Annotated in this window: 62 protein-coding genes and 3 tRNA genes (1 of these 65 running past the window's edge); 55 read left to right on the top strand and 10 right to left on the bottom strand. The window is 55.0% G+C overall.

Going from position 1 to position 53,879, the window contains the following annotated elements; translation table 11 throughout:
• From rplC to AC9UEO_RS09640, 11 genes are all read left to right on the top strand, one after another.
• On the top strand, window positions 1–276 hold the final stretch of the coding sequence (rplC, locus tag AC9UEO_RS09690) for a 50S ribosomal protein L3 (protein WP_509532549.1). It extends 396 nt beyond the left edge of the window; only the last 276 of its 672 coding nucleotides appear in the window; its start codon lies beyond the left edge, outside the window; it ends in the stop codon at window positions 274–276.
• On the top strand, window positions 276–896 hold the full coding sequence (rplD, locus tag AC9UEO_RS09685) for a 50S ribosomal protein L4 (protein ID WP_509532547.1): 621 nt from the start codon (window positions 276–278) through the stop codon (window positions 894–896). Before rplC ends, rplD begins: the two co-directional genes overlap by 1 nt.
• Window positions 893–1,207, top strand: a complete 315-nt coding sequence (gene rplW, locus AC9UEO_RS09680) for a 50S ribosomal protein L23 (protein WP_509532545.1) — start codon at window positions 893–895, stop codon at window positions 1,205–1,207. The genes rplD and rplW overlap by 4 nt, the downstream gene beginning before the upstream one ends.
• A 2-nt stretch (window positions 1,208–1,209) precedes the next feature.
• Complete coding sequence (gene rplB / locus AC9UEO_RS09675) at window positions 1,210–2,034, top strand: 50S ribosomal protein L2 (RefSeq protein ID WP_509532543.1); 825 nt, start codon at window positions 1,210–1,212, stop codon at window positions 2,032–2,034.
• A gap of 10 nt (window positions 2,035–2,044) precedes the next feature.
• Entirely contained in the window at window positions 2,045–2,323 is a 279-nt protein-coding gene (rpsS, locus tag AC9UEO_RS09670; protein WP_509532541.1) for a 30S ribosomal protein S19, read from the top strand.
• A gap of 9 nt (window positions 2,324–2,332) precedes the next feature.
• Window positions 2,333–2,662 (top strand): 50S ribosomal protein L22, encoded by a 330-nt coding sequence (rplV, locus tag AC9UEO_RS09665; protein WP_506611650.1) that lies wholly within the window; start codon window positions 2,333–2,335, stop codon window positions 2,660–2,662.
• Window positions 2,663–2,677: 15 nt separating this feature from the next.
• Window positions 2,678–3,568 carry a 30S ribosomal protein S3 gene (rpsC, locus tag AC9UEO_RS09660; protein WP_509532538.1) on the top strand — a complete coding sequence of 297 codons (891 nt, stop codon included), beginning with the start codon at window positions 2,678–2,680 and terminating at the stop codon, window positions 3,566–3,568.
• A 2-nt stretch (window positions 3,569–3,570) separates the two neighbouring features.
• Complete coding sequence (rplP, locus tag AC9UEO_RS09655) at window positions 3,571–3,987, top strand: 50S ribosomal protein L16 (protein WP_506611653.1); 417 nt, start codon at window positions 3,571–3,573, stop codon at window positions 3,985–3,987.
• 13 nt (window positions 3,988–4,000) lie between these two features.
• Complete coding sequence (rpmC, locus tag AC9UEO_RS09650; protein WP_509532536.1) at window positions 4,001–4,195, top strand: 50S ribosomal protein L29; 195 nt, start codon at window positions 4,001–4,003, stop codon at window positions 4,193–4,195.
• 4 nt (window positions 4,196–4,199) lie between these two features.
• A complete protein-coding gene (rpsQ, locus tag AC9UEO_RS09645) occupies window positions 4,200–4,469 on the top strand; it encodes a 30S ribosomal protein S17 (protein WP_509532534.1) in 270 nt (89 codons plus the stop codon).
• Window positions 4,470–4,548: 79 nt separating this feature from the next.
• On the top strand, window positions 4,549–5,055 hold the full coding sequence (locus AC9UEO_RS09640) for a peroxiredoxin (protein ID WP_509532532.1): 507 nt from the start codon (window positions 4,549–4,551) through the stop codon (window positions 5,053–5,055).
• A 21-nt stretch (window positions 5,056–5,076) separates the two neighbouring features.
• Here the strand turns inward: AC9UEO_RS09640 and AC9UEO_RS09635 are convergent, their stop codons facing one another.
• A complete protein-coding gene (locus AC9UEO_RS09635; RefSeq protein WP_509532530.1) occupies window positions 5,077–6,321 on the bottom strand; it encodes a CaiB/BaiF CoA transferase family protein in 1,245 nt (414 codons plus the stop codon).
• 60 nt (window positions 6,322–6,381) lie between these two features.
• Here AC9UEO_RS09635 and AC9UEO_RS09630 point away from each other — a divergent pair, with 60 nt between their 5' ends.
• The 3 genes from AC9UEO_RS09630 to ptsP are packed head-to-tail and all read left to right on the top strand — an operon-like array spanning window position 6,382 to window position 8,834.
• Complete coding sequence (locus tag AC9UEO_RS09630; protein ID WP_509532528.1) at window positions 6,382–6,792, top strand: PTS sugar transporter subunit IIA; 411 nt, start codon at window positions 6,382–6,384, stop codon at window positions 6,790–6,792.
• Window positions 6,793–6,799: 7 nt separating this feature from the next.
• Window positions 6,800–7,069, top strand: a complete 270-nt coding sequence (locus tag AC9UEO_RS09625) for an HPr family phosphocarrier protein (RefSeq protein WP_509532527.1) — start codon at window positions 6,800–6,802, stop codon at window positions 7,067–7,069.
• A 4-nt stretch (window positions 7,070–7,073) separates the two neighbouring features.
• Complete coding sequence (gene ptsP / locus AC9UEO_RS09620; RefSeq protein WP_509532525.1) at window positions 7,074–8,834, top strand: phosphoenolpyruvate--protein phosphotransferase; 1,761 nt, start codon at window positions 7,074–7,076, stop codon at window positions 8,832–8,834.
• Here the strand turns inward: ptsP and AC9UEO_RS09615 are convergent.
• Window positions 8,831–9,325, bottom strand: coding sequence for an NUDIX hydrolase (locus tag AC9UEO_RS09615; RefSeq protein ID WP_509532523.1), 495 nt, complete (start codon window positions 9,323–9,325; stop codon window positions 8,831–8,833). The genes ptsP and AC9UEO_RS09615 overlap by 4 nt on opposite strands.
• A gap of 76 nt (window positions 9,326–9,401) precedes the next feature.
• On the opposite strand from AC9UEO_RS09615, the gene AC9UEO_RS09610 reads away from it, so the two are divergent.
• From AC9UEO_RS09610 to AC9UEO_RS09595, 4 genes are read left to right on the top strand one after another with little or no spacing between them, the layout of a single operon-like run.
• Entirely contained in the window at window positions 9,402–10,532 is a 1,131-nt protein-coding gene (locus AC9UEO_RS09610; protein WP_509532521.1) for a Re/Si-specific NAD(P)(+) transhydrogenase subunit alpha, read from the top strand.
• Between the two features lie 2 nt (window positions 10,533–10,534).
• Window positions 10,535–10,837 (top strand): NAD(P) transhydrogenase subunit alpha part 2, encoded by a 303-nt coding sequence (locus tag AC9UEO_RS09605; protein WP_506645126.1) that lies wholly within the window; start codon window positions 10,535–10,537, stop codon window positions 10,835–10,837.
• On the top strand, window positions 10,834–12,264 hold the full coding sequence (locus tag AC9UEO_RS09600) for an NAD(P)(+) transhydrogenase (Re/Si-specific) subunit beta (RefSeq protein ID WP_509532518.1): 1,431 nt from the start codon (window positions 10,834–10,836) through the stop codon (window positions 12,262–12,264). Before AC9UEO_RS09605 ends, AC9UEO_RS09600 begins: the two co-directional genes overlap by 4 nt.
• Window positions 12,265–12,291: 27 nt before the next feature.
• Window positions 12,292–13,044 (top strand): 5'-methylthioadenosine/adenosylhomocysteine nucleosidase, encoded by a 753-nt coding sequence (locus AC9UEO_RS09595; RefSeq protein WP_509532517.1) that lies wholly within the window; start codon window positions 12,292–12,294, stop codon window positions 13,042–13,044.
• Between the two features lie 7 nt (window positions 13,045–13,051).
• On the opposite strand, the gene corA is transcribed toward AC9UEO_RS09595, so the two are convergent.
• Entirely contained in the window at window positions 13,052–14,038 is a 987-nt protein-coding gene (corA, locus tag AC9UEO_RS09590) for a magnesium/cobalt transporter CorA (protein ID WP_509532516.1), read from the bottom strand.
• Window positions 14,039–14,246: 208 nt separating this feature from the next.
• Between corA and AC9UEO_RS09585 the strand changes: the two genes are divergently transcribed.
• The 4 genes from AC9UEO_RS09585 (at window position 14,247) to hprK (ending at window position 17,536) form a co-directional block, all read left to right on the top strand.
• The gene (locus AC9UEO_RS09585; RefSeq protein ID WP_509532514.1) at window positions 14,247–15,470 is read left to right on the top strand and encodes an MFS transporter; all 1,224 of its coding nucleotides are present in this window, start codon (window positions 14,247–14,249) and stop codon (window positions 15,468–15,470) included.
• A 151-nt stretch (window positions 15,471–15,621) separates the two neighbouring features.
• Window positions 15,622–15,957 (top strand): ribosome hibernation-promoting factor, HPF/YfiA family, encoded by a 336-nt coding sequence (hpf, locus tag AC9UEO_RS09580; RefSeq protein WP_509532512.1) that lies wholly within the window; start codon window positions 15,622–15,624, stop codon window positions 15,955–15,957.
• Between the two features lie 139 nt (window positions 15,958–16,096).
• Window positions 16,097–16,564 (top strand): PTS sugar transporter subunit IIA, encoded by a 468-nt coding sequence (locus AC9UEO_RS09575; protein ID WP_509532510.1) that lies wholly within the window; start codon window positions 16,097–16,099, stop codon window positions 16,562–16,564.
• A 9-nt stretch (window positions 16,565–16,573) separates the two neighbouring features.
• Entirely contained in the window at window positions 16,574–17,536 is a 963-nt protein-coding gene (gene hprK / locus AC9UEO_RS09570; RefSeq protein ID WP_509532508.1) for an HPr(Ser) kinase/phosphatase, read from the top strand.
• Here the strand turns inward: hprK and fur are convergent.
• The gene (gene fur / locus AC9UEO_RS09565) at window positions 17,528–17,956 is read right to left on the bottom strand and encodes a ferric iron uptake transcriptional regulator (RefSeq protein ID WP_509532506.1); all 429 of its coding nucleotides are present in this window, start codon (window positions 17,954–17,956) and stop codon (window positions 17,528–17,530) included. The genes hprK and fur overlap by 9 nt on opposite strands.
• Window positions 17,957–18,038: 82 nt before the next feature.
• Between fur and AC9UEO_RS09560 the strand changes: the two genes are divergently transcribed.
• The 8 genes from AC9UEO_RS09560 to AC9UEO_RS09525 are packed head-to-tail and all read left to right on the top strand — an operon-like array spanning window position 18,039 to window position 26,262.
• A complete protein-coding gene (locus AC9UEO_RS09560) occupies window positions 18,039–18,581 on the top strand; it encodes an outer membrane protein assembly factor BamE (protein WP_509532504.1) in 543 nt (180 codons plus the stop codon).
• A gap of 6 nt (window positions 18,582–18,587) precedes the next feature.
• Window positions 18,588–19,421 (top strand): 4-hydroxy-tetrahydrodipicolinate reductase, encoded by an 834-nt coding sequence (gene dapB / locus AC9UEO_RS09555; RefSeq protein WP_509532502.1) that lies wholly within the window; start codon window positions 18,588–18,590, stop codon window positions 19,419–19,421.
• On the top strand, window positions 19,418–20,062 hold the full coding sequence (locus tag AC9UEO_RS09550) for a MotA/TolQ/ExbB proton channel family protein (RefSeq protein ID WP_509532500.1): 645 nt from the start codon (window positions 19,418–19,420) through the stop codon (window positions 20,060–20,062). The genes dapB and AC9UEO_RS09550 overlap by 4 nt, the downstream gene beginning before the upstream one ends.
• A 52-nt stretch (window positions 20,063–20,114) precedes the next feature.
• On the top strand, window positions 20,115–20,525 hold the full coding sequence (locus tag AC9UEO_RS09545) for an ExbD/TolR family protein (RefSeq protein ID WP_509532498.1): 411 nt from the start codon (window positions 20,115–20,117) through the stop codon (window positions 20,523–20,525).
• Window positions 20,526–20,552: 27 nt separating this feature from the next.
• Window positions 20,553–23,384 (top strand): leucine--tRNA ligase, encoded by a 2,832-nt coding sequence (gene leuS / locus AC9UEO_RS09540; RefSeq protein ID WP_509532497.1) that lies wholly within the window; start codon window positions 20,553–20,555, stop codon window positions 23,382–23,384.
• Window positions 23,385–23,386: 2 nt separating this feature from the next.
• Complete coding sequence (locus AC9UEO_RS09535; protein ID WP_509532495.1) at window positions 23,387–23,887, top strand: LPS-assembly lipoprotein LptE; 501 nt, start codon at window positions 23,387–23,389, stop codon at window positions 23,885–23,887.
• Between the two features lie 13 nt (window positions 23,888–23,900).
• A complete protein-coding gene (gene holA / locus AC9UEO_RS09530; protein WP_509532493.1) occupies window positions 23,901–24,953 on the top strand; it encodes a DNA polymerase III subunit delta in 1,053 nt (350 codons plus the stop codon).
• A gap of 25 nt (window positions 24,954–24,978) precedes the next feature.
• Window positions 24,979–26,262 carry a glutamate-5-semialdehyde dehydrogenase gene (locus tag AC9UEO_RS09525; protein ID WP_509532491.1) on the top strand — a complete coding sequence of 428 codons (1,284 nt, stop codon included), beginning with the start codon at window positions 24,979–24,981 and terminating at the stop codon, window positions 26,260–26,262.
• A 15-nt stretch (window positions 26,263–26,277) separates the two neighbouring features.
• Here AC9UEO_RS09525 and AC9UEO_RS09520 read toward each other — a convergent pair whose 3' ends face one another.
• Window positions 26,278–27,888, bottom strand: coding sequence for an esterase/lipase family protein (locus tag AC9UEO_RS09520; protein WP_509532490.1), 1,611 nt, complete (start codon window positions 27,886–27,888; stop codon window positions 26,278–26,280).
• 202 nt (window positions 27,889–28,090) lie between these two features.
• Here AC9UEO_RS09520 and gshA point away from each other — a divergent pair, with 202 nt between their 5' ends.
• The 4 genes from gshA (at window position 28,091) to AC9UEO_RS09500 (ending at window position 33,589) form a co-directional block, all read left to right on the top strand.
• On the top strand, window positions 28,091–29,386 hold the full coding sequence (gene gshA, locus AC9UEO_RS09515; protein WP_509532488.1) for a glutamate--cysteine ligase: 1,296 nt from the start codon (window positions 28,091–28,093) through the stop codon (window positions 29,384–29,386).
• 88 nt (window positions 29,387–29,474) lie between these two features.
• The gene (locus tag AC9UEO_RS09510) at window positions 29,475–31,358 is read left to right on the top strand and encodes a potassium transporter Kup (RefSeq protein WP_509532486.1); all 1,884 of its coding nucleotides are present in this window, start codon (window positions 29,475–29,477) and stop codon (window positions 31,356–31,358) included.
• Window positions 31,359–31,406: 48 nt separating this feature from the next.
• The gene (gene gshB, locus AC9UEO_RS09505; RefSeq protein ID WP_509532485.1) at window positions 31,407–32,384 is read left to right on the top strand and encodes a glutathione synthase; all 978 of its coding nucleotides are present in this window, start codon (window positions 31,407–31,409) and stop codon (window positions 32,382–32,384) included.
• Entirely contained in the window at window positions 32,381–33,589 is a 1,209-nt protein-coding gene (locus tag AC9UEO_RS09500) for an FAD-binding domain-containing protein (protein ID WP_509532483.1), read from the top strand. Before gshB ends, AC9UEO_RS09500 begins: the two co-directional genes overlap by 4 nt.
• Here the strand turns inward: AC9UEO_RS09500 and AC9UEO_RS09495 are convergent.
• Window positions 33,586–35,796: a malate synthase G gene (locus AC9UEO_RS09495; RefSeq protein ID WP_509532481.1), complete on the bottom strand. Its 2,211-nt coding sequence runs from the start codon at window positions 35,794–35,796 to the stop codon at window positions 33,586–33,588. The two genes, AC9UEO_RS09500 and AC9UEO_RS09495, sit on opposite strands and share 4 nt — an antisense overlap.
• A gap of 115 nt (window positions 35,797–35,911) precedes the next feature.
• Here AC9UEO_RS09495 and argS point away from each other — a divergent pair, with 115 nt between their 5' ends.
• From argS to AC9UEO_RS09445, 10 genes are all read left to right on the top strand, one after another.
• A complete protein-coding gene (argS, locus tag AC9UEO_RS09490; protein WP_509532479.1) occupies window positions 35,912–37,609 on the top strand; it encodes an arginine--tRNA ligase in 1,698 nt (565 codons plus the stop codon).
• 9 nt (window positions 37,610–37,618) lie between these two features.
• Complete coding sequence (locus AC9UEO_RS09485) at window positions 37,619–38,209, top strand: SPOR domain-containing protein (RefSeq protein ID WP_509532477.1); 591 nt, start codon at window positions 37,619–37,621, stop codon at window positions 38,207–38,209.
• Between the two features lie 22 nt (window positions 38,210–38,231).
• Window positions 38,232–38,873, top strand: a complete 642-nt coding sequence (locus AC9UEO_RS09480; protein WP_509532475.1) for a thiol:disulfide interchange protein DsbA/DsbL — start codon at window positions 38,232–38,234, stop codon at window positions 38,871–38,873.
• Between the two features lie 108 nt (window positions 38,874–38,981).
• The gene (gene lptA, locus AC9UEO_RS09475; protein WP_509532474.1) at window positions 38,982–39,488 is read left to right on the top strand and encodes a lipopolysaccharide transport periplasmic protein LptA; all 507 of its coding nucleotides are present in this window, start codon (window positions 38,982–38,984) and stop codon (window positions 39,486–39,488) included.
• Entirely contained in the window at window positions 39,485–40,246 is a 762-nt protein-coding gene (lptB, locus tag AC9UEO_RS09470; RefSeq protein WP_509532472.1) for an LPS export ABC transporter ATP-binding protein, read from the top strand. The genes lptA and lptB overlap by 4 nt, the downstream gene beginning before the upstream one ends.
• Window positions 40,247–40,262: 16 nt before the next feature.
• A complete protein-coding gene (gene rpoN / locus AC9UEO_RS09465; protein ID WP_509532470.1) occupies window positions 40,263–41,840 on the top strand; it encodes an RNA polymerase factor sigma-54 in 1,578 nt (525 codons plus the stop codon).
• Window positions 41,837–43,144 carry a THUMP domain-containing class I SAM-dependent RNA methyltransferase gene (locus AC9UEO_RS09460; RefSeq protein ID WP_509532469.1) on the top strand — a complete coding sequence of 436 codons (1,308 nt, stop codon included), beginning with the start codon at window positions 41,837–41,839 and terminating at the stop codon, window positions 43,142–43,144. The genes rpoN and AC9UEO_RS09460 overlap by 4 nt, the downstream gene beginning before the upstream one ends.
• Window positions 43,145–43,152: 8 nt before the next feature.
• Window positions 43,153–43,569 carry a putative toxin-antitoxin system toxin component, PIN family gene (locus AC9UEO_RS09455; RefSeq protein WP_509532468.1) on the top strand — a complete coding sequence of 139 codons (417 nt, stop codon included), beginning with the start codon at window positions 43,153–43,155 and terminating at the stop codon, window positions 43,567–43,569.
• 10 nt (window positions 43,570–43,579) lie between these two features.
• Window positions 43,580–43,885, top strand: a complete 306-nt coding sequence (locus AC9UEO_RS09450) for a 4a-hydroxytetrahydrobiopterin dehydratase (RefSeq protein ID WP_509532466.1) — start codon at window positions 43,580–43,582, stop codon at window positions 43,883–43,885.
• A gap of 18 nt (window positions 43,886–43,903) precedes the next feature.
• Window positions 43,904–44,131, top strand: coding sequence for a DUF167 domain-containing protein (locus AC9UEO_RS09445; protein WP_509532464.1), 228 nt, complete (start codon window positions 43,904–43,906; stop codon window positions 44,129–44,131).
• 3 nt (window positions 44,132–44,134) lie between these two features.
• Here the strand turns inward: AC9UEO_RS09445 and AC9UEO_RS09440 are convergent, their stop codons facing one another.
• From AC9UEO_RS09440 to apaG, 4 genes are read right to left on the bottom strand one after another with little or no spacing between them, the layout of a single operon-like run.
• Window positions 44,135–44,671: a CinA family protein gene (locus AC9UEO_RS09440; protein WP_509532462.1), complete on the bottom strand. Its 537-nt coding sequence runs from the start codon at window positions 44,669–44,671 to the stop codon at window positions 44,135–44,137.
• Complete coding sequence (locus tag AC9UEO_RS09435; protein ID WP_509532461.1) at window positions 44,653–45,162, bottom strand: phosphatidylglycerophosphatase A family protein; 510 nt, start codon at window positions 45,160–45,162, stop codon at window positions 44,653–44,655. The genes AC9UEO_RS09440 and AC9UEO_RS09435 overlap by 19 nt, the downstream gene beginning before the upstream one ends.
• A 10-nt stretch (window positions 45,163–45,172) precedes the next feature.
• On the bottom strand, window positions 45,173–46,138 hold the full coding sequence (thiL, locus tag AC9UEO_RS09430) for a thiamine-phosphate kinase (RefSeq protein ID WP_509532459.1): 966 nt from the start codon (window positions 46,136–46,138) through the stop codon (window positions 45,173–45,175).
• Window positions 46,139–46,142: 4 nt separating this feature from the next.
• Window positions 46,143–46,532 carry a Co2+/Mg2+ efflux facilitator ApaG/CorD gene (gene apaG / locus AC9UEO_RS09425; RefSeq protein WP_509532457.1) on the bottom strand — a complete coding sequence of 130 codons (390 nt, stop codon included), beginning with the start codon at window positions 46,530–46,532 and terminating at the stop codon, window positions 46,143–46,145.
• A 59-nt stretch (window positions 46,533–46,591) separates the two neighbouring features.
• On the opposite strand from apaG, the gene rpe reads away from it, so the two are divergent.
• From rpe to AC9UEO_RS09370, 11 genes are all read left to right on the top strand, one after another.
• On the top strand, window positions 46,592–47,272 hold the full coding sequence (gene rpe / locus AC9UEO_RS09420) for a ribulose-phosphate 3-epimerase (RefSeq protein WP_509532456.1): 681 nt from the start codon (window positions 46,592–46,594) through the stop codon (window positions 47,270–47,272).
• A gap of 20 nt (window positions 47,273–47,292) precedes the next feature.
• Complete coding sequence (locus AC9UEO_RS09415; RefSeq protein ID WP_509532454.1) at window positions 47,293–47,790, top strand: Lcl C-terminal domain-containing protein; 498 nt, start codon at window positions 47,293–47,295, stop codon at window positions 47,788–47,790.
• A 21-nt stretch (window positions 47,791–47,811) separates the two neighbouring features.
• Window positions 47,812–48,510 carry a phosphoglycolate phosphatase gene (gph, locus tag AC9UEO_RS09410; RefSeq protein WP_509532452.1) on the top strand — a complete coding sequence of 233 codons (699 nt, stop codon included), beginning with the start codon at window positions 47,812–47,814 and terminating at the stop codon, window positions 48,508–48,510.
• 224 nt (window positions 48,511–48,734) lie between these two features.
• Window positions 48,735–50,231: an anthranilate synthase component I gene (trpE, locus tag AC9UEO_RS09405; protein WP_509532450.1), complete on the top strand. Its 1,497-nt coding sequence runs from the start codon at window positions 48,735–48,737 to the stop codon at window positions 50,229–50,231.
• Window positions 50,228–50,803: an anthranilate synthase component II gene (locus AC9UEO_RS09400; protein WP_509532448.1), complete on the top strand. Its 576-nt coding sequence runs from the start codon at window positions 50,228–50,230 to the stop codon at window positions 50,801–50,803. The genes trpE and AC9UEO_RS09400 overlap by 4 nt, the downstream gene beginning before the upstream one ends.
• Complete coding sequence (gene trpD / locus AC9UEO_RS09395) at window positions 50,800–51,837, top strand: anthranilate phosphoribosyltransferase (RefSeq protein ID WP_509532446.1); 1,038 nt, start codon at window positions 50,800–50,802, stop codon at window positions 51,835–51,837. The genes AC9UEO_RS09400 and trpD overlap by 4 nt, the downstream gene beginning before the upstream one ends.
• Window positions 51,838–51,859: 22 nt before the next feature.
• Entirely contained in the window at window positions 51,860–52,663 is an 804-nt protein-coding gene (gene trpC / locus AC9UEO_RS09390; RefSeq protein WP_509532444.1) for an indole-3-glycerol phosphate synthase TrpC, read from the top strand.
• Complete coding sequence (locus tag AC9UEO_RS09385; protein WP_509532443.1) at window positions 52,656–53,387, top strand: uracil-DNA glycosylase; 732 nt, start codon at window positions 52,656–52,658, stop codon at window positions 53,385–53,387. The genes trpC and AC9UEO_RS09385 overlap by 8 nt, the downstream gene beginning before the upstream one ends.
• A gap of 87 nt (window positions 53,388–53,474) precedes the next feature.
• Window positions 53,475–53,560, top strand: a tRNA-Tyr gene (locus AC9UEO_RS09380).
• A gap of 43 nt (window positions 53,561–53,603) precedes the next feature.
• Window positions 53,604–53,677 (top strand) — tRNA-Gly (locus tag AC9UEO_RS09375).
• 30 nt (window positions 53,678–53,707) lie between these two features.
• Window positions 53,708–53,782 (top strand) — tRNA-Thr (locus AC9UEO_RS09370).
• Window positions 53,783–53,879: the final 97 nt, after the last annotated feature.

Here is a 53,879-nt window from a genome sequence, read left to right as displayed (position 1 = left end):
CACAATTTCCGTTCACAGCGTGCGTCTCACGGTAACAGCCGTTCGCACAATGTGCCCGGCTCTATCTCCATGGCGCAAGACCCTGGCCGTGTTTTTCCCGGCAAGCGTATGTCTGGTCACATGGGAGACGAGACCATCACCACACAAAACCTGTCGGTAATTCGCATCGACGAAGGCCGTCAACTTATCCTCATCAAGGGTGCAGTTCCTGGCTCAAAAGGTGGATTTGTCACGGTTCGCCATGCCATCAAGGCGGCACCTCAAGGAGCCAAATGATGCAAATCGAACTCCTCAATGACCAAGGCCAAGCCGCTTCCAAGTTTGATGCGCCTGAAACCCTGTTTGGTCGCGATTACAACGAAGACTTGATCCACCAAATCGTGGTGGCTTATCAAGCCAATGCGCGTCAAGGTACACGCGCCCAAAAAGACCGTGAACAAGTCAAGCACTCGACCAAAAAACCTTTCAAACAAAAAGGCACTGGTCGCGCACGTGCCGGTATGACTTCTTCACCCATTTGGCGTGGAGGCGGTCGCGCTTTCCCAAATAGCCCCGAAGAAAACTTCACCCAAAAAATCAACAAGAAGATGTACCGCGCTGGCATGGCTTCGATCTTCTCTCAGTTGGTTCGTGAAGGCCGTTTGGCAGTTGTCGATTCCATCAAAATCGAAGCGCCCAAAACCAAATTGTTGGCAGCCAAGCTCAAAGCGATGAACTTGCAGTCTGTTTTGGTCATCTCTGAAGAGGTAGACGATAACTTGTACTTTGCCTCGCGTAACTTGGCCAATGTATTGGTTGTTGAGCCCCGTTATGCCGATCCTGTTTCCTTGGTTCACTACAAAAAGGTTTTGGTCACCAAAGGCGCGATCGACAAGCTCAAGGAGATGTTCACATGAGCACAATCAAGTTTGATGAAGGACGTTTGATGGCTGTGCTTTTAGCGCCCATCGTCTCCGAAAAGGCCACCATGGTGGCTGAAAAATCTAACGCTGTGACATTCAAGGTCTTGCAAAACGCCACCAAACCCGAAATCAAGGCGGCAGTGGAGTTGATGTTCAAGGTTGAAGTCAAAGGCGTGTCAGTGGTGAACACCAAAGGCAAGACCAAACGTTTTGGCAAATCCGTGGGCCGACGCGACAATGTTCGTAAAGCCTATGTGACGCTCAAAGCCGGTCAAGAGCTCAACTTGTCAGGAGAGGTGGCTTAACCATGGCAGTCGTCAAAATGAAACCCACTTCACCTGGCCAACGTGCCGTGGTGAAAGTCACCCGTGACCATTTGTTCAAAGGACCTGCTTATGCGCCTTTGCTCGAACCGCAATTCCAAAAAGCGGGTCGCAACAACAATGGCCACATCACCACCCGTCACAAAGGCGGTGGTCACAAGCACCATTACCGCGTGGTTGACTTCCGTCGATCCAAAGACGGCATTCCCGCTAAAGTTGAGCGTATTGAATACGACCCCAACCGTACAGCCCACATTGCTTTGGTGTGCTACGCCGATGGCGAACGTGCTTACATCATTGCGCCACGCGGCTTGGAAGTAGGTGCCACTATTCAAAGCGGCTCTGAGGCGCCTATCCGTGCCGGCAACACTTTGCCCATTCGCAACATTCCTGTGGGTTCAACCATCCACTGCATAGAGTTGCGTCCTGGTAAGGGTGCTCAAATTGCACGCTCTGCGGGCACTTCGGCCACTTTGTTGGCGCGTGAGGGTACTTACGCTCAGGTTCGTATGCGCTCGGGTGAAGTTCGCAAAATTCACATAGAGTGCCGTGCAACCATCGGCGAAGTCGCCAACGAAGAACACAGCTTGCGTCAATTGGGCAAGGCCGGTGTCAAGCGTTGGATGGGTATTCGACCCACTGTGCGTGGTGTTGCCATGAACCCAATCGATCACCCCCACGGTGGTGGCGAAGGTCGTACCGGCGAAGGCCGTGCAGCAGTTGACCCATGGGGCAACTTGACCAAAGGCTATCGCACCCGCAACAACAAGCGCACGCAAGTCATGATCGTCTCGCGTCGCAAGAAATAAGGGTTAAACCATGACACGCTCACTCAAAAAAGGCCCGTTTGTCGATCACCACTTGTTGGCCAAGGCTGAAAAAGCCGTTGCCACCAAAGACAAAAAGCCAATCAAAACATGGTCACGACGTTCTATGGTTTTGCCCGATTTCATCGGCTTGACCATCGCGGTTCACAACGGCAAGCAACATGTGCCGGTCTATATCACCGACCAAATGGTGGGTCACAAGTTGGGCGAATTTGCCTTGACTCGTACCTTCAAAGGCCATCCGGCGGACAAAAAAGTCCAGAAGAAGTAAGGAGCAGTTATGGAAACACGTGCAGTCTTGCGAGGTGTGCGCCTATCGGTAGACAAAGGCCGTTTGGTAGCAGACTTGATTCGCGGCAAAAAAGTGGACCAGGCTTTGAACATCCTGACCTTCACACAGAAAAAAGCAGCGGGCATTGTTAAAAAAGTGCTTGAGTCTGCCATCGCCAACGCAGAGCATAACGATGGCGCGGACATTGACGAGTTGCGCGTTAAAACCATTTACGTGGAACAAGGCGCAACCCTCAAGCGTTTCACTGCACGCGCCAAAGGCCGCGGCAACAGCATCAGCAAGCCCACATGCCATGTGTATGTGACGGTCGGCAACTGAAAGGTCTAGAAAAGTATGGGACAAAAAATCCACCCCACCGGTTTTCGCCTGTCGGTGAGCCGCAACTGGGCCAGTCGCTGGTACGCAAGCAACAAAGACTTCGCTGGCATGCTGGCAGAAGACATCAAGGTTCGTGAGTACCTCAAAGTAAAACTCAAGAGCGCTGCTGTGTCGCGTATCTTGATTGAGCGCCCTGCCAAAAATGCCCGCATCACTATTTTTTCCGCACGTCCTGGCGTGGTTATCGGTAAAAAAGGCGAGGACATTGAAAACCTCAAGAAAGAATTGGCTGCGCGTTTGGGCGTGCCTGTCGCTGTCAATATCGAAGAGGTGCGCAAGCCCGAAATCGATGCCCAATTGATTGCCGACAGCATCACCCAACAGCTCGAAAAGCGCATCATGTTCCGTCGTGCCATGAAGCGCGCCATGCAAAATGCCATGCGTCTGGGTGCCCAAGGCATCAAGATCATGTCTGCAGGTCGCTTGAACGGTATCGAAATCGCCCGCACCGAGTGGTACCGCGAAGGTCGCGTGCCACTTCACACCTTGCGCGCCGATATCGACTACGCCACCTCGGAAGCCAAAACAACTTACGGCATCATTGGCGTGAAAGTTTGGGTCTATAAGGGTGATACCTTGGGCCGTAATGATGCGCCTGCTGCACAAGAACCCCGCTCAGATGACGAGCGCCGCCCCCGCGGCCCTCGTCGCGACGCTCGCCCTGCTGGCGACCGTCCACCCGCTCGCAGTGGCGCACGTCGCCCTGCTGGCTCCAATGCCGCACCGGCGGATGGCAGCGATAAACCCGCTGAAGCCACCGATGCTCCCAAAACCACCGTCAAGCGCGTCCGCAAGGTAGCCGCGCCCGCATCCACTGGCACGGCTGCGGACGGCAAAGGAGAATAAGCATGCTGCAACCAGCGCGCCGTAAATACCGCAAGGAACAAAAAGGTCGCAACACCGGCATTGCCACTCGTGGCAATACCGTGGCGTTCGGTGACTTTGGCTTGAAGTCCACCGACCGTGGTCGTTTGACAGCTCGCCAAATCGAATCCGCTCGCCGTGCGATTTCCCGTCACGTCAAACGTGGTGGACGCATTTGGATTCGTATCTTCCCCGACAAACCCATTTCCCAAAAACCTGCAGAGGTCCGTATGGGTAACGGCAAGGGCAACCCCGAGTACTACGTGGCTGAAATTCAGCCTGGCAAGGTGTTGTACGAAATCGTGGGTGTGCCAGAAGAACTCGCGCGTGAAGCGTTCCGTTTGGCCGCGGCCAAACTGCCTTTGCGAACCACCTTTGTTTCGCGCCTGATTGGCCAATGATTCAGGAGACACCATGAAAACATCTGAATTACGTCAAAAAGACGCTGCAGGTTTACAAACCGAAATCAAAGAATTGCAAAAAGCGCATTTCAATATGCGCATGCAAAAAGCCACGCAACAACTCAATAACACCGCGCAAATGAAGGTCACCCGTCGCAGCATTGCACGGGCCAAAACCATTCTGGCCGAACAACAGGCGAAGGAGTGACACCATGACAGAAGCCAAAAAATCACTCAAACGCACACTGATCGGTAAAGTTGTCAGCGCTAAACGCGCCAAAACAGTTACTGTTTTGGTCGAGCGGCGCGTCAAACATGCGCTCTACGGCAAAATTGTGGGCAAGTCCAGCAAATACCACGCGCATGATGAAAACGGTCAATACCACTTGGGTGACGTGATAGAAATCACCGAAAGCCGCCCTATCTCCAAAACCAAAAATTGGGTAGCCACCCGCTTGGTGGAAAAGGCAGCCGCCGTCTAAGTGTTATTGGGTTGTATATAAACACAATCATCAAAATGGCCCACAATCGTGGGTCATTTTTCATTTCAAGGAGAAAAACATGATTAAAGTTGGCGACACCCTTCCCCACACCACCCTGATGGAATACTCTGAAGTTGAGGGCAACGGTTGCAGCATAGGCCCCAACCCCGTGGACGTGGGCAAGGCCGCGGCGGGCAAAACCATCGCTTTGTTTGCTTTGCCAGGCGCATTTACGCCTACATGCTCAGCCAAACATGTACCTGGCTACATGGAAAAACATGCTGAGTTAACCGCTGCAGGTGTCGATGAAATCTGGTGCGTGAGCGTCAATGATGCCTTCGTGATGGGTGCTTGGGGCCGTGACTTGCATGCTGCAGGCAAGGTGCGCATGCTGGGAGACGGCGACGCTGAATTCACCAAAGCAACAGGTTTAACTTTGGACCTGACTGGCAAAGGCTTGGGACTTCGCTCTAACCGTTACTCCATGCTGGTGAAAGACGGGAAAGTTGTCACCCTGAATATTGAAGGACCAGGCAAGTTTGAAGTCAGCGATGCAGATACTTTGCTGTCGCAGACCAGGCATTAAGAACTAAGACAAAGGCTGGGGCTAGATTGCACTTGTTTGGCGCAATGCCGCGCACTGTGATAGGTCAAAACCCAGCCATTCTTTCAATACCTCGTCAGTGTGTTGTCCCAGAGAAGGGGGAGGTAAATCGCGCCTTACAGGGGTCAGACTTAGCTTCATAGGGCTGGCAACCAAATCAAGAGGCACACCCAAAGCATGTTGCCAGTGGTCCACCATTTGGCGAGCTTGAACATGCGGGTCGGCGAACACTTCAGACAAATTATTGATGGGCCCACAAGGCACTTTGGCGGCCTCTAGCGCCTCAAGCCAGCCATACTTTCCACGCTTTAATAAAACATCCGCAATCATGGGGATCAACATACTGCGGTGTCTCACCCGGTCTTGGTTGCGCATAAACCGAGCATCTTGTGCCCAATCCGCATGCCCCAGCACTTCACACAGCTTGGCGAATTGTCCGTCGTTACCAACCGCAATAATCACAAAATCTCGCTCGCCTGAAGCCTTGGGTGCAGTTTCGAAAACTTGGTAGGGGACAATATTCACATGGGCATTGCCCATGCGTTGCGGAGGCGCAGAAGTGGCGCCATTGACCAAGAAATTAGCCCCTAAATTGGCCAGCATAGCAACTTGGGTATCCAATAGCGCCATATCAATATGTTGACCCACTCCCTTGCTTTCGGCATGGCGAATGGCCGCCAAGATAGCCACGGTGGCGTACATGCCGGTAAACAAATCAGCTACCGCAACGCCCACCTTTTGGGGGCCACCTCCTACATCGTCTCTCTCTCCGGTGACACTCATCAAACCACCCATGGCTTGGACAGCAAAGTCATAGCCTGCTCGCTCTCGGTAAGGACCGGTTTGGCCAAAGCCGGTGATGCTGCAGTAGACCAATTTGGGATTGATGGCTTGCAGGGTAGCGTAGTCCAAGCCATAGCGAGACATATCGCCCACTTTGTAATTTTCAATAAACACATGGCTATGCAGAGCCAATGAACGAATCAAGGCTTGACCTTGAGGCGAGGCAATATCGCAAGTCATAGAACGCTTATTACGATTAGCACCAAGATAGTAAGCAGATTCAGCAGTATCACGCCCCTGGGCATCGTGCAAAAAAGGAGGGCCCCAACCCCGCGTGTCATCCCCAGTCAGGGGACGCTCCACCTTGACCACGTCAGCACCTAAATCAGCCAAAATTTGGGTCGACCAAGGCCCAGCCAAAACCCGGGATAAATCTAATACGCGTATACCGTCTAAAGCATTCATGTACAGATTATTGCAAAGCCATGGACAGGGGTGATAATCCTGAGGCAATTACAAACAAACATGAGCACACGCATTCTTCTCATTGCCCATGCACCATTGGCTACCGCCCTCAGGGAGTGCGCCTTGCACGTCTTTCCAGATTGTGCCCAAGCCGTCATCGCTATCGACGTGCACGCCGACGCATCCCCAGAAGACACCTTGCAAGCTGCCCAAAAGTTGATAGGCGCACCCATAGACCAAAACACCTTGGTATTGACTGACATCTTTGGCGCCACCCCTGCCAATGTGGCCAAGCGATTGGTAGACGGTGTTCAATCGCGCTTGATTGCTGGCGTCAATTTACCCATGTTGCTGCGTACCGTGTGCTACAGACATGAAACCCTTGATATCTTGACCCAGCGCGCATTGTCTGGCGGCGCCCAAGGTGTGATGCAAGTGGCTTGTGAAAAAGAAATCCCCCTTTCCTCTTGAGTGAAATATGCTGAAACAAACCACAACAGTGATTAACAAATTGGGCCTTCATGCCAGAGCATCGGCCAAACTCACCAAAATCGCCGGTACCTATCCATGCCAAGTGTGGGTCAGCAAAGGCGAGCGACGCGTCAATGCGAAAAGCATCATGGGCGTCATGATGTTGGCGGCTGGCATTGGCAGTGAAATTGAAATTGAAACGGATGGCGAACAAGAGGCACAGGCCATGGACGCCTTGCTGGCGTTGTTAGCGGACAAATTCGGCGAAGGCGAATAAGGCCATGACCTTCTCCATTCACGGTTTAGCAGTCGCCCGTGGCATTGCCATTGGACGTGCCGTGCTGGTGGCCTCCAGCCGTGTGGATGTGGCGCATTACTTCATTGAGCCAGAGCAAATTGAACAAGAGTTAGAGCGTATCAACCAGTCCCGCCATGCAGTGATGCTTGAAGTTCAGCGCATACAGAAAACCGTACCCAAGGATGCGCCGCCGGAACTCTCAGCTTTGCTGGAAGTGCATTTGATGCTCTTACAAGACGAAATGTTGGCCGAAGGGGTCAAGCATTGGGTAACCGACCGTTTGTACAACGCTGAATGGGCCTTAACCTCACAACTCGAAGTCGTCTCTCGACAGTTTGATGACATGGAGGATGCTTATCTTCGCGAACGCAAAGGCGATCTTGAGCAAGTGGTGGAGCGTTTGCTGCGCCATATAAAAGGCTTACCCACCAGCTTGCCTCAGCCCACACAGCGCAAACCGGGCGTTTGGCAGCAAGACCAATTGTTGGACGTCAGTCACGACGTGCCCTTGGTGTTGATCGCTCATGACTTGTCGCCAGCAGACATGCTGCAATTCAAGCAAAGCGTTTTTACTGGGTTTGTTACCGATGTCGGCGGCAAGACTTCGCATACCGCCATCGTGGCGCGAAGTCTGGACATACCAGCGGTGGTGGGCGCGAGAAACGCCAGTCATTTGGTGCGCCAAGACGACTGGGTCATCATCGATGGCGACGCAGGTGTCATCATCGTGAGTCCTTCCCCCATCATCTTGGCTGAATATGCCTTCAAGCAGCGCCAAGCTCAGCTGGAGCGTGAACGCCTGACCCGCTTGCGCCACACGCCATCGGTCACCTTGGACGGTCAAAAAATTCAGCTGTTGGCCAACATTGAATTACCTGAAGACACGGCTGTGGCTTTGTCTGTTGGTGCGCTGGGCGTTGGTTTGTTTCGCAGTGAATTCTTATTCATGGGGCGCGAAGGTGAGTTGCCAGGCGAAGAAGAGCAGTACCAAGCTTACAAGCGTGCAGTCGAGGGTATGAAGGGCTTGCCAGTCACTATTCGTACCGTTGATGTCGGGGCAGATAAGCCTTTAGACCGAACCACCAAAGACGAAGCCCATCTCAACCCCGCTTTGGGCTTGCGTGCGATTCGTTGGAGCTTGGCAGACCCGAGTATGTTTTTAAGTCAATTGCGCGCCATCTTGCGCTCGGCTTTGCACGGACCTGTGAATTTGCTCATCCCCATGTTGGCCCATACCCGCGAAATCCATCAGACATTTGTCTTGTTGGCCCAAGCGCGGGAGCAGTTGGACAAAAGGGGTGTGGCTTACGGGCCAGTCAAAGTGGGCGCAATGATCGAGGTGCCAGCAGCAGCGCTCAATTTGTCTGTGTTTTTAAAGTACTTTGATTATTTATCGGTAGGTACCAACGATCTCATCCAATACACATTGGCAATAGACCGAGCAGATGAGCAAGTCGCGCATTTGTATGACCCTTTGCATCCGGCCATCTTGCAATTGGTGGCCAACACCATCGCCCAAGGTGCGGCAGCAGGCAAAGATATCAGCTTGTGTGGCGAAATGGCGGGTGACCCCGCCCTCACACGCTTGTTGCTTGGCTTGGGCTTGCGGCAGTTTTCCATGCACCCCACGCAGATTTTGCGGGTCAAGCAAGAAGTCTTACGCGCTGACGCTGGGCGTTTAAGCACGTGGGCCAAGCGCGTCATGGCTGCCGAAGACCCAGCAGCAGAAATACTTATTCCTTAAATTAGCCCCAACACGCTGTCGTCGGTATAGACCGTGTCGAGTGGGAAGCGCTGGCCTCGTGCATAGTCTTGTGCGCAGCGCAAAAGCAAACGGCTACGGTGACGACTTTGGGTGGCTTGCATTTCTTCAATGCTCATCCACAGTGTTCGCACAATTCCGTCGTCAAGCGCTCTGTTGGCCTCATGCGCACCCAATACACCCGTGAAAGCAAATCGCAGGTAGGTGATGTCTTGCGCGGGATGTTCGGGTGTGGCTTGTTTGAGAAATCGAGATAAATACACCCCCACCAGCGCTGTGGGTGTGAAATGAAAAGCGGTTTCTTCCAGCACCTCGCGAACGCACGCTTGAGCGGGCGACTCACCAGGGTCAAGGTGTCCAGCGGGGTTGTTGAACATCAAACCATTGGGTGTGTGTTCTTCCACCAACAGGTATTTGCCGTCTTTTTCAATGATCCCCGCCACGGTCACGCTGGGTTTCCATCTTTCCATCATGGTGCAAAATCAACCCTTTTTCAGGGCGCCTTGTGAATCTGCGATGATTCTCGCCCATTGAGTGGAGGAGATAACCATGCGGATTGGCGTGCCTGCCGAGACCACGGCGGGTGAAACCCGTGTTGCCGTGACCCCAGAGACGGCTAAAAAAATCATTGCCCAAGGGCATCAAGTGCTTATTCAGTCAGGTGCAGGCCTTGCCGCCAGCGTGACCGATGCTGCCTATGAGACCGTGGGAGCACAAATCACTGACGCTGCTGGCGCTTTGGGTGCCGAGTTGGTGCTCAAGGTTCGCGCCCCTTCATCCAAAGAACTTGGCCACATGACGTCCGGTGCTGCCTTGGTTGGCATGCTCAACCCGTTTGACGCCGATGGCTTGCAGCGCCTCGCCTCGGCAGGCCTGACCAGCTTTGCACTGGAAGCCGCACCGCGCACCACCCGTGCGCAAAGCATGGATGTGTTGTCCTCACAGGCCAATATTGCGGGCTACAAAGCGGTGATGGAAGCGGCCAACCAATACCAACGCTTCTTTCCCATGCTGATGACCGCTGCCGGTACGGTGAAGGCCGCCCGCGTGGTGATTCTGGGTGTGGGCGTGGCGGGTTTGCAAGCGATTGCCACGGCCAAGCGTTTGGGCGCTGTGATCGAAGCCTCTGACGTGCGCCCCAGCGTGAAAGAGCAAGTCGAGTCCTTGGGCGCCAAGTTCATCGATGTGCCCTATGAAACCGCCGAAGAAAAAGAAGCCGCAGAAGGCGTGGGCGGCTATGCCCGCCCCATGCCCCAAAGCTGGCTGGACCGCCAAAAAATCGAGGTAGCCAAGCGCGTGGCGCTGGCCGATGTGGTCATCTCCACCGCCTTGATTCCCGGGCGCGCTGCGCCGGTGTTGATCACCGAGGACATGGTCAAGAGCATGAAGCCTGGCTCGGTCATCGTCGACCTGGCCGCTGGCAAGGGTGCCCATGGCGTGGGCGGCAACTGCCCGCTCACCGAGACCGACCAAACTGTGGTCAAACACGGCGTGACCTTGGTGGGTGAAACCAATCTACCGGCGCTTGTGGCCGCGGATGCTTCGGCGCTGTATGCACGCAATGTGCTGGATTTTTTGAAATTGGTGTTGCCCAAAGACAAGGGCTTCACTGTTGACATGGAAGACGACATCGTGGCTGCGTGTTTGATGACACAAGGCGGCGAGGTCAAAAGGAAATAAGCATGGACCACACCGTCACCAACCTCATTATTTTTGTGCTGGCCATTTACGTGGGTTACCACGTGGTCTGGAACGTCACCCCCGCTTTGCACACGCCGCTGATGGCGGTGACCAATGCGGTCTCGGCCATCATCATCGTGGGCGCCATGTTGGCGGCAGCCCTCACCGTCACGCCCTTGGGCAAAACCATGGGCGTGTTAGCCGTGGCGCTGGCGGCAGTGAATGTGTTTGGTGGCTTTTTGGTCACGCGGCGCATGCTAGAGATGTTCAAGAAAAAAGCCCCCAAAGCAGGAGCTGACAAATGAGCATGAACCTCGTTGTACTGCTGTACTTGGTGGCCAGCATATGTTTCATTCAAGCCTTGAAGGGCTTGTCGCACCCCACCACGTCGATTCGCGGCAATGTGTTTGGCATGAGTGGCATGGCGATTGCCGTGGTCACCACGGCGGTGCTGATCGTTAACCTCGCGGGTCATGCCGATGGCTTGGGCTGGGTGCTGCTCGGTTTGGTCATTGGCGGCGGCGCAGGTGCCATCATGGCGCAGCGCGTTGAGATGACCAAGATGCCCGAACTCGTCGCCTTCATGCACAGCATGATCGGCTTGGCGGCGGTGTTCATCGCCATCGCGGCGGTGGTCGAACCTGCGGCGTTTGGCATCGTGGCGCAAGGCTCGGGCACCTTGGACATTCCCAATGGCAACCGCTTAGAGTTGTTCCTGGGTGCGGCCATCGGCGCCATTACCTTCAGCGGTTCGGTCATCGCGTTTGGTAAGCTGTCTGGCAAATACAAATTCCGTTTGTTCCAAGGTGCGCCCGTGGTGTTTGCCGGTCAGCATATGCTCAATTTGCTCATGGGTATTGCCACGGTTGGCCTGGGCGTGTTTTTCATGTTCACTGGCAACTGGGATGCATTTTTGATGATGCTGGCGCTTTCCTTTGTGTTGGGTGTACTCATCATCATCCCGATCGGCGGCGCGGATATGCCGGTGGTGGTCTCCATGCTCAACAGCTATTCGGGCTGGGCGGCGGCAAGTATCGGTTTTTCGCTGAACAACAGCATGTTTATCATTGCCGGTTCGCTGGTCGGCTCTTCCGGCGCCATCCTCTCGTACATCATGTGCAAGGCGATGAACCGCTCATTCTTCAACGTCATTTTGGGCGGCTTTGGTGGCGAGGCGGGCACTGCCGCATCGGGCAGCACCGAGCAGCGCCCTGTGAAAAGCGGCAGCGCAGATGATGCAGCCTTTATCTTGGGCAACGCCGAAACCGTGGTCATCGTGCCCGGTTACGGTTTGGCTGTGGCCCGTGCCCAACACGCGGTGAAAGAGTTGGCCGAAAAGCTCACCCACAAAGGCATCACCGTGAAATACGCCATCCACCCCGTGGCCGGGCGCATGCCAGGCCACATGAATGTGTTGCTGGCCGAGGCCGAAGTGCCCTACGACCAGGTGTTCGAGATGGAAGACATCAATGGCGAGTTTGGTCAGGTGGATGTCGCCATCATTTTGGGCGCCAACGACGTGGTCAACCCGGCGGCCATGATCAAAGGCTCAGCCATTTACGGCATGCCGATTTTGGAGGCTTACAAAGCCAAAACCATCATCGTCAACAAACGCTCTATGGCTGCTGGTTATGCGGGTTTAGACAACGAGCTCTTCTACATGGACAAAACCATGATGGTGTTTGGCGACGCAAAGAAGGTGGTGGAAGACATGGTCAAGGCGGTGGAGTAGCCTTATCGCTTTGCACAGGTAACAGCCATGAGACCGATTGCCATCATGGCGGCCATGCAAGAGGAGATGGTGGGCCTCACAAGTGCCTTGCAGGGCGCTCACACACGCCATATCGGCTCTAGACAATTCACCACAGGCACTTTGCATGGCCAGCCTGTGGTGCTGGTTTTATCGCGGATTGGCAAAGTGGCAGCTGCCACCACGGCCACGGCCTTGATCGAGCGATTTGATGTCTGTGAAATTGTTTTCACAGGCGTGGCTGGCGGTCTTGCAACTGGTGTGAATGTGGGCGATATGGTGGTGGCGTCTGAGTTCATTCAGCACGATATGGATGCGTCACCCTTGTTTGCCCCACTAGAGGTACCTTTGTACGGTCGGGCCGTTTTCCAAACAGACCCTGATTTGACCCAGAGTCTCAAGCTCGCGGCGCAAGGAATTTTGAACAACCCTTCCCAATGGATAGGCATAGATACATTACACGCCTTGCATGTGCAGTCGCCCAAGGTGCATTCAGGATTGGTTCTCAGTGGCGACCGCTTTGTATCGACTTCCTCAGAAAGCCAAGCGCTTCAGCAGCGCTTGCCCTTGGCGATGGCGGTGGAAATGGAGGGGGCTGCCGTTGCACAGGTGTGTCACGACTATGACGTCCCCTTTGCAGCGGCACGAACTATTTCGGACCGCGCTGATGACGCAGCCACCACTGACTTCAGTCGATTTATCCAGGAAGTAGCCAGTCGCTACACATTCGCCTTGATCAGCACTTGGATGGCCAACCGCTGAATGTGACTTACTTCAACCAACCGCGCTTGCGGAAATACCACATGGGAACCACCGCACTGGCCACCATCAGAAGAACCGCATAGCCATAGCCAAACGACCATTGCAGCTCTGGCATGAATTGAAAGTTCATGCCGTACACACTGGCAATCAAGGTCGGAGGCAACAAGGCCACACTGGCCACCGAGAAAATCTTGATGATCTTGTTTTGGTTGATGTTGATGAAACCCACCGTGGCATCCATCAAGAAGTTAATTTTGTCGAACAAAAAAGCGGTGTGGCTGTCAAGTGAGTCAATATCGCGCAAAATTTGACGCGCATCATCAAATTGGTCTGGATTCAACATACGCAAACGCATGGCAAAACTCAAAGCACGACGGGTGTCCATCATGTTGCGGCGAATCCGGCCATTCAAGTCTTCTTGGCGGGCAATATCACCCAGTACTTCGCCGGCCATGGCGTCGGTCACATCCCCCGACAAAACCATTTTGCTGACTTTTTCCAGTTCGTCATAAATGCCTTCCAAGGTGTCGGCAGAGTATTCGGCATCGGCTGAGAACAGTTCAAGCAATACGTCTTTGGCATCTTCAATCAAGCCAGGGGCGCGGCGAGCTCGCAAGCGCAACAAACGAAACACGGGCAGGTCCTCATCATGGATGGAGAACAAGATGCCATGACTGTTGTGCGTGTCGTTATGCCGGTTCAAAATAAAGGCAACCCGTACGGCGCGGGGTTCTTCGATATCTGCGATTAAAAAGTCAGAGCGGATATGCAGTTCGCCGTTGTCTTCCTCATAAAAACGCGCTGACTCTTCAATGTCCTCGTCCATCGCGTCTTCTGGAATATGCACACCAAAATGCTGACTGATCCAGCGTTTTTCTTCCGGCGTAGGCGACTCTAGGTCAACCCATATAGGGCGAAATTTGGAGAGTTCTTCTTGAGAAGAAATTTCTTCTTGAAACAAGCGGCCATTGGCCAGCGAAAAAATATTGAGCATGGCAATTCTCAGTGCGTGAAGGGGGGAACGAAAAGGTGGGGTACGCTTTCGATTCCGCCCGGCCTGATGCCAGTGAACCGAAAGCTACCAACTAGGGTAGGTTTCCAAGGAGGGTGCTCCAAAGCTATTGATCAGGGAATTATTACACCGACTCAGAGGCAAGTGTTTGTCGGACTGTTAGAGTGTCGGGTTTGTCACCACACTTTTTATGCAAACAGTTTTGACGCCGCGCCGAGAATTTTGGCTCTTGCTTACCTTGGCCGGTATCCAGTTCACCCATGTGTTGGACTTCATGATCATCATGCCATTGGGCCCACAGTTGCGTGATTTATTTTCCATCAACGATGCGCAATTTGGTTTTTTGGTGTCGGCTTATACCTTTGCAGCGGGTGCGTCAGGACTGTTGGCCGCCTCTTTTGTCGACCGGTTCGAGCGTAAACGTTTGCTCTTGGTGTTGTACTTGTTGTTCGGTTTAACGACGCTTGCCTGTGCCTTGGCGCCAAGCTACGGTTTATTAATGGCCTCGCGTGTCGCAGCAGGCACTTTTGGCGGCATCTTGTCTGCCATGACGCAAACGGTGATTGGGGATGTGATTCCATTTGAACGGCGTGGGCGTGCAACAGGTTTTGTGATGACATCATTTGCCATGGCCACCGTGGTGGGCGTTCCCAGTGGGCTGTTCTTGGCCAATATGGGTGGTTGGCACAGCGCTTTTTTTGCGATCGCCTTGATGTGTGCGATTGTTGGCGTGATGGCCGTCATGTGTTTACCCCAACTTGATGCGCATGTGGCCAAGGCGCAAGGGCAACAAGTTTCTTTTGCGATGCAGCAAGTATGGGCGGACCCCAATCACCGAAGAGCTTTATGGATGTCGGCTGCGATGATGTTTGCAGGCTTCACCATCATTCCCTACATCACCATTTACACCCAGGCCAATCATGTGCTCACACTGGACGAAATTCCCTATATCTATTTGTGTGGCGGAACTGTGACCTTGCTGACTGCTAGATGGATAGGTCGTCTGAGCGACCGCGTGGGCAAGCGAAAAATGTTTCAACGAATGCTGCTGCTGGCTATCGTTCCCATGACCATTACCACCTTGATGCAACCGGCCCCCCTGCCTTTGGTTTTGATGGTGTTTGCAGGTTTCTTTTTTTGCATGAATGCGCGAATGATTCCTGGCATGGCCATGCTGACCTCGGCCGCTCAGCCCCAGTGGCGGGGCACCTTCATGTCCCTTAACGGTGCTTTTCAGTCCGTCTCTATCGGGCTGGCATCTTGGCTTGGCGGGGTGCTTATTCAACGCGATGCCAGCGGTCACGTCACCCACTTTTGGCTTTGCGCCTTGGTGGGCATGGCCTCAACCTTGCTGGCTTTATGGCTTTCGCAGCGCGTAGAAATGCACAGCGCCCCCCAGACTTCGTTGACTTAAGGACTCTTTTTCCCCTGCCCAGCCTCAGGCGCACTGGTCGCCCAAGGTGGGGAATTGCTTTTTATTGAAACTCAGCGCATAGTGGGGGTGCCTGTCTTCTGTCTGGCATGTTGCTTGATGAAACGGTCAGGTACTTTTCTGGAGGAGTCCTATGAATTTGACGATCAGCGGTCATCATCTTGAAGTCACCCCAGCCCTGCGCGGCTATGTCACCCAAAAACTCGATCGCATCAACCGCCATTTCGACCAAGTGGTCGATGTGCGCGTGATACTTAGCATCGAAAAGCAAAAAGAGAAAGAGCGCAGGCAGCGAGCCGAATGCAATATCCACGTCAAAGGCAGCGATTTGTTTGCCGAGTCTTGCAGCGAAGACTTGTACGCAGCGGTGGATGAGTTGGTCGATAAATTGGACAGACAGGTGGTACGCCACAAAGACCGCTTGCAGGATCATGGCCACACCAGCCCTAAACGCGCTGAGATGACCTAGTTCTGCTGGCTTATTCAACAGCCAAGCCACCTGCCTCTCAGGTGGCTTTTTCTTGTAAAATCCTGATTTTTTAAAACTAAACAATTAAATATATACCCTAGCTTGACATGGCTAAGCGGTGCATAATCAGCACCCCAATATGAACAGACTCTCTGCCATCTTGCCTTCTGCACAAGCCCTTGTGCAGGTAGACGTCACCAGCAAAAAACGTGCTTTTGAGGAAGCCGGATTGCTGTTTGAAAACTTGCATGGGCTCAACCGCGCATTGGTAGCGGACAGCTTGTTTGCCCGCGAGCGCTTGGGCTCAACGGGCCTGGGCCACGGTGTGGCCATTCCGCATGGTCGTATCAAGGGCATGAAGTCGCCGCTGGCGGCAGTTTTTCGTTTAAGCCAACCTATAGGGTTTGATGCCCCAGACGAGCAACCTGTGTGCTTGCTGTTCTTTTTGCTGGTTCCAGAAGCTTCCACCCAAAAGCATTTGGAAATACTTTCTGAAATAGCCGAGATGCTCAGCGACACTGTCTTACGCGAGCGGCTCAAGAAGTCCAGCGATGCCCAAGACTTGCATCAACTCATCGTCGCCTGGCAATCGACCCTTACGGTCTGACGCAAGCCATTGAAACCCACCGCTGTTAGCGCAGATGTCTTGTTTGAAGACTTCAGAGAAAAGCTGGAATGGCAATGGATAGCGGGTCAGGGTGCTTCTGAGCGCCATTTTGATGAAGTGGCGGTCCGCATGGCACGCTCGGGTGCCGACTTGGTGGGTTACTTAAATTACATACACCCCTACCGTTTGCAGGTGCTGGGCGAGCGTGAAATTCGCTACCTCAACAACAGTCCCCTGGTGGACACCGAGCGCCGTATTGGGCGCATCGTGACGCTTGAACCCCCCGTTTTGGTGGTGGCTGATGGGCAAACGCCGCCCCCGCCCCTGCTCAAGATGTGCGAAGAAGCGCAAATTCCGCTTTTTGCCACCACAGAATCCTCGGCCTTTGTCATTGATTTGCTGCGTGCTTATTTGTCCAAGCATTTTGCTGACCGCACCACTTTGCATGGCGTTTTTTTAGATATTTTGGGCATGGGCGTGGTCATTACTGGCGAGTCTGGTCTTGGCAAAAGCGAGTTGGGCTTGGAGTTGATCTCCCGAGGTCATGGTTTGGTCGCCGATGATGCGGTCGATTTGTACCGCATCAACCAAACCACGATTGAGGGGCGTTGCCCAGAGTTACTGCAAAATTTGTTAGAAGTACGCGGCATTGGCTTGCTGGACATTCAAGCGATATTTGGTGAAACCGCGGTGCGTCGAAAAATGCGTCTCAAATTGATTGTGCATTTGGTGCGCAAAGAAACTTTAGAGCGCGACTATGAAAGGCTGCCGCATGAGCCTCTTACCCAAGATGTGCTGGGCATACCCGTTCGTAAAGTGGTAATTCAGGTGGTTGCGGGTCGCAACATTGCGGTTTTGGTTGAGGCGGCTGTGCGCAACACGATTTTGCAATTGCGCGGTATCGATACCTACGATAAATTTGTCCATCGCCATCGACAGGCCATGTTGGACGAGCAAAAAAAATCAGGTTGATTTATAAGGGCAAGGCGAGCGCTTGCAGTGCGCATACAAGCTGAGGGCGTGGTCAGCGATCTCGAAGCCCTTGGCGTGTGCAATATCGTGTTGGCGTTGCTCAATGCTTGCGTCATAAAACTCCTCAACACGGCCACAATCTAGGCACACCAAGTGGTCGTGGTGCTGGCCTTGGTTGAGCTCATAGACGGATTTGCCACCTTCAAATTGACTGCGCGACAAAATGCCAGCTTGCTCAAACTGCATCAGTACTCGGTAGATGGTCGCCAGACCAATATCGGCACGCTCCTCAAGCGCGAAACGGTAAACATCCTCGGCACTCATATGCCGCTGCCCGCTTTTTTGGAAAAGTTCCAAAATTTTTAAACGCGGCACCGTGGCTTTGAGGCCCGTGTTTTTTAAGCCGTCAATGGAGGACATTCGTGCTTTCTGTTGCGAAGTGAGTAGCGGGTGTGATGCCCATCGTTACAATGTTTCCATCATAACTTGCCCTTAGCCCACCATGACTCTTATGCGCCAGACAATGGCCTTGTGCGTGACCGCTGTTTTCTTGCTGTTGTCTGCGTGTTCCACCATAGATGACCCCATGGCGCGTGCAATTCGCAAAGTCACGCCTTATCGGGTGGAGGTGGTGCAGGGCAACTTTGTCTCCAAAGAGCAAGTGCAGGCTTTGCGTGTGGGAATGGGGCGCAATCAAGTCAAAGACATTTTGGGTACCCCCTTGATCGCCAGTGTTTTCCACTCCGATCGCTGGGACTATGCGTTCACGATTGTGCGAAAGGGTACAAAGCCACAGCAACGGCAGCTGTCGGTTTACTTCAAAGACGATTTGTACGTTCGCTTTGAAGGTGACGATTTGCCCAGCGAATCCGAGTTTGCTGAGCGTATTGCGGTGCCTGAAGACCGCAAAGTGGTGCCCCGCTTAGAGGCGACAAGCAAAGAGTTGGAGAAATTCCAAAAGAATGCGCCTGCACCCGTGAGCGCAACTCCTAAAGCGACAGCGCCTCCTGTTGCAAAAGCCTACCCACCGCTTGAAGCACCCTAAGCCGCTATGACGACGTCTATCGCCCAACCCCATCGCGTTGCTATCGCTGGCGCCAGCGGGCGCATGGGCCAAATGTTGGCTCAAGCGCTCACAGAGGCAGCTGACTGTCAATTGGTGGGCGCCGTGGATGTTGCTGACAGTGTGTATATAGGCAATGATGCGACAGGTTTTTTAGGGCAAGCAAGCGGCGTGATGATTCAATCTGATCTCAAAGTCGGCTTGCAAGACGCACAAGTTCTGATCGACTTTACGAGGCCTGAAGGCACCATGGCGCATGTGCAAGCTTGCCGTGAGTTGGGTGTGAAGTTGGTCATTGGCACCACAGGGTTCAGTGATGCACAAAAAGCGCACATTCAAGCTGCCAGCCAAGACATCGCCATTGTCATGGCGCCCAATATGAGTGTGGGCGTGAACGTGACTTTGAAATTGTTGGAGATGGCTGCCGTGGCTTTGGCTGCAGACTACGACATTGAAATCATTGAAGCCCATCACCGTCATAAGGTAGACGCCCCATCGGGCACGGCACTCAAGATGGGCGAAGTCATAGCCCAAGCTTTAGGGCGCGACTTAAAGCAATGCGCGGTGTTTGATCGCCAAGGACACACCGGCGCACGCCCCGATCACGCCATAGGCTTTTCCACCATCCGTGGTGGCGATATCGTGGGCGACCACACGGTTTTATTTGCCGGTACCGGCGAGCGCATTGAAATCACCCACAAGTCGTCGAGCCGTAGCACCTACGCCGAGGGCAGTTTGCGGGCAGCACGGTTTTTGGCTGGTCAGCAACGCGGCTTGTTTGATATGTTTGACGTACTGGGGTTGAGGAGCGCGCGGCCATGAGTTTGTTGCACTGGTTTGCACAGGCTGATGCTTTGAACCAACTGGTGGCGGTGGTTCTGTGTACCATGTCGGTGCTGAGTTGGGTGTTGATTATTTACAAGACATGGCTGTTGTCTGTCGCCAACCGCGATTTGGCACTGTGTCAGGCTGCGTGGTCGCAAGCCCAAGACTGGTCACAACTGCACACCACTTGGTCCGCACTGGACAGTCAAAAGTTGTTTGTTGGTTTATTGCGCAACCCTTTGGCGGCCACAACACAGGGCTTGGCTGCCGAGGCTTCCAATGAAAACCGGCTCAGCAGTGGCTTGCGTCATGCCTTGCAAATCATCCGTCATCGCTTGCAATTTGGCCAAGATATGTTGGCCACCATGGGAGCGACTGCACCGTTTATCGGTTTGTTGGGCACAGTTTGGGGCATCTACCACGCCTTGGTCAACTTGGCCCTTGCTGGCCAGTACACCTTAGACAAAGTGGCTCAGCCCGTTGGGGAGTCTTTGGTGATGACGGCAGCAGGCTTGGGGGTGGCCATTCCCGCAGTAATGGCCTACAACTTGTTGGGCAGGCGGTTGGCATCCATGGATGCAATATTGGATGCGTTGGCATTTGACTTGCGCGCTTATTTCATGACCCACGCTCAATAGGCATTGCGCAATGCGTATAGGTGAATTTGAATCCAACCCCGCGAGGGCGCCCATGAGCGAGATCAATGTCACCCCTTTGGTGGATGTGATGTTGGTATTGCTGGTGATTTTTCTCATCACTGCTCCCCTGATGGGAAGCGCCTTGCGCCTCGATTTGCCGTCTACTGAGGCGGCCTCTGCCCCTGCACCCAGTAACGGTCTGAGCCTAAGTCTTGACCCACAAGGCTTGGTTTTCATCGACGACAAACCCGTGGCGCTTGAAGCCTTGCCAGCGGTGTTGGCGATGCAAGCCAGTACCGATGCGTCTGTTGAAGTACAACTTCGCGCTGACCAACGCGTGCCCTATGGGCGCGTGGCTGAGGTGATGGGTTTGTTGCAAAAAGCGGGTCTCACCAAGGTAGCTTTGGCCGTTCAGCCCCCTGCGCCTAAAATCCAAGCATCTTTCCCGCCCCTGCAGCCATGAAATCGCAGGGGCTATTTATTGAGCCCCATGCAAGAGACCTATATTCCCAAAGACGTTGAAGCGTCTGTCCGAAGCGACTGGACCGCCAAAGACGTCTACCGCGTCAGCGAAGACACCGGCCGTCCCAAGTACTACGCCTGCTCCATGCTGCCTTACCCCAGCGGCAAGCTGCATATGGGCCATGTGCGCAACTACACCATCAACGACATGCTCACGCGACAGTTGCGCATGAAGGGCTACAACGTGTTGATGCCCATGGGCTGGGACGCATTTGGCCTGCCGGCCGAAAACGCGGCTTTAAAGAACGGCGTGCCCCCCGCCAAGTGGACCTTTGAGAACATCGCTTACATGAAAAAGCAGATGCAGGCCATGGGTTTGGCCATCGACTGGAGCCGCGAAGTCGCCACCTGCGACGCCACCTACTACAAGTGGAACCAGTGGCTGTTTTTGAAGATGCTCGATATTGGTGTGGCCTACCGCAAGACCCAAGTGGTCAACTGGGACCCGGTGGACCAAACCGTGTTGGCCAACGAGCAAGTCATAGACGGCAAAGGCTGGCGCACCGGTGCGGTGGTGGAAAAGCGCGAAATCCCTGGTTATTACTTGAAGATTACCGATTACGCGCAAGAGCTGCTCGACCACGTACAGGTCGGCAACCCCAAAGCCACATTGAACGGCTGGCCCGACAAAGTGCGCTTGATGCAAGAAAACTGGATCGGCAAGAGCGAGGGTGTGCGCTTTGCTTTCACGCACGATATTCGCGGCACCGACGGTCAGTTGATCCAAGACGGCCGCATGTATGTGTTCACCACCCGCGCCGACACCATCATGGGCGTGACCTTTTGCGCGGTCGCGCCTGAACATCCTTTGGCGCTGCATGCGGCGGCCACCAACCCCCAGCTGGCAGCGTTCTTGGAAGAATGCAAAGAAGGCGGCACCACCGAGGCCGAGTTGGCGGTGAAAGACAAGGTGGGCATGCCCACCGGCTTGTTTGTCACGCACCCCTTGACGGGCGAACAAGTGGCGGTGTGGGTGGGCAACTATGTGCTCATGTCTTATGGCGATGGCGCGGTCATGGGTGTGCCCGCGCACGATGAGCGCGATTTTGCGTTTGCCCTCAAGTACCAGTTGCCGATCACGCAGGTGGTCGAAACTCGGGTTGCACAAATTGTTCGGCAGGAAATCGAAAAAGAGCGAGATGTACTTCTTCCTCCGAAGACTCAGCAACAACTCGCCGATGACCTCAAGTCAATGCGGCACGAGTTTTCTCCCATCGAATGGCAAGAGTGGTACGCCACCAAAGACGGCGTGTGCGTCAACTCTGGCGAACTTGATGGCCTGCGCTTCAAAGACGCGGTGAACAAAGTGGCCGAGTTGCTGCAAGCCAAAGGCTTGGGCGAGAAAAAAATCACTTGGCGTTTGCGTGACTGGGGCGTGAGTCGCCAGCGTTATTGGGGCACGCCGATACCCATCATCCACTGCGAAGAGCATGGCGCAGTTCCCGTGCCCGAAAAAGACCTGCCCGTGATCCTGCCGCTTGACTGCATCCCTGACGGCTCAGGAAACCCGCTGCACAAACACGAAGGTTTCCACAAGGCGAGTCCAGGCAGCGACCAGCGTGTCGCGTGCCCCACCTGCGGCAAACCCGCGCGGCGCGAGACCGACACCATGGATACGTTTGTGGATTCGTCGTGGTATTTCATGCGCTACTGCGACCCCACCAACACTGACGCCATGGTGGCCGAAGGCACGCAGTACTGGATGCGTGACGCCCAGCACGCCACGGGCGGCAGTGGCATGGACCAGTACATCGGCGGCATCGAGCACGCCATCCTGCACCTGTTGTATGCGCGGTTTTGGACCAAGGTGATGCGCGACTTGGGGCTGGTCAAGGTCGATGAACCCTTCACCAAACTCTTGACGCAGGGCATGGTGCTCAACCACATTTATTCGCGCCGCACTGCCAAAGGTGGCAAAGATTATTTCTGGCCGCATGATGTCGAGCATGTGCTGGACGACACCGGCAAAGTGGTGGGTGCCAAGCTGAAAAACCCTGCCGACAGCGGCGACGGCAAATTGCCCGTGGGCACACCCATCGACTACGAGGGCGTGGGCACCATGTCCAAGAGCAAGAACAACGGCGTGGACCCGCAAGATCTGATCGAAAAATACGGCGCCGACACCGCACGCCTGTACACCATGTTCACCGCACCACCCGAGGCCACGCTGGAGTGGAACGACTCGGCGGTGGAGGGCAGCTTTCGGTTTTTGCGCCGCGTCTGGAACTTTGCGTTCAAGCACGAAGCTGTTATTGCGGCCGCGACCGCGGGCAACTTGAGCCAAGCCACTGTGCGCAAACAAGCCGCCGATCTGCGCCGCGATGTGCACCTGACGCTCAAGCAAGTCAGCTATGACTACGAGCGCATGCAATACAACACCGTGGTGTCTGGCTGCATGAAGCTGCTCAACGCTTTGGAAGACTTCAAACCCGATGGCAGCCCAGGTGACCAAGCGGTGTTGTGCGAAGGTACGTCGGTGTTGCTGCGCATGCTTTATCCCGCTTGCCCCCACATCAGCGCCCAATTGTGGGTGGAGCTCGGCTTGGCCGCCCGCACTGGCGATTTGCTTGACGCGGCTTGGCCCAGCGTGGACGAAACCGCTTTGCTGCGCGACGAGATCGAACTCATGCTGCAAGTCAACGGCAAGCTGCGCGGGTCCATTTCAGTGCCTGCCACGGCCAGCAAAGAAGACATTGAAAAAGCGGCTTTGGCCAACGAAGCATTCCAAAAACAAGCCCAAGGCGCAGCACCTAAAAAAGTGATTGTGGTGCCGGGGCGTTTGGTCAACATAGTGGTTTAAACATGATGAAACGCCGCATATTTGTCTCTAGTGGGTTATTGATGGGTTTGAGTGCCTGTGGCTTTCAGTTGCGCCAAGCCCCCAACTACCCGTTTCGTACCCTTTACAGCGGACTGCCTGAAGCGTCTGTGTTTGGCCAAGAACTCAAGCGCAATATTTCTGCCTCTGGACGGGTAGAGGTCATCAGCGACCCCAAGCAAGTCGAGCGTGCGGATGTGATTTTTGATTTGTTGCAGGAGTTGCCAGAGAAAGTCATTCTCAGCCGCACCTCTGCGGGAGCGGTGCGAGAGTTTCAATTGCGCTTTCGCATTCGCTTCAAGTTGCGTACCCGCGACGGCATCGAGTTAATTCCAGACACCGAGTTGGTGCAAGAGCGAGACATCAGCTTTAGCGAAACCGCGGCTTTGTCCAAAGAAACCGAAGAGGGTTTGCTCAACCGTGATATGCGATCGGACTTGGTGCAGCAGGTGTTGCGTCGACTTGCTGTCGTGCGCATGCCCTAGGCCGACAGACCCCATGCAGCTTTCTGGCCAACGCTTGACTGAACAACTGCCGCAAGAGCTGCGCTCGCTCTACACCTTGCATGGCGACGAGGCTTTGTTGTTGCAAGAGGCGGCTGATGCGATACGCGCTACCGCCAGACAACAAGGCTTTTCAGAGCGCCATGTGTTCACCGTCGCAGGTGCGCATTTTGATTGGAGCGAGGTGGAATCAGCCGCTTCGGCCATGAGTTTGTTTGCTGACAAGCAACTTATCGATATCCGCATTCCTTCGGGCAAGCCTGGCAAAGAAGGCAGCGAAGCTTTGCAACGTATGGCGCAGGCTTGTGTGGGCAATGACGGGGTGTTGGTACTGCTGTCTTTGCCTAGGCTTGATAAAACCGCTAAATCTTCGGGTTGGTTCACCGCCTTGGACGCTCATGGCATCAGCGTGCAAATCGAGCCTGTTGAACGAGCCGCTTTGCCCGCTTGGATTGCCCAGCGTTTGGCCTTGCAGCAGCAGCGTGTGCGTGCCGGTGAAGAGGGGCAGCGCAGCTTGCAGTTTTTTGCCGACAGGGTGGAGGGCAATTTGCTGGCTGCCCACCAAGAAATTCAAAAATTAGCTTTGCTTTACCCCGCGCAGGAGCTGAGTTTCGAAGACATTGAAAGCGCCGTCTTGAATGTGGCGCGTTTCAATGTGTTCAAGCTCAGCGAAACCGTGTTGGCAGGTCAACACCTGCGGGTGCAGCGCATGTTGGACGGCTTGCGGGCTGAGGGCACTTCCGAGGTGCTGGTGCATTTCGCTTTGGCCGAGGACATTCGTGCCTTGAAACGTGTCAAAGACGCGGTAGCCAGCGGTCGGGCCCTGCCGCAGGTGTTGCGTGAGCAGCGCATTTGGGGTCCCAAGGAACGTTTGTTTGAGAGGGTATTGCCACGCTTGTCCCCTGTGGTCATGGACCGCTTGCTGCAAGCCGCACACCAAGTGGACGGCGTGGTCAAAGGCTTGCGCTTTGCACAGTGGCCGCCAGACAGCTGGCAGGCTTTGGGTCGTTTGGCTTTGATGCTCAGCAAAGCCTGTCAACCCGCCTGAACGGCTTGTCTGCCAAAATCAAGCCATGAACGCCGCCACCACCATCCCCGAACTCATGCGCACCTTGGGCCTGCAAGCCCGCTGTGCGTCGGCGGGCATGGCGCGTGCCACAGCGGCGCAAAAAGCCCATGCCCTGCGGGTGCTGGCGCGTTTGCTGCGCGAACACACCGCTGCTTTGCAAACCGACAACGCCAAAGACCTGTTCCGCGCCCAAGCCGCCGGTTTGGCCGAACCCATGGTCGACCGCTTGAAGCTCTCGCCCCAAACACTGGAAACCTGCGCCATCGGCTGCGAGCAGCTGGCAGCCATGCCCGACATCATTGGCAGCATCAGCGGCATGAGCCAGCAGCCCAGCGGTATTCGGGTGGGGCAAATGCGCGTGCCCATTGGTGTGTTTGGCATGATTTACGAGAGCCGCCCCAACGTCACCATCGAAGCCGCGTCGCTGGCTATTAAGAGTGGCAACGCCTGCATCTTGCGCGGCGGCTCCGAGGCCATCGACTCCAACAAAGCTTTGGCTGTGCTGGTGCAACAAGCTTTGGCCGAGGCCGGTTTGCCAGTCGACGCGGTGCAGCTCGTGCCCACCACCGACCGCGCGGCTGTGGGTGAACTCATCACCATGCCCCAGTATGTGGACGTGGTCATTCCGCGCGGCGGCAAGGGTTTGATCGAGCGCATCAGCCAAGACGCCAAGGTGCCGGTCATCAAACATTTGGACGGCAACTGCCACACCTATGTGGACGACCCCTGCGACTTGGACATGGCGCTCACCGTCGTCGACAACGCCAAAACCCAAAAATACAGCCCTTGCAACGCGACAGAAAGCCTGCTGGTGGCACGCGGCGTGGCGGCGGCGTTTTTGCCGCGCATAGCCCAGGTGTTTGCCGATAAAGGCGTGGAAATGCGTTGTTGCCCCGAGGCCAAGGCCTTGCTGGCGAATGTCAAAGGCGCGGTGCTCAAAGACGCCACCGAGCAAGATTGGTTCGAAGAATATTTGGCGCCCATCATCAGCATCAAGCTGGTGGACGGCTTGGATGCGGCCATCGCCCACATCAACCACTACAGCAGCCACCACACCGACGCCATATTGACGCTGAACCATGTGCACAGCCAGCGCTTCATGCGCGAGGTGGACTCGGCCAGCGTCATCGTCAACGCCAGCACCCGATTTGCCGATGGCTTTGAGTACGGCTTGGGCGCTGAGATTGGCATTTCCACTGACAAATTCCACGCCCGTGGCCCTGTGGGCATTGAGGGCCTCACCTCATTGAAATATGTGGTGTTGGGGGCGGGGGAAGTGCGGGGTTGAGTTCCTGAGCGTTTCTTACCTATAGCGTCGCTGTTCTTTGCGTCCATATTGCAAATAATGCTTGGTTCCGTCAACACCTGCTTGAATCAAGTCAGGATGCAAGGAAACATATTTTTTTGGATCAAAACCATAGGGTAATAAATAAGGTACCAGCATTGTCATCTCTGCCTCTTTAAGTCTGACGGCATGTTCGCACCATAGTGAAATGGGGTTGACCTGTTGTGGAGTTGGTATAAATCCAATGAAATTGATTTCAGCTACATGTTCATGGTTGTAGGCACCCAAATAATAGCCAAACATTGCAGAGGTGACAGGAACTAAGCCGTCGGACTCCCCACCCCCTCTCGCTTTAATTATTTCCGCGGCGGGAATCATGATAGCCAGGTAAGGGTCAACTGATGCGGCGAATGGTTGTTTCCCCGTCCAAGAATAAAACAAGATGGGGAGAGGTTCTCCATTTATGTTACTTTTAACAAAACTTAAAGGACTTGCTAAGCTCATACCTCTTTCGGGTACATTGTCTTTATTCACCCCAAGACCCGCAGGGAATTGTCGGTTAAATTCTCTCATACCAGACGTGCTGAGGGCTTCACCAGCTTCTTGGATATCCGCTTTGTTCCTTGCAAGCAGATAATTAAAATCTAAAGGAAGCAAATTAACATCTATGAATTTTTGGACTATTTCTGTGCCCAATATCGCCATTACGCCCAAAACATTATTGGGTTTAATCCAATCTAATAAAAAATCAGCAAACTCAGTGCCCCAGTTGACCCCGCCCACGGTGGTTACAGAGACCACCCAGTCGGGGCGTATACCTGCGGCATACCTTGAGGCAGGCGCCCCCTGAGAGTGGCCAATCAAATGAAATTTATCAATTTTCATGGTATCTCTGTATTGCTTTAGCTGTAAAAGCAAAGCCTGGCCTCTTTTATGATTGTTAGCAAAGGGAGGGAGGGTTGGCACCAAAACGGTGGCTCCACCGTCTTCCAACATTTTTTTGATACCTTGCATGTGTTCGACTATAGTAGCTTTGCCCCAGCCACCAAAGCCATGAACCAGCACAATGGGATATATAGTGTCTTTACGCTGGTTAGTACAAATTTGTGGGGTACTTTTTACCTCTGTGGTTTTCGTCTGAGTGGGTGTGTAGACAACGGATTTAACGCATTGACTCCCCTTATCTGAAAACCCCTCCTTACAACTCTGCTGACAAGTATCCCCGACGCCAACATAGCCTGAGTAACATAGAGCAAAGCACCGCGAGCCAATTTTTTCTTGATAGCTTGTACAGTATGGATTCTGCGTCGAGGTTCTGGTGTAGCTTTTTTTAACATAGGTTTGGGTTTGTTGGCAACTTGTGCCATTCATGGAGAATCCATCTTTACATTTTTCATAACAAATGCCGTTAGATGGCTTGTCGGAGAAGCCAGTTGGACATTTTTCATAGCACAGGCCATTGACGCTATCTTTGACTAGCCCTAGTGAGCAGTATTGTGTGGGGGGTTCTGAATTTCCTGTGCCAGCATAGGCGTGCCCTACAGAAAACATCCAAAGAAAGCCCAAGACCAATAGGAAATGAAATTTTTCAATGACGGATGAAATGAGAAAAGGTCTGAAAATATCCATGAGCAACTCCTAATCTGAGAGGTATTCAACTTATTTAAAATACTTATTATTTATATTTTTTAATAAATATCATCAATATTTATACTTAAGTATTTATACTGTGAATACTTAAGTAGTACTTAATTAGCATTTAAAAACCACTTAATGTTGAAGCTGTCAGAATCACCCCCACTTACACACCTCAAACTAAATAAGCGACCCCATGGTTCCTCACCTCATCACTGCGCTCACCGGCCCCATCAACGAGCTCGAGCAGCGCATCCTCGACTCCATGCCTGCCATCGAGCGCTGGTTCCGCATGGAGTGGATGGAGCACACCCCACCTTTTTACAGCTCGGTGGACATCCGCAATGCGGGTTTCAAGCTCGCCCCCGTGGACACCAACCTCTACCCAGGCGGCTGGAACAACCTCACGCCCGAGATGCTGCCCTTGGCGGTACAAGCGGCGATGGCCGCTATTGAAAAAATTTGCCCCGAGGCGCGTAACCTGCTGCTCATCCCTGAGAACCACACCCGCAACACTTTCTATCTGAGCAATGTGGCCCAGCTGGCGCGCATCTTCAACATGGCGGGGCTGAATGTGCGCATTGGCTCGATCAACCCGGAGATCAAACAAGACACTGTTATTGAGCTGCCCAACGGCGAGTCGGTCAAGCTCGAGCCTGTGATCCGTAGCAAAACCCGCCTCGGGCTGAAAGACTTCGACCCTTGCACTATCTTGCTCAACAACGACTTGAGCGCAGGCATCCCCGGCATCTTGGAAGACCTGCACGAGCAATACCTGCTGCCGCCACTGCACGCCGGTTGGTGTGTCAGGCGCAAAAGCCAGCATTTCGCCAACTATGAAGAGGTCTCTAAGCGTTTTGGCAAGTTGCTCGGCATTGACCCTTGGCTGATCAACCCGATGTTCACCCAATGCGGTGAGGTCAACTTTGCCGAAGGCGCGGGCATGGAGTGCCTGACCACCAATGTGGACATGTTGCTGACCAAAATCCGCCGCAAATACAAAGAATTTGGCATACATGAAAAGCCTTTTGTCATTGTCAAAGCCGACAACGGCACCTATGGCATGGGAATCATGACGGTGCGCAGTGTGGCCGATCTAGAGGCCTTGAACCGCAAAACCCGCAACAAAATGAGCGTGGTTAAAGATGGTCAAGAGGTCAACCAAGTCATCATCCAAGAGGGGGTGCTGACCAACGAACGCATCAACGATGCGGTGGCCGAACCTGTGGTCTACATGATGGACCGCTATGTGGTGGGCGGCTTTTACCGCGTTCATGCAGAGCGCGGCGTGGACGAAAACTTGAACGCCCCAGGATCGAGCTTTGTGCCCTTGGCGTTTGAGCAAAGCGCCCATACGCCTCAGCCCGGCATGAAGCCAGGCGCGAGTTTGCCCAACCGCTTTTACATGTATGGCGTGATTGCCCGCTTGGCCATGTTGGCGGCAAGCTACGAAATGGAGCAAACCGACCCCAATGCCGAGGTGTACGAATAACAAAGAATGCCTATGCTGCACCACAAAATAGGTAAACTCCGCGCATCTTATTAATGGGTGAAGAGGTGATTAGCCGCTTCATAGGCTGATGAGCAGTTCCGACGCGGATTCAAATAAATCTTCTCTTGCCAGTTTGACACTGGGCGCTATTGGGGTCGTTTATGGGGACATTGGCACCAGTGTCCTTTACTCCATCAAAGAGGTCTTTGGCTCAGGCCATGTTGAATTCACGCCTGACAATGTGATGGGCATTTTGTCCATTTTCTTCTGGACCCTGACGTTTATTGTTTCACTTAAATATGTCATGTTGGTGCTGCGCGCCGACAACAACGGTGAGGGTGGGTTGGTGGCCATGCTAGCGCTGGCGTCTTCCTCGGTACGCGACAAGCCACGGCTTCGAGGCATTTTGCTGGTGGTGGGTATTTTTGGCACCTGCTTGTTTTATGGCGACGGCGTCATCACACCAGCGATCTCTGTCTTGTCAGCGGTTGAGGGCTTGGAGGTGGTGTCGCCCAACTTTAAACGCTATGTCATACCGCTGACCTTGGTTATTTTGCTGTGTTTGTTTGCCGTGCAAAAGCGAGGAACAGGCGGCATTGGTCAATTTTTTGGCCCTATTACCTTGGTCTGGTTTGCCGCCATTGCTTGCCTTGGGGTGTATCACATCGCCAGCAATCCCAGCATCTTGTGGGCCATCAGCCCTTACTACGCCTTGAAGTTCATATGGGAGCAACCTGGCACCACGTTTTTGATTTTGGGCGCGGTGGTGCTGTGTGTGACCGGCGGCGAAGCTTTGTATGCCGACATGGGGCATTTTGGTAAAAAACCGATTCGCTTGGCTTGGTTTGGCATCGTCATGCCATGCCTGACCTTGAACTATTTCGGCCAAGGCGCTTTGTTGCTGACCGAACCTGAGGCAGTGAAAAACCCTTTCTTTAATATGGCCCCCGACTGGGCACTGATACCACTGGTCATCTTGGCCACCGCGGCCACTGTGATCGCCTCGCAAGCGCTTATTACCGGCGCATTCAGTGTTACCAAACAAGTCATTCAACTGGGCTTTTTGCCGCGCTTACAAATTCAGCATACCAGCGAAAAAGACACTGGCCAGATTTACATGCCCTTTGTGAACTGGGGCTTGTTTGTGTTTATTGTGTTGGCCGTGGTGATGTTCAAGTCCTCCAGCAACTTGGCTGCGGCCTACGGCATTGCGGTGTGTACCGATATGTTGATCACCACCATCTTGACATTCTTTGTCATTCGCTACGCATGGAAGTACCCGATGTGGCTGTGCATCAGCGCCACCTCGGTGTTCTTTGTGGTGGACTTGGCGTTTTGGGGCTCCAATCTGCTCAAACTGGCCGACGGAGGCTGGTTCCCCTTGTTCATCGGCGGCATGATTTTGGTTTTGATGCTCACGTGGCGTGATGGCCGCGCCTTGTTGCACCACAAGACCCGTGCCGAAGCCATGGACTTGTCCTCCTTTTTGGACGCTTTGTTCATCGCACCTCCCACCCGAGTGGAAGGCACAGCGGTATTTTTGACCTCAGAAGACGGCATCGTACCCAACGCCTTGCTGCACAACTTGAAACACAACAAGGTGCTGCACGTGCAAAACCTGTTTGTGTCGGTGCGCAGCCATGAGGTGCCTTGGATCTCCAACCACAAGCGCATAGAACTCACCGATATGGGCCACCAGTGTTGGCAGGTGAAAATTCACTATGGCTTCAAAGACGACCCCGATGTGCCAGGCGCTTTGTCTTTGCTCAAAGGTCAGGTGGGCAATATCGACCCCATGAGCACCAGCTTTTTCCTATCTCGCGACAGCATTGTGCCCACCGTGGGCGGGGGCATGTCGCAGTGGCGGGAAAAACTCTTTGCCCAGATGTACCTCAATGCCAGTGCGGCGGCTGACTTTTTAAACCTGCCCAGCAACTCGGTGGTGGAAATGGGTAGCAAGATCGAAATTTAATCTTGGGCCGGGCAGAACTTTCCCGTAGGTGCTGGTAACCTTGGGTATATGAACTTTTTGTTTATCACCGATCCTTTGCAGGGCTTCAAGCTCGATAAGGACAGCAGCTTGGCCATGATGCGCCAGGCCCAAGCGCGGGGTTATACGGTGTGGGTATGCGGCACCCTCGATCTGCAGTGGCAGCGTGGTGAACGCGTCAGCGCTGTGATGCAACGCCTGCACCTGAAAGACCATGCGCCCAGTTGGTACCACGTCGAAGAAACGAGCGCCAAAGCTTTGTGCGACATGGACGCGGTGCTCATGCGCAAAGACCCACCGTTTGACAGCGAATACTTCTACGCCACCCACATGCTCAGCCAAGCCGAGCGCGAAGGTGCGAGGGTTTTTAACCAACCCAGCGCCTTGCGCGAGCATCCAGAAAAGCTTGCCCTCATGGAGTTTGCCCAATGGACCACGCCCACCTTGGTCACGCGAGACGCTCAGGCGATTCGTGCTTTTCATGCCCAGCACCACGACATCATTTTGAAGCCCTTGGATGGCATGGGGGGCATGGGCATTTTTCGGGTGCGAGCAGACGGTTTGAATTTGGGCAGCATCATCGAAACGCTTAACCGCGAGGGCTCCACCAGTGTGATGGTGCAAAAATTTGTGCCCGATATTGCCCAAGGCGACAAGCGGGTGTTGGTCATTGGAGGCAAGCCCGTGCCTTACGCCTTGGCCCGCATTCCCCAAGGTAATGAGGTGCGCGGCAACTTGGCCGCAGGCGGCAAAGGTGTTGCCCAAGCTTTGAGCCCACGCGACAGCGAAATCGCCCAAGCCATCGGACCCACCTTGGCGGCGCGGGGTTTGCTACTGGTGGGTTTGGACATCATTGGCGACTGCCTCACCGAGGTCAACGTCACCAGCCCTACCTGCTTTCGTGAAATCACCGATCAAACGGGGTTTGATGTGGCGGCAATGTTCATGGATGCATTGGCGCAAGCGCTGAAACACCCCATAGTTTCTGCGGTTGCATCGACCCCATGAAGTTGTTTTTGGATCAGCAGTTATTCGAGCCTTATGCTCATGCTGCGCATTCGCGCTTGGCGTCAATTCGTCCCTTTGAATACGCCCAAACCCGCAACCACCTCAACGGGGCGGTGACGTTGTTATCGCCTTATCTGACCCATGGCTTATTGAATGTGCCCCAAGTTGCACAGCACGTGTACAAAGCGCATCGCATAGGGGTGCAGCATAAATTCATGTTCGAGTTGGCGTGGCGTGAATATTTTCAGCATGTACAAGACGCATTGGGTAACGAAATCTTGCACAACCTGCAAGAAGGCGTGTTGCCCGATGATGCCTATGTGCAGGCCTTGCCTGATGATGTGCGTCGAGGCGCCACGGGAGTTCCCGTGGTTGATCAAGCTGTGCGGCAGTTGTATTTCAGCGGCTATTTGCACAACCATGCAAGGCTGTGGTTGGCAAGCTATTTGGTGCACATGCGCAAGGTGCACTGGCGCGTGGGCGCTGAGTGGATGTACAGCCATTTGATCGATGGCGACATCGCAAGCAACCACCTTAGCTGGCAATGGGTGGCTGGCACTGGCAGCCATAAGCCATATTTATTTAATGCCGACAACGTCGCCTTTTACGCCCCAGAGTTATGGCACAGCCCGCAAACCGTGATTGATAAGCCGATGGACATTATTGACATGATTGCCCACAGCCGCGCTACCTTTACCCAGTCACTGTCAAAATTTGCACCGGTGGAAGAACCCATGCTGCATGTTCAACCGCCCGCCGTCGCTGGATTGGTCTCCAGTGGCTTGGCTGGCGAAAAACTGATAGGGCGCGATGTTTGGTGGATTCACTCGTGGGCTATCACCGACAAAATTCCAGATGATTTGCCCTCAGATGTGATTCGTATCGCCGCTTGCTGGCAAGGCTGGACCGAGCAGCACCCTTGGAGCGAAGCACGCTGGCGGTTTGTGGGCAAAGGCATGAACGATGTGGCTTCGCATTGTTGGTTCGAGTCAGACGAGCGCTTGATGGCCATGCTTGCCAGCGCCAAAAGTGTCCACGTGTGGGACCATGCGTGTTTGCCCGATTGGCCAGACGTTAACTGGGTTCGCCATGCCCCCTTAAGGTTGTGGCCCCGCCAAACCGAGCACAGCCCCTCGTTTTCGCACTGGTGGGGACGTGTGAATCGCTACAAACAATCCATACCGCAGTTGCTGCGCAAGCTCTAGGTAGCTGAAGCCTTTACCCGCAAACGCCAAGCGTGCAGCAGCGGTTCGGTGTAACCGCTGGGCTGTGCCTTGCCCTTGAACACCAAATCGCAAGCCGCTTGGTAAGCCTTGGAGGTGTCAAAGTGGCCCGCCATGTTTTGGTACAGCGGGTCGTGGGCGTTTTGCTTGTCCACCACCGCGGCCATGCGCTCAAAGGTGGCGCGCACCTCGGCCTCGCTGACCACGCCATGGTGTAACCAGTTGGCAATGTGTTGGCTGGAGATGCGCAGCGTGGCGCGGTCTTCCATCAGGCCGACGTTGTGGATATCGGGCACTTTGGAGCAGCCCACACCTTGGTCGACCCAGCGCACCACATAGCCCAAAATGCCTTGCACGTTGTTGTCGAGTTCTTGCTGCTTGTCAGCGGCGTTCCAGTCGGCTTTGGCCACCACGGGAACGGTCAACAGGTCTTTGAGCAAACTGTCGCGTTGCTTGTCGGCGTCGATCTTTTCCAGCTCTTTTTGCACATCGCTCACCAACACCTGGTGGTAGTGCATGGCGTGCAGCGTTGCGCCTGTCGGGCTGGGCACCCAAGCGGTGTTGGCACCGGCCTTGGGGTGGCCGATTTTTTGTTCCATCATGGCCTTCATCAGGTCGGGCATGGCCCACATGCCTTTGCCAATTTGCGCCTTGCCACGCAAGCCGCAAGACAGACCCACCAACACGTTGTTGCGCTCGTAAGCGGCAATCCATGCGCTGCTCTTCATGTCGCCCTTGCGCAGCATGGGGCCGGCCAGCATGGCGGTGTGCATCTCGTCGCCGGTGCGGTCCAAAAAGCCGGTGTTGATGAAGGCCACGCGGCTGGATGCAGCGGCGATACAGGCTTTCAAGTTGACGCTTGTGCGGCGCTCTTCGTCCATGATGCCCAGCTTCACCGTGCTGTCGGGCAAGCCCAAAACCTGCTCGACACGACCAAACAACTCGGAGGCAAACGCCACCTCGGCAGGGCCGTGCATTTTGGGTTTGACGATATAGACCGAGCCGGTGCGCGAGTTGCGCATGCCGTTGGCGCCGTGGCCTTGTAAGTCGTGCATGGCGATGGCGGTGGTGACCATGGCGTCCATGATGCCCTCGGGGATTTCATGCGTTTGGCCGTTGGCACCGGTGTAGAGGATGGCCGGGTTGGTCATCAAGTGGCCCACATTGCGCAAGAACAACAGCGAGCGGCCATGCAGCTTGACCTCGGTGTTGCCCTTGGGCGATTGGTAGACACGGTCGGCATTCAAGCCGCGCTTGAAGGTGGTGCCGCCCTTGCTCACGTCTTCGGTCAGCGTGCCTTTCAAAATGCCCAGCCAGTTGCTGTAGGCCAAGAGTTTGTCCTCGGCGTCCACCGCAGCCACCGAGTCTTCCAAATCCAAAATGGTGGACAAAGCGGCTTCGACCACCAAGTCGTACACGCCAGCGGGGTCGGTTTGGCCAATGGGGTGCTGGGCGTTGATTTGGATGTCCAAATGCAAGCCGTTGTGGACCAGCAAAACCGAGGAGGGATGCGCTGCGTCCCCTTGGTAGCCGACGAATTGCTTGGGGTCGGCCAAGGCTGAGGTTTTGCCGCCTTTGAGGGTGACCACCAAAGCGCCTTTGACCACGGCGTAGCCGATGGAGTCGATGTGCGAGCCCGACTTCAAAGGCGCGGTGCGGTCCAGCACGTAGCGGGCGTACTCAATCACTTTGGCGCCGCGCTTTTCGTTGTAACCCGGGCCTTTGGCGCAGCCGTCGGCTTCAGAAATGACGTCGGTGCCGTACAAAGCGTCGTACAGCGAGCCCCAACGCGCATTGGCGGCGTTCAAGGCGTAGCGGGCGTTCAGAATGGGCACCACCAACTGGGGGCCGGCTTGTTGGGCCAACTCAGCATCGACGTTGGCGGTGGTGGCTTTGAATTTGGCAGGTACAGGTACCAAGTAGCCGATCTGTGTCAAAAAAGCTTGGTAGGCCACCATGTCCGTCACGGGGCCGGGGTGGGCGATGTGCCATTGGTCTAGGGCTGCTTGAAGGCGGTCACGCTCGGCCAACAGGGCCAGGTTTTTCGGGGCCAAGTCGGCCACGATGGCATCAAAGCCACGCCAGAAGGTCACACTGGTCACACCAGTGCCGGACAAAACCTGTTGGTCGATAAATTGGTAAAGCGCAGTGGCTACTTGGAGTCGGTAAACAGAGGTGCGAGCGGTCATGTGGGGTCAATAAAGTAGGAGCATTAAAAACAAAAAGCCTCGAAAGGCCGTGTCGCCATTGTAGAGAACGAGCGCAGACCAACTTTGCCGCAAGCCCGCCTCGTAGAATGGCCGAATGCTTTTGGTTCAACATGATTTGCAACTGGCTTTGGCCCAGTCTTTGGAAGCCCTCATGCCTGGTGCGTCTGCCAAGGCAGTGCTGGAGCACCCCAAAGTCGCCGCCCATGGCGACTGGGCAGTGACTGCCGCCATGCAGTTGGCCAAGCCCTTAAAGCGCAATCCCCGAGAAGTTGCCCAGGCCTTGCGCCTGTCTTTGCTGGACTCCGATGCCGCCAAGCGCTGGGTGCAAGCCATAGAGATTGCCGGCCCAGGTTTTATCAATATCCGCTTAACGCCTGACGCACAGCATCAAGTGGTGCGTGAAGTCTTGCGTCAAGCGGCGGGCTTTGGTCGGCAAGCAGCGCATGGCAAAGCTTTGTTGGTGGAGTTTGTCTCAGCCAACCCCACGGGTCCTTTGCATGTGGGCCATGGTCGTCAGGCTGCTTTGGGCGACGCCATTTGCAATCTGTTCGATACCCAAGGTTGGTCGGTGCATCGTGAGTTCTATTACAACGACGCCGGTGTGCAAATTCACACCTTGGCGGTGTCCACCCAGTGCCGCGCCAAGGGCTTGTCGCCTGGCGACGCTGCGTGGCCCGAAACCGCTTACAACGGCGACTACATCGCTGACATCGCCCGTGATTTCTTGGCCCAAAAAACCGTCACCGCTGACGACCGGCATTTCACTGCCAATGGCGATGTGAATGATTTGGACAATATCCGCGACTTCGCCGTGGCCTATTTGCGCCGTGAACAAGACTTGGATTTGCAAGCCTTTCAGGTGAAGTTTGACCATTACTATTTAGAGTCCAGCCTGTACACCGATGGGCGGGTCGAGCAAGCTGTGGCCTCGTTGAACGCCTCGGGACACACCTACGAGCAAGACGGTGCGCTGTGGTTGCGCTCCACCGATTTTGGCGACGATAAAGACCGCGTGATGCGCAAGTCCGATGGCAGCTACACCTACTTTGTACCCGATGTGGCTTACCACTTGGCCAAATGGGAGCGTGGTTTCACCAAGGTCATCAACATCCAAGGTACCGACCACCATGGCACCATCGCTCGTGTGCGTGCGGGCTTGCAGGCCGCCTCACAGCAGCAGGGTTTGGCTATTCCCCAAGGCTACCCCGACTATGTGCTGCACACCATGGTGCGGGTCATGCGTGGTGGTGAAGAGGTGAAGATTTCCAAGCGAGCGGGCAGTTATGTGACCCTGCGCGACCTGATCGAGTGGACCAGCAAGGATGCGGTCCGCTTCTTTTTGCTCAGCCGCAAGCCTGACACGGAGTATGTTTTTGATGTGGATTTGGCGCTGGCGCAAAACAACGACAACCCGGTGTTTTATGTGCAATACGCCCATGCGCGGATTTGTTCAGTGCTAGCAACTTGGACTGAATCCAGCGGGTTGACACCCATGCATTTGGTTGACGTCGATTTGGCTGCCTTGGACTCAACCGCGGCACTGTCACTTTTGCGGGTGCTGGCGCGTTATCCGAATATGTTGCAACAAGCCTGTACCGATTTTGCCCCGCATGACGTCAGTTTTTACCTGCGCGAGTTGGCCTCGGCTTACCACAGCTATTACGATGCCGAGCGCATCTTGGTCGATGAGCCCTTGGTGCGCCAAGCGCGTGTGGCTTTGGTCGCAGCCGTAGCGCAGGTTTTGCACAATGGATTGGCGGTTTTGGGCGTATCGGCGCCCACCCGGATGTAAAGGTCAAGCATGGTTTCTTTTTCTCGACAACGTGGCAACACCGTACTGGGTTTTATCTTGGGCTTGGTGGTGGGTTTGACGGTGGCCTTGGTGGTGGCGATTTACGTCACCAAGGTGCCCATTCCTTTTTTGAACAAAGGCTTGAGCCGCAACGCCGAACAAGACGCGGCAGAGCAAAAAAAGAACAAAGACTGGGATCCCAACGCTCCTTTGTATGGCAAAAGTCCCGCTGCCAATGCGCCCGCCGCGGACAAGCCGGTGCTCAATCCTGCCGCACCTCCCCCACCTGTCCCGCCAACAGCAGAGCCGAGTTCTGCTGACCCATTAGGCGATTTGGCGCAAAGCAAAGCCCAAGGTGTGGACGCTTTTTATTATTTCGTGCAGGTCGGCGCCTTCAACGGCAGCGAGGAAGCGCAAACACAGCGAGCCAAGTTGGCTTTGGGGGGCTTTGACCCCAAAATATCCGAGCGCGAACAAAACGGCAAAATCGTCTATCGGGTGCGTTTAGGACCTTTCGAGACCAAAACCGAGGCCGAAGACGCCCAAAGCAAACTCAAAGCCACCAAATTTGAATCCGCTCTTATGCGGGTTCAACGCTGATCTTTTTTTCAAGAGGCCCACCATGCAACGCCGCACTTTTTCAGCCCTGACTTTGGGCTCACTTTCTTCCATGTCTTTTGCCCCAGCCATTGCACAGTCGGGCTTCAAGGAGGGTGCCGATTACTTCAAGCTCAGCCAAGCTGTACCCACCGAAGCGGCCAAAGGCCGTATCGAGGTGCTGGAGTTCTTTTGGTACAACTGCCCGCATTGCAATGCTTTTGAGCCCACGCTCAGTGCTTGGAGTAAAAAACTGCCCAAGGACATAGAACTCAAACGTGTACCGGTGCGGTTTCGCACCGAATTCGAACCCCAGCAGCGTGCTTACTATGTGCTCGAAGCCTTGGGCAAAGTCGAAGAGTTGCAAGCCAAGATGTTTGCGGCCATCCATACCGAACGCCAAACCCTTACCACCTTGGAGCCTTTGTTGGTGTGGGCCGAGAAAAACGGTATTCCCAAAAAGCAGTTCACCGATTTGTACAACTCCTTTACCGTGATCGGCAAAGCCCGTCGCGCCGCGCAGTTGCAAGAGCAGTTCAAAGTCGAAGGCGTGCCCGCGCTTGGGGTGGCGGGGCGGTTTTATGTGGATGGCTCTTTGGCTGGCAGCATGGAGCGGGCTTTGCAAATTGTTGATTTCTTGCTTGGCGAGGTACGCAAAGGCCGCTGAACAGGGCAATTCTGCCCCTACAATGCAAGCCATCTGTCCATCAGCAATTTTCGTGCCTTGAAAAATTTTCTTTTTTTATGTTGTCTTGCTGCGGCTTTGCAGGCGCCTATGGTTGCATGGGGGGAAAAAGCCGACCGTGGCAAGCCCATGAACATCGAGGCAGATAACCTGGACCACGATGAACTCAAGCAACTCAGCATCTTCACTGGAAAAGTTGTCGCCACCAAAGGCACCTTGGTTTTGCGGGGTGCGCGTCTAGAGGTGTTGCAAGACCCCGAGGGCTACCAATATGGCTTGTTGATCGCCGAGCCTGGAAAAAAAGCGTTTTACCGCCAAAAGCGTGAGGGCTTGGACGAATGGATGGAGGGCGAGGGTGAACGTATCGAGTACGACAGCCGCGCTGACCGAGTCACCCTTATCAACCGTGCGCAGATTCGCCGCTTCCGTGGCACCGTATTGAACGACGACATCACAGGACAGCGCATCGTTTATGAAAACTTGACCGACCAATTCACGGTGGATGGCAAGAACGCGGGCGCCAAGCCTGGCACCGAATCCTCTGGACGGGTACGCGCGGTGCTGACCCCGCGCAAAAAAGACGAGGCAGGCAAGTGAATTCCACGCCTGCCCCCATCAGCCGGTTGGTGGCGCAGCATCTGCAAAAGTCCTATATCAGCCGCACCGTGGTGCACGATGTGTCTATTTCTGTGGCCAAGGGTGAAGTGGTCGGGTTGCTTGGCCCCAATGGCGCGGGCAAAACAACGTCCTTCTACATGATCGTTGGCTTGTTGCGTGCAGACGCGGGAACCATCACCATTGATGGCGAGTCGGTTGAGGATTTGCCGATTCACCGTCGCGCCCGCATGGGCTTGAGCTATTTGCCCCAAGAGGCCTCTATTTTTCGCAAACTCAATGTGGCCGACAACGTTCGGGCGGTGTTGGAGTTGCAAGTCGATAGCCTTGGCAAGCCCTTGGACAAAAACACCATTCAAACCCGTTTAAATGGCTTGTTGCAAGAGTTGCGCATCGAGCATTTGCGCGATTCACCCGCACCTTCTTTGTCGGGTGGCGAGCGCCGGCGTGTGGAAATTGCCAGGGCCTTGGCAACGCAACCGCGCTTTATTTTGTTGGATGAGCCCTTTGCAGGTATTGATCCCATCGCAGTGCTGGAGATCCAGCGCATCATTGGTTTTTTGAAAGCCAAGGGCATTGGGGTACTCATCACCGACCACAATGTGCGCGAAACATTGGGCATTTGTGACCATGCCAGCATCATCAGTGAAGGCCGTGTGCTGGCCGAAGGAACGCCAGAGGATATCGTCAACAACCCAGAGGTACGGCGGGTGTACCTGGGCGAAAACTTCCGCATGTGAGGGCAGGGCAAAGCTTATGAAGCAAGGCCTGTCACTTCGCGTTTCGCAGCATCTGGCCCTCACGCCACAGCTGCAGCAGTCCATCCGCTTGTTGCAACTCTCCACCTTGGAGCTAAGCCAAGAGATCGACCAAATGCTCGACGACAACCCTTTTCTTGAAAAAGAGATGGAAGACTTGGCGCCGCGCGAAGACTTTGGTCTAGAGCAAGAAAACACCCAAGCAGCCAGTTCGGAGGCAGAGCCTGAGAGCTGGGACGGCCCCATGGACCGTGTGAGCGAAGTGCGGGTAGAAACTGCCAGCGAAACCACCTCCCCCATCGACGCCGAAGGGGTGGCCGAGAGCTGGGACGGCGATGGCAGCGTGGAGTTTTCACCTGACGACAGCGAGTGGGGCGGCGACGCACCAGCGCGCAACAACAGCAGCAACGATGACGATGAAAAAGCGCAAGCCACCGAGTTGGCTCGTAACCAAGAATCACTCCCTGCGTTTTTGCACCGCCAAGCCTTGTCGCTCAGGCTTGACGACACCGACCGCGCGGCTTTGCGTTTTCTCATCGAGTCATTGAATGACGAGGGGTATTTGGAGGACAGTTTTCAAAGCTTGGCCGAGAGCTTGGCGGGCGACGACTTGGAGCAATGCGAAGAGTTGGTGCACCGCTTTCAAGTGGCCTTGAGTCTGTTGCAAAGCTTGGAGCCCACAGGCGTAGGTGCCCGTGATTTGGGCGAATGTTTGCGCTTGCAACTGCAAGCCATTCCAGCAGACACCGAGGAGCAAGCGCAGTTACGTGCTTGTGCGCTGGCGATTTGCAAGCAACCGCTGGAACTGTTGGCCAAACGGGACTTCAAGCGTTTGGCTGTAGCGGTGAATGACAGCGAAGCGCAAGTGAAATTGGCCATGACCTTGATTGCGCGGCTTGAGCCCAAACCGGGCAGGCGTTTCATTGATGTGGAACGCAATGTCATCATCCCCGATGTGCTGATCTTGCCGCACGGAGTGGACAAACAAGGGCTGCCACAGTTTCGCGCCATGCTCAACCCCGAGGTGATGCCGCGCCTGAAGGTGAACGACATTTATGCCAACGCCTTAAAAGGCGGCAAGGGCGATGGCCATGCGGGCTTGCAGCAGCGTTTGCAAGAAGCACGCTGGATGATCAAAAACATACAGCAGCGCTTTGACACGATTTTGCGGGTGAGCAACGCCATCACGCAGCGGCAAAAGAGTTTTTTCATTCATGGCGAGCTGGCCATGAAGCCCATGGTCTTGCGCGAGATTGCCGAAGAACTGGGTCTGCACGAGTCCACCATCAGTCGCGTGACCACCGCCAAGTACATGCACACACCTTATGGCACTTTTGAGTTGAAATATTTTTTCGGCTCAGGGCTTGGCACCGACAGCGGCAACAATGCCTCCAGCACCGCGGTGCGAGCGCTTATCAAACAGCTGATCGCCAGCGAAAACCCGAAAAAACCTTTGTCGGACAACCAGCTCTCTGACATGCTCAAAGAGCAAGGCATTGACTGCGCCAGACGTACCGTGGCCAAGTACCGTGAAGCCCTGCGCATAGCGCCTACCAACCTGCGTAAGACCCTGTGAACGCCTTGCAATTGTTTGTCCCCTGCGCCGCTGGGGTGGAAAGTTTTTTGGCCTATGAGGTCGCACAAATCACGGGTCTGCCAGCGCATGACATGCAAACACTGCGCGGCGGTGTTCAGCTGCAAGCCTCATGGCGAGCCGCGCTGCAACTGAATTTGCACAGCCGCTTAGGCATGCGGGTGCTGATTCAACTCGCCCACCAGCCTTATGCCAGCGAGGACGATATTTACAACGCCGCCAGCGCCGTGGCTTGGGAAATGTGGTTCACGCCTAAACAAAGTTTTCGGGTGGAAATTACCGCGCAGCACAGTCCCTTAAAGAGTTTGAATTTCGCCACCTTGCGGGTGAAAGACGCCATCGCCGACCGCTTTCGTGACAAAGCAGGTGTACGTCCCGATGTGGACACCCAACGTCCCGATGTGCGTGTGCATGCCCACCTGACTGACAAAATGCTCACTCTTTATTTGGACACCAGCGGCGAGCCTTTGTTCAAACGCGGCTGGCGTGAAGACAAGGGCGACGCCCCTTTGAAAGAAACCTTGGCTGCTGCCATGTTGGCCGCCAGCGGTTGGAGCATGCCCATCCTCACAGCGCCTGGCGAGACCGCGCCAACTGTGCCCTCGGTGGCGGGGGTCGAGCAAGGCTGGCCGTTGTACGACCCGTGTTGCGGCAGTGGCACCATCGTCATTGAAGCCGCACAAATTGCTTGCCGCATGGCGGCGGGTTTGCAGCGGCGATTTGGGTTTGAGAAGTTACGCATGTTCGACGCCCATGTGTGGCGGCAGTTGCAAGAAGAAGCGCGAGGCCAACAGTGCGATCCGCGTGCTGCGGTTTACGGCAGCGACTTGGCATTTCGCATGGTCGACTTTGCACAACGCAACGCTGAGCGGGCAGGTGTCGCCAAGGCGGTGAACTTGCGCGGCGGCGACGCTTTGCAGCGCATGCCGCCCATTGATGCGCCTGGCGTGATGTTGGTGAACCCGCCCTATGGCGAGCGCATAGAAGCCGCTGGTGTGGCGGGTGCGGCCAGCATGGCTCGCAGTGGACGAGAGGTGGGGCAGGTGGAAGACGGTGGAGAATTTTTCAGCCAACTCGCCAGCCACTGGAAGAAAAATTATGCGGGCTGGCGCGCTTGGGTGCTGACCCCAGACCTCAAGTTGCCTGGCCGTATGCGGCTGAAAGAGTCGCGCCGTGTCCCCATGTGGAACGGCCCCATCGAGTGCCGCATGTTCCGCTTTGACTTGATGGCCGGTTCGGCGCGTAAACCTGCTGCGGCTGTCGACCAGCCGCCTCCCCTTGGATGAGTGAGGGCTTGGCGTCAACGCAGGTGGTGATTGACACCAATATCGTGCTCGATATTTGGGTGTACCAAGACCCAGCCACCCCTTGCTTGTTGCAAGCGTTGCAAGCGGGCGAGTTGCAATGGCTGGCTACGCCACCCATGCGCGAAGAACTGCTGCGGGTGTTGGACTACCCGCACATCGTTGAGCGCCGCAACCGAAACGGCTTGACCGCACAAGAGATATTGGCGCACTTTGACCGCTTGGCGACTATCCAAGCCATTGCACCCAAAGCGCCCTATGTGTGCAAAGACGAAGACGACCAAAAATTCATCGATTTGGCTGTCGCCCATCAAGCCTTGCTGTTGAGCAAAGACAAGCAGGTGCTCAGGTTAACCAATCGTTTGGAGAGGTTGGGGGTCGCCGTGCGGCAGAAATTGCTTAAGTAACATTGGCAGTATGACTTTATCTTTCTGTAAAGAAACTGCATTCAAGGCATTGCAAACCCATGCCCGCACAAAATGGTGCATGGACGAAACCAGCATTCAAACGCAGTGGGTGTTCAAAGATTTTGCGCAAGCCATGGCGTTCATGAACGCCGTGGCCGAGGTGGCCGAGCGCATGAACCACCATCCCGAGTGGAGCAATGTGTACAACCGCGTCAATGTGCGCTTGACCACCCATGATGCGGGAGGGCTCACCCATTTAGATTTCGATTTGGCAAGAGCCATGGACGCCTTGGCTATTACTGCTTCTCAAAGTTAAAGCCTTAAGCTCTCAGGTATGAGTCGGGTGGTACAAATCAAAGTCAAACCTCAGTCGAGATCAAGTGCGCTCACCCAAGAAGCAGACGGCAGTTGGCTGGCTCACATCAAGTCGCTGCCGGTGGACGGCAAAGCCAACGAAGAATTGATTGGCTTGGTGGCCAAGCAGTTTGGCTGCGCCAAGTCCAAGGTCAGCATCAAAAGCGGTGCGGCTTCAAAAACCAAGCGTGTGCTGATTGAGGATTGAGTCTCAGGTTTTGCGCTGTTGCAGCAGTTGCAGCAATTGCGCCAACGCATGGGCTTGGGTCGCCAACCGAACCGCAGCACGGTCGCCGCCAAAGTGACAGGTTTGCACTTTCACCCAAACAGTTTCAGCGCCCAAAGTGGGACCGCCGTCGGTGGGCAGTCCCCATGCAAAACATACGGTGCCCACGGGTTTGCTAGCGCTTCCCCCACTGGGGCCTGCAATACCGGTAACAGCCAGTGCCACTTGCGCTTGTGAATGCTTCAATGCGCCCAACACCATGGACTGAGCCACGGCTTCGCTGACCGCGCCGTGCTGTTCAATCAGCGCTTTGGGCACACCCAACATGTCATGCTTGGCCTCGTTGCTATAGCTGACAAAGCCGCGTTCAAACCACTGGCTGGAACCGGCAAGGTCGGTGCAAGCTGCAGCAATCATGCCGCCTGTGCAACTCTCGGCCGTGGCCATCATCCAACCGCGTTGCAGCAAGGCACCAGCCAAGGTGGTGACAAGGCTTGAGGTGCTCACCTGGTCACCTGCCATAAGGCCAAACACAACAAGGTGCAAAACCCCGCCACGATGTCATCGAACATGATGCCAAAACCGCCGCGCCAACCCTGACCATGAAACGCACGATCAGCCCAACCCACAGGGCCAGGCTTGAGCGCATCGAACAATCGAAACAACACAAAAGCCGCCAACTGTCCACCAAAACCAGCAGGCATCCAAATGAAAAGCACCCACCAAAATGCGGCAATTTCATCCCACACAATGGCGCTGGGATCGTTGACTTGCATGTGGTCGGCGGTGATGGTGCTGACCCACCAACCCACAGGCAAGCTGGCCGTCAATACCCAAGCTATCTGGGTTGTATCCAACAAATAAGACATCAACAAAAAAGACGCCCACGCCCACAAGGTGCCCACCGTGCCCGGCGCCCACGGACTTAAACCAGAGCCAAAACCCATAGCCAGCCAATGCGCAGGGTGCGAGAGCATGAAACGAGCGGCTTGAGAACTGGCGGCGTAAGACATGAAAGCCATCTTAATGGGCGAAATGGTCAAAGCTGGCAAAGCGGCGCGACATGGGAAGGCCTTGCAGGTCCAGCACCTGCACCCCAGCCACAGGGGTGATACGACCAATACAGGTGATGCTCACACCTGACAGCTCTGCTGCTTCCAACACCGCATCAGCTTGATCGGGGGCTGCGGTGAACAGCAGCTCGTACTCGTCGCCACCGGCCAAGGCAAAATCCAAGCGCTTGTTAAACGCCACCGACTGCATCGCATCACTGATGGCGACGCTGTCTTGCACCCAAGCGGTTTCTATCACCGCACCGACTTTGGAGCGCTGCAAGATGTGACCCAGATCACCCAACAAACCGTCGCTAATGTCGATAGCCGCATTGGCCACACCGCGCAGGGCAAGGCCGAGGTCGACGCGGGGCGTAGGCCTGTCCATGCGAAGCCGCGCTAATTCAAAATGGGCTGTCTCAAGAGACAAAGTGCCTTTAAAGACCTCGAGCGCCAAGCGAGCGTCGCCCACCGTGCCGCTGATGTAAATGTCGTCGCCCACTTGGGCATGCTGGCGCAGCAAGGCGTCGCCAGGCGGCACCTCGCCAAACACGGTGATACAAATATTCAAAGGTCCTTGGGTGGTGTCGCCGCCTATCAGTTCGCAGCCGTGCGCATCTGCCAAATCCCACAAACCTTTGGAAAAACCGGCTAACCAGTTGTCGTCAATGAAGGGCAAAGCCAATGCCAAGGTGAAAGCCAAGGGCTTAGCACCACAAGCAGCCAAGTCGCTCAAGTTCACTGCCAAAGCTTTATGCCCCACACCGGCAGCGGGGGTGGTGGACAAAAAATGCCTGCCCTCTACCAACATGTCAGACGACACCGCCAGTTGCATACCTGCTTGAGGTTGCAGCAAGGCGCAGTCGTCACCGACGCCCAGCACCGCACGGCGAGCAGGGCGGGTGAAATAGCGGGCAATCAGGTCAAACTCGCCCATGTGGCTAGTGCATTTGGCGCTTGCCGCTGTCGCTCAAGGCATCCAACACAAACATGGGGATGTCGACATCAAACTTTTCGCCATCCTCGGCCACGCAAAAATAACTGCCGTGCATGGTGCCGGTGGGAGTGCGAAGACGGGTGCCACTGGTGTACTCAAACACCTCGCCAGGTTGAAGCAAGGGTTGGTAGCCCACCACGCCCAAGCCTTTGACCTTTTCATGCAAGCCCTCAGCATCATTAATGTGCCAGGTGCGGGAAATGACTTGCGCTCCAATGTCGCCGGTGTTGCGAATTAGCACGGAATAGGCGAAGGCATACAGACCATTTTCGGGCGCTGATTGCTCGGGTAGGTAGTGCGGTGTCACTTCGACGCGGAGTTGGTAGGCTGGCATAAGAAATAGGTTTGACAGAAAATCAGCTGAACTTGCATTCTGACACCATAATTGCGCCCATGAACACCACTTACCGCATCGCCCCCTCCATCTTGTCCGCTGACTTTGCCCGTTTGGGCGACGAGGTGAAAAACGTCATCGCTGCTGGCGCAGACTGGATTCACTTTGATGTGATGGACAACCACTATGTCCCCAACCTCACTTTCGGCCCCATGGTCTGTCAGGCCTTAAAGCCCCACGCCAAAACCGCTGCCGGTGTGGCCGTGCCTATCGATGTGCACCTCATGGTGCAACCTGTCGACGCTTTGGCCGCGCTGTTTGCCCAAGCCGGTGCCGACCTCATCAGTTTCCATCCCGACGCCTCCGCTCATGCCCACCGCAGCGTGCAAGCCATCAAGGCGGCAGGTTGCCAAGCGGGTGTGGTGTTCAACCCCGCGGAGCCAATGGATGTGCTCGATTGGCTGATCGACGACATCGACCTCATACTCATCATGAGCGTCAACCCAGGTTTTGGTGGCCAAAGCTTCATTGACTCGGCATTGCGCAAGGTAGAGCACGCCCGTAAACGCATTCAAGCCAGTGGCCGTGACATCCGCTTGGAAGTCGATGGCGGCATCAAGCCCGACAACATCCGCCAAGTGGCCAACGCTGGCGCAGACACTTTTGTCGCGGGCAGCGCCATCTTTGGCAAACCCGATTACAAGGGCGTCATCGACCAGATGCGCGTGGCCTTGGCTTAATTTTTTTCTTGAAAGTTCTCATGTCTCTTCGATTCAATTGCATGGCGCTTGCCACTTCTTTGGCGCTTGTCACCAACCTCGCCCAAGCGGCGTGCTACGCCGATTCACCCTTGACCCGCCCCGATGACCGCTACCAAGCGGTGGACGGCAGCAATGGCGCGCAAGTCAAAGACACGCAAACGGGTTTGGTTTGGCAACGCTGTATGCATGGCCTAAATTGGGATGGCAATGCCTGCTCGGGCAATGTGACGCCGCAAGACTGGCCCACCGCCAGCAAAACCGTTGCCGGCGCAAAGCCTTGGCGTTTGCCCACCCAAGCCGAGTTGGAAGGCTTGATTGAGAAAAGCTGCAGCAAACCCGCTTTGAACAACAGCTGGTTTGGCTCTGGCCCCATGGGCTGGGTCTGGACCGCGACCGACATGGGCAGTCCCGATGGTTCAGTGGTGGTCAACACCGAATCTGGTTTGATTGCCAACTTCATCAAAAAGCTTCCGCTCTACGTGCGCTGGGTGCGCTGACTTCACCAACTGTTATTACCTATGAATATCCCTACTTTGCAAGCCCTGATGATCGACCTGGATGGCACCATGGTCGACACCATGGCCGACTTCGAGGCCGCGCTCAATTTGGCTTTGGCCGACATCGACTTGCCCAAGGTTGACAAAAGCGTGGTCAATATCGCTGTGGGCAAAGGCTCCGAGCATTTGGTTCGCACGGTGTTGCGCCACCAACTGATGCTGCCCGAGGTACAAGCCAGCGGCTTAGTGTGCGATAACACCACGGTGGAAACGATGTACGAGCCTGCTTTTTTGCGCTACCAACACCACTATGGCCGTGTCAACGGCCAGCACGCCGAGGTCTACGCGGGAGTGCTGCAAGGCTTGCAGGCGTTCCAAGCCAAAGGGTTGCCTATGGCCTGCTTGACCAACAAACCCACAGCTTTTGCCAAAGATTTGTTGGCGAGGAAAGGCCTGGATGGGTTTTTTGGCCATGTCTATGGTGGCGACGCTTTCCCACGTAAAAAGCCAGATCCCATGCCATTGCTGGAAACCTGCAAAGCTTTGGGTACCGCGCCATCACACACCTTGATGCTAGGCGACTCGCAAAACGACGCCCAAGCCGCGCGGGCGGCAGCTTGTCCGGTGGTGTTGGTTACCTATGGCTACAACCATGGCGAGCCCATTCGCGGTGTGGACTGCGACGGCTTCATCGACAGCTTTACCGAACTGCGGTTTTAAGCGCCTTTGGGCGCATTTGATACACTTTCAGACATGTTTATCCATCTCAACACCCTCACAGGTTGCAATGACCGAGGAGCTTGGCCTTGGCGTCGCCAGCCCTGCTCGGCAGTGTTGGCGTTGGCTTAAACCCTTTACTGCCTCCTTCTCTTGGGCCCTTTTTGGGTGCCCCTTTTCAAATTTTGAAAGCCCTTAAAGGGCCGAGCTGTGGAGGCTCTGGCGTCATGACAGAAACCGAATTCAAAGAACTGAAAAACCAAGGCTTTAACCGCATTCCCTTGATGCTCCAAGCCTTTGCCGACCTCGAAACCCCTCTTTCGCTTTATCTGAAGCTGGCTTTTCACCAAGATGGGGGCAAACACAGCTTCTTGCTCGAATCGGTGGTGGGCGGCGAGCGCTTTGGCCGCTACAGTTTCATTGGCTTGCCTGCTCGCACCCTGCTGCGTGCCAATGGTTTTAGCGCGAACGCACACACCGAGGTGGTGACCGACGGCGTGGTGGTGGAAACTGACCATGGCAACCCCTTGGACTTCATTGCCAGCTACCAGCAGCGCTTCAAGGTGGCGTTGCGACCTAGGATGCCGCGTTTTTGTGGCGGCTTGGCCGGCTATTTTGGTTATGACACGGTGCGCCATATTGAAAAGAAGTTGGCGCACAGTTGTCCGCCAGACACCTTGGGTTGCCCCGATATCTTGCTATTGCAAACCGAAGAGTTGGCAGTCATTGACAACCTTTCTGGCAAGTTGACCTTGCTGGTGTATGTGGACCCCGGCCAAGACCATGCGTATGAACACGGGCAGCAACGTTTGCGGCAACTCAAAGACATGCTCAAGCACTCGGTGCAAGCGCCTGAACTCAAACCTTCACAGGCATACGTACCCGAGCGGCAATTCGCTAAAGGCGATTATTTGAGTGCGGTTGAGCGGGCCAAAGGTTTGATTGAAGCGGGCGACTTCATGCAGGTGCAAGTGGGCCAGCGTATCCAAAAGCGCTTCACCCAAAGCCCCTTGTCGCTTTACCGTGCATTGCGCTCTTTGAACCCCAGCCCCTATATGTATTACTACAACATGGGCGACTTCCATGTGGTGGGGGCCTCGCCTGAAATTTTGGTCCGCCAAGAAACCACGCCAGAGGGCAACAAGGTCACCATTCGCCCACTGGCGGGCACCCGTCCGCGGGCCGCCACCCCCGAGGCAGATTTGGTGACCGAGCAAGAGTTGATCAACGACCCCAAAGAACGTGCCGAACATGTGATGTTGATTGACTTGGCCCGCAACGACATAGGGCGTATTGCCAAAACCGGTACGGTGAAAGTCACAGAGGCGTTTGCGGTCGAACGTTACAGCCATGTGATGCACATCGTCAGCAATGTCGAGGGCATGTTGAAGGACGGCATGAGCAGCATGGACGTGCTGCGAGCCACCTTTCCCGCAGGCACCCTGACCGGCGCACCCAAGGTACACGCCATGGAGCTCATCGACCAGTTGGAGCCAGTCAAGCGTGGCATTTACGGCGGCGCTTGTGGCTACCTGAGTTTCGCGGGTGACATGGATGTAGCCATTGCCATCCGTACCGGCATCGTTAAAGATGACACGCTTTATGTGCAAGCGGCGGCTGGCGTGGTCGCCGACTCGGTGCCCGAGATGGAATGGCTCGAAACCGAGCACAAAGCGCGGGCCTTGCTGCGAGCCAGCGAATTGGTCGAGGAGGGCTTGGAATGAAGCTCCTTATGATCGATAACTACGACAGCTTCACCTACAACCTCGTGCAGTACTTTGGTGAACTTGGCGCCGAGGTGATGGTGTACCGCAACGATGAAATCACGTTGGCTGACATTGAAGGTTTGAAACCCAGCCATTTGGTGGTGTCGCCCGGCCCTTGCTCGCCAGCTGAAGCAGGCATTTCGGTGGCCGCTATTGAGCACTTTGCGGGTAAATTGCCTATTTTGGGCGTATGTTTGGGGCATCAAAGCATAGGCGCAGCTTTTGGCGGGCGCATCATCCGCGCCCAGCAACTCATGCATGGCAAGACCAGTGTCATCCACACTACCCAGCAAGGCGTGTTTGCTCATCTGCCCAAAGACTTCACCGTCAACCGCTACCACTCGCTGTCGATTGAGCGCAGCAGTTGCCCCGCTGAATTGGAGGTCACCGCCTGGACCGACGATGGCGAGATCATGGGCGTGCGCCACCGTAGTTTGTCTATTGAAGGCGTTCAATTCCACCCCGAGTCCATACTCACCGAGCACGGCCACGCTTTGTTGAACAACTTCTTGAAAATGCAGCAGCCATGACCAGCATTACACCCAGCGAAGCTTTGCAGCGCACCATCGAGCACCGTGAAATTTTTCACGACGAAATGCTGCACCTCATGCGCATGGTCATGAATGGCGAGATCACGCCCCTTATGACGGCTGCCATCCTGACCGGCTTGCGTGTCAAGAAGGAAACCATTGGAGAAATCACTGCCGCTGCGCAAGTGATGCGGGAGTTCTCCACCAAGGTTGAAGTCACAGACCGCACCCACTTGGTAGACATTGTCGGCACGGGGGGCGACGGCGCCAACACCTTCAATATCTCCACTTGCGCCATGTTTGTCGCCGCTGCTGCAGGGGCCAGGGTCAGCAAGCACGGCGGGCGCAGCGTCAGCAGCAAAAGCGGCAGTGCCGATGTGCTGGAAAGCCTAGGGGTGCACATCAACCTGCCTCCAAGCGCCATTGCCCAAAGCATTGCCGAGGTCGGCATTGGCTTTATGTTTGCGCCCAATCACCACCCCGCCATGAAAAACGTGGCGCCGGTGCGAAAAGAGTTGGGTGTTAGAACCATTTTTAATATCTTGGGGCCACTGACCAACCCAGCTTCTGCACCGAACATTTTGATGGGCGTGTTCCACCCCGACTTGGTCGGTATCCAAGTTCGCGCATTGCAACGCTTGGGTGCTGAGCACGCCTTGGTGGTCTATGGGCGAGACGGCATGGACGAGGTCAGCTTGGGTGCCGCCACCTTGGTGGGCGAGTTGAAAAACGGCGAAATTTCCGAGTATGAAATTCACCCTGAAGACTTTGGCCTCGCCATGGCCAGTCACCGTGCTTTGCGGGTGGAAACGCCTGAGCAGTCACGTGACATGGTTTTATCCGTATTGGATAACCAAGCCGGTGCGCCGCGTGACATAGTCGCTTTGAATGCAGGCGTGGCGCTATACGCTGCCAATGTCGCACCCACCATGGCTTCAGGCATTGCATTGGCGCAGCAAGCCTTGGCGCAAGGTTTGGCCAAAGCCAAGTTGGCACAATTGAACGAATTCACCGCCCAACACGCCAAGGCGTGACACACACATAAAGGCCCTGTCCGTGAGCGACATACTGAACAAAATCGTCCAAACCAAGCATGAAGAAATCGCGCTTAGAAAACGTGCCGTGTCTTTGGAAGCAGTGCGTGCCGATGCACAAAGCCGTGTGCTGACCAGAGACTTTGAAGGCGCTTTGCGCCGCAAAATTGCGGCTGGCCAAGCGGCTGTCATTGCCGAAGTGAAAAAAGCCAGCCCCTCTAAAGGCTTGTTGCGCGAAGACTTCATCCCAGCAGATATTGCCCAAAGCTACGCCATGGGCGACGGCAACGTCAACGCTGCGTGTTTGTCAGTCCTCACCGACCAACAGTATTTCCAAGGCAGCAACGATTACCTCAAGCAGGCCCGTGCCTCTTGTGATTTGCCGGTGCTGCGTAAAGATTTCATGGTCGATATTTACCAAATCTTTGAGTCACGCGCCATGGGCGCGGACTGCGTGTTGCTGATCGCCGCTTGTTTGGACGACGCGCAAATGACCGATTTCGAAGCCGCTGCCCGCAGCTTGGACATGGCGGTCTTGGTCGAGGTGCACGACCGCGTCGAGCTTGACCGTGCCTTGAAGCTCAAAACCGCGCTGGTGGGCGTGAACAACCGCAACCTTCGCACTTTCGAGGTGTCTTTGGACACCACATTGACGCTCATGGCCGATTTCCCTGCCAATAAATTGCTGGTCACAGAGAGCGGTATCGCCACCCGCGAGGATGTTTCTCGCTTGCGTGCGGCAGGTATACATGCGTTTTTGGTCGGCGAGGCATTCATGCGTGCACCCGAGCCAGGCGAGGCTTTGGCCACTCTGTTCGGTGACTAATTCCGCCAGCTTGCAAACGCTGGACCCGCTGGCTTGGCCGGTGCACCCTTCTTGGCAAGACTTGGTTGACAGGTTTTGGCGCAGCCAGCAAGGTCAAGCCTTGTTGTTTTTTTTGCAGCAACGCTTGCAAGCGGGTGCGTTGATTTACCCCCCTGAGCCTCTTAGGTCCTTGTGCTTAAGCGCTTTGTCTGAGGTCAAGGTGGTGATCTTGGGTCAAGACCCGTATCACGGCTCGGGGCAGGCTGAGGGCTTGGCTTTCTCTGTACCCCCTGGGGTTCCTGTGCCACCATCGTTGCGCAATATTTTCAAGGAGTTGCAGAGAGACCTTGGTCAAGCCCCGCCATTTGAGGTCAGTCTGAGTCCTTGGGCTGCAAAGGGGGTGTTGTTGCTCAATACCTGTTTGACTGTTGAGGATGGTTTGCCCGCCAGCCATGCCAAACAAGGTTGGGAGGCGCTCACTGACGAAATTATTATTGCCATTACTCAATCTACCAAGGCCTGTGTATTTATGCTGTGGGGTGTACACGCCCAGTCAAGGGCTGTGTTGATTGCCCAGACCTCAAGCCACAAGCCCACAACTTGCTTGGTACTGCAAGCCAACCACCCCTCGCCCTTGTCGGCCTTGCGCGGCCCGCAGCCATTTATCGGATGCGGGCATTTCTCAAAGGCACAGCAGTGGTTGCAGGCCAAAGGACTGTCCATGGACTGGCGCCTAGACAGCTAAAAACCGCAACTGCTTGAAGGAATTGGTAATTTTCTAGGGCTGTCCAGCTTTTTCAGGGGCGAAATATGCTATAGTCTTTGGCTCGCTGGAGGGGTGCCCGAGTGGCTAAAGGGGGCAGACTGTAAATCTGTTGGCTTACGCCTACACTGGTTCGAATCCAGTCTCCTCCACCAGCGAAAACACGGCCTTTAGTGTCTACCAGATGTCTGGTTTGATGCGGGAGTAGTTCAATGGTAGAACCTTAGCCTTCCAAGCTAATGACACGGGTTCGATTCCCGTTTCCCGCTCCATTGTGTTTTTGGTGGTGGTGATGAGGTTTTGCCCTTGTGGCTCAGTGGTAGAGCACTCCCTTGGTAAGGGAGAGGTCGCGGGTCCGATTCCCGCCAAGGGCACCAGAGTTTAGGTTTTTTGTTGTGAGTTTTTTTTCGGAGTCGAAGAATGGCAAAAGGCAAGTTTGAGCGGACCAAACCGCACGTGAACGTTGGCACGATT

This window comes from Limnohabitans sp. (assembly GCF_040401495.1).
Taxonomy (GTDB): Bacteria; Pseudomonadota; Gammaproteobacteria; order Burkholderiales; family Burkholderiaceae_C; genus Limnohabitans.
This window is presented reverse-complemented; position numbering and strand designations above follow the sequence as displayed.

What these genes read in the sequence shown, in the direction of transcription:
- rplD (WP_509532547.1), top strand. Translation starts at nt 276, where the DNA reads ATGCAAATCGAACTCCTCAATGACCAAGGCCAAGCCGCTTCCAAGTTT.
- rplW (WP_509532545.1), top strand. Translation starts at nt 893, where the DNA reads ATGAGCACAATCAAGTTTGATGAAGGACGTTTGATGGCTGTGCTTTTA.
- rplB (WP_509532543.1), top strand. Translation starts at nt 1,210, where the DNA reads ATGGCAGTCGTCAAAATGAAACCCACTTCACCTGGCCAACGTGCCGTG.
- rpsS (WP_509532541.1), top strand. Translation starts at nt 2,045, where the DNA reads ATGACACGCTCACTCAAAAAAGGCCCGTTTGTCGATCACCACTTGTTG.
- rplV (WP_506611650.1), top strand. Translation starts at nt 2,333, where the DNA reads ATGGAAACACGTGCAGTCTTGCGAGGTGTGCGCCTATCGGTAGACAAA.
- rpsC (WP_509532538.1), top strand. Translation starts at nt 2,678, where the DNA reads ATGGGACAAAAAATCCACCCCACCGGTTTTCGCCTGTCGGTGAGCCGC.
- rplP (WP_506611653.1), top strand. Translation starts at nt 3,571, where the DNA reads ATGCTGCAACCAGCGCGCCGTAAATACCGCAAGGAACAAAAAGGTCGC.
- rpmC (WP_509532536.1), top strand. Translation starts at nt 4,001, where the DNA reads ATGAAAACATCTGAATTACGTCAAAAAGACGCTGCAGGTTTACAAACC.
- rpsQ (WP_509532534.1), top strand. Translation starts at nt 4,200, where the DNA reads ATGACAGAAGCCAAAAAATCACTCAAACGCACACTGATCGGTAAAGTT.
- AC9UEO_RS09640 (WP_509532532.1), top strand. Translation starts at nt 4,549, where the DNA reads ATGATTAAAGTTGGCGACACCCTTCCCCACACCACCCTGATGGAATAC.
- AC9UEO_RS09635 (WP_509532530.1), bottom strand. Translation starts at nt 6,321, where the DNA reads ATGAATGCTTTAGACGGTATACGCGTATTAGATTTATCCCGGGTTTTG.
- AC9UEO_RS09630 (WP_509532528.1), top strand. Translation starts at nt 6,382, where the DNA reads ATGAGCACACGCATTCTTCTCATTGCCCATGCACCATTGGCTACCGCC.
- AC9UEO_RS09625 (WP_509532527.1), top strand. Translation starts at nt 6,800, where the DNA reads ATGCTGAAACAAACCACAACAGTGATTAACAAATTGGGCCTTCATGCC.
- ptsP (WP_509532525.1), top strand. Translation starts at nt 7,074, where the DNA reads ATGACCTTCTCCATTCACGGTTTAGCAGTCGCCCGTGGCATTGCCATT.
- AC9UEO_RS09615 (WP_509532523.1), bottom strand. Translation starts at nt 9,325, where the DNA reads ATGATGGAAAGATGGAAACCCAGCGTGACCGTGGCGGGGATCATTGAA.
- AC9UEO_RS09610 (WP_509532521.1), top strand. Translation starts at nt 9,402, where the DNA reads ATGCGGATTGGCGTGCCTGCCGAGACCACGGCGGGTGAAACCCGTGTT.
- AC9UEO_RS09605 (WP_506645126.1), top strand. Translation starts at nt 10,535, where the DNA reads ATGGACCACACCGTCACCAACCTCATTATTTTTGTGCTGGCCATTTAC.
- AC9UEO_RS09600 (WP_509532518.1), top strand. Translation starts at nt 10,834, where the DNA reads ATGAGCATGAACCTCGTTGTACTGCTGTACTTGGTGGCCAGCATATGT.
- AC9UEO_RS09595 (WP_509532517.1), top strand. Translation starts at nt 12,292, where the DNA reads ATGAGACCGATTGCCATCATGGCGGCCATGCAAGAGGAGATGGTGGGC.
- corA (WP_509532516.1), bottom strand. Translation starts at nt 14,038, where the DNA reads ATGCTCAATATTTTTTCGCTGGCCAATGGCCGCTTGTTTCAAGAAGAA.
- AC9UEO_RS09585 (WP_509532514.1), top strand. Translation starts at nt 14,247, where the DNA reads ATGCAAACAGTTTTGACGCCGCGCCGAGAATTTTGGCTCTTGCTTACC.
- hpf (WP_509532512.1), top strand. Translation starts at nt 15,622, where the DNA reads ATGAATTTGACGATCAGCGGTCATCATCTTGAAGTCACCCCAGCCCTG.
- AC9UEO_RS09575 (WP_509532510.1), top strand. Translation starts at nt 16,097, where the DNA reads ATGAACAGACTCTCTGCCATCTTGCCTTCTGCACAAGCCCTTGTGCAG.
- fur (WP_509532506.1), bottom strand. Translation starts at nt 17,956, where the DNA reads ATGTCCTCCATTGACGGCTTAAAAAACACGGGCCTCAAAGCCACGGTG.
- AC9UEO_RS09560 (WP_509532504.1), top strand. Translation starts at nt 18,039, where the DNA reads ATGACTCTTATGCGCCAGACAATGGCCTTGTGCGTGACCGCTGTTTTC.
- dapB (WP_509532502.1), top strand. Translation starts at nt 18,588, where the DNA reads ATGACGACGTCTATCGCCCAACCCCATCGCGTTGCTATCGCTGGCGCC.
- AC9UEO_RS09550 (WP_509532500.1), top strand. Translation starts at nt 19,418, where the DNA reads ATGAGTTTGTTGCACTGGTTTGCACAGGCTGATGCTTTGAACCAACTG.
- AC9UEO_RS09545 (WP_509532498.1), top strand. Translation starts at nt 20,115, where the DNA reads ATGAGCGAGATCAATGTCACCCCTTTGGTGGATGTGATGTTGGTATTG.
- leuS (WP_509532497.1), top strand. Translation starts at nt 20,553, where the DNA reads ATGCAAGAGACCTATATTCCCAAAGACGTTGAAGCGTCTGTCCGAAGC.
- AC9UEO_RS09535 (WP_509532495.1), top strand. Translation starts at nt 23,387, where the DNA reads ATGATGAAACGCCGCATATTTGTCTCTAGTGGGTTATTGATGGGTTTG.
- holA (WP_509532493.1), top strand. Translation starts at nt 23,901, where the DNA reads ATGCAGCTTTCTGGCCAACGCTTGACTGAACAACTGCCGCAAGAGCTG.
- AC9UEO_RS09525 (WP_509532491.1), top strand. Translation starts at nt 24,979, where the DNA reads ATGAACGCCGCCACCACCATCCCCGAACTCATGCGCACCTTGGGCCTG.
- AC9UEO_RS09520 (WP_509532490.1), bottom strand. Translation starts at nt 27,888, where the DNA reads ATGGATATTTTCAGACCTTTTCTCATTTCATCCGTCATTGAAAAATTT.
- gshA (WP_509532488.1), top strand. Translation starts at nt 28,091, where the DNA reads ATGGTTCCTCACCTCATCACTGCGCTCACCGGCCCCATCAACGAGCTC.
- AC9UEO_RS09510 (WP_509532486.1), top strand. Translation starts at nt 29,475, where the DNA reads ATGAGCAGTTCCGACGCGGATTCAAATAAATCTTCTCTTGCCAGTTTG.
- gshB (WP_509532485.1), top strand. Translation starts at nt 31,407, where the DNA reads ATGAACTTTTTGTTTATCACCGATCCTTTGCAGGGCTTCAAGCTCGAT.
- AC9UEO_RS09500 (WP_509532483.1), top strand. Translation starts at nt 32,381, where the DNA reads ATGAAGTTGTTTTTGGATCAGCAGTTATTCGAGCCTTATGCTCATGCT.
- AC9UEO_RS09495 (WP_509532481.1), bottom strand. Translation starts at nt 35,796, where the DNA reads ATGACCGCTCGCACCTCTGTTTACCGACTCCAAGTAGCCACTGCGCTT.
- argS (WP_509532479.1), top strand. Translation starts at nt 35,912, where the DNA reads ATGCTTTTGGTTCAACATGATTTGCAACTGGCTTTGGCCCAGTCTTTG.
- AC9UEO_RS09485 (WP_509532477.1), top strand. Translation starts at nt 37,619, where the DNA reads ATGGTTTCTTTTTCTCGACAACGTGGCAACACCGTACTGGGTTTTATC.
- AC9UEO_RS09480 (WP_509532475.1), top strand. Translation starts at nt 38,232, where the DNA reads ATGCAACGCCGCACTTTTTCAGCCCTGACTTTGGGCTCACTTTCTTCC.
- lptA (WP_509532474.1), top strand. Translation starts at nt 38,982, where the DNA reads ATGGTTGCATGGGGGGAAAAAGCCGACCGTGGCAAGCCCATGAACATC.
- rpoN (WP_509532470.1), top strand. Translation starts at nt 40,263, where the DNA reads ATGAAGCAAGGCCTGTCACTTCGCGTTTCGCAGCATCTGGCCCTCACG.
- AC9UEO_RS09450 (WP_509532466.1), top strand. Translation starts at nt 43,580, where the DNA reads ATGACTTTATCTTTCTGTAAAGAAACTGCATTCAAGGCATTGCAAACC.
- AC9UEO_RS09445 (WP_509532464.1), top strand. Translation starts at nt 43,904, where the DNA reads ATGAGTCGGGTGGTACAAATCAAAGTCAAACCTCAGTCGAGATCAAGT.
- AC9UEO_RS09440 (WP_509532462.1), bottom strand. Translation starts at nt 44,671, where the DNA reads ATGGCAGGTGACCAGGTGAGCACCTCAAGCCTTGTCACCACCTTGGCT.
- AC9UEO_RS09435 (WP_509532461.1), bottom strand. Translation starts at nt 45,162, where the DNA reads ATGTCTTACGCCGCCAGTTCTCAAGCCGCTCGTTTCATGCTCTCGCAC.
- thiL (WP_509532459.1), bottom strand. Translation starts at nt 46,138, where the DNA reads ATGGGCGAGTTTGACCTGATTGCCCGCTATTTCACCCGCCCTGCTCGC.
- apaG (WP_509532457.1), bottom strand. Translation starts at nt 46,532, where the DNA reads ATGCCAGCCTACCAACTCCGCGTCGAAGTGACACCGCACTACCTACCC.
- rpe (WP_509532456.1), top strand. Translation starts at nt 46,592, where the DNA reads ATGAACACCACTTACCGCATCGCCCCCTCCATCTTGTCCGCTGACTTT.
- AC9UEO_RS09415 (WP_509532454.1), top strand. Translation starts at nt 47,293, where the DNA reads ATGTCTCTTCGATTCAATTGCATGGCGCTTGCCACTTCTTTGGCGCTT.
- gph (WP_509532452.1), top strand. Translation starts at nt 47,812, where the DNA reads ATGAATATCCCTACTTTGCAAGCCCTGATGATCGACCTGGATGGCACC.
- trpE (WP_509532450.1), top strand. Translation starts at nt 48,735, where the DNA reads ATGACAGAAACCGAATTCAAAGAACTGAAAAACCAAGGCTTTAACCGC.
- AC9UEO_RS09400 (WP_509532448.1), top strand. Translation starts at nt 50,228, where the DNA reads ATGAAGCTCCTTATGATCGATAACTACGACAGCTTCACCTACAACCTC.
- trpD (WP_509532446.1), top strand. Translation starts at nt 50,800, where the DNA reads ATGACCAGCATTACACCCAGCGAAGCTTTGCAGCGCACCATCGAGCAC.